The sequence below is a fragment of the Kocuria sp. cx-455 genome (assembly GCF_057707085.1).
This window is the reverse complement of record NZ_JBYIPM010000004.1, coordinates 1-57,394: the sequence shown is the minus strand read 5'-3', so window position 1 is coordinate 57,394 and position 57,394 is coordinate 1. Positions and strand designations below refer to the sequence as shown.

General features: G+C 66.6%; 52 protein-coding genes and 1 pseudogene (1 of these 53 cut by a window edge). 35 read left to right on the top strand and 18 right to left on the bottom strand.

All coding sequences use genetic code 11. The annotated features are described in order from the left end of the window. The 3 genes from rpsR to AC3ENJ_RS07255 form a co-directional block, all read left to right on the top strand. On the top strand, positions 1-35 hold the end of the coding sequence (rpsR, locus tag AC3ENJ_RS07265; protein WP_016998183.1) for a 30S ribosomal protein S18. Its footprint begins 202 nt before the window's first position; the window shows 35 of its 237 coding nt (coding positions 203-237); the start codon falls outside the window, past its left edge; its stop codon occupies positions 33-35. A gap of 20 nt (positions 36-55) precedes the next feature. After that, positions 56-505 (top strand): 50S ribosomal protein L9, encoded by a 450-nt coding sequence (rplI, locus tag AC3ENJ_RS07260; protein WP_190806442.1) that lies wholly within the window; start codon positions 56-58, stop codon positions 503-505. Positions 506-675: 170 nt separating this feature from the next. Then, a complete protein-coding gene (locus tag AC3ENJ_RS07255) occupies positions 676-987 on the top strand; it encodes a hypothetical protein (protein WP_431813564.1) in 312 nt (103 codons plus the stop codon). 96 nt (positions 988-1,083) lie between these two features. On the opposite strand, the gene AC3ENJ_RS07250 is transcribed toward AC3ENJ_RS07255, so the two are convergent. Both AC3ENJ_RS07250 and AC3ENJ_RS07245 read right to left on the bottom strand, forming a co-directional pair. After that, positions 1,084-2,130 carry a hemolysin family protein gene (locus AC3ENJ_RS07250; RefSeq protein WP_190806440.1) on the bottom strand — a complete coding sequence of 349 codons (1,047 nt, stop codon included), beginning with the start codon at positions 2,128-2,130 and terminating at the stop codon, positions 1,084-1,086. After that, positions 2,127-3,563 (bottom strand): hemolysin family protein, encoded by a 1,437-nt coding sequence (locus AC3ENJ_RS07245; RefSeq protein WP_190806439.1) that lies wholly within the window; start codon positions 3,561-3,563, stop codon positions 2,127-2,129. Before AC3ENJ_RS07245 ends, AC3ENJ_RS07250 begins: the two co-directional genes overlap by 4 nt. Positions 3,564-3,816: 253 nt before the next feature. Here AC3ENJ_RS07245 and dnaB point away from each other — a divergent pair, with 253 nt between their 5' ends. After that, on the top strand, positions 3,817-6,210 hold the full coding sequence (gene dnaB, locus AC3ENJ_RS07240) for a replicative DNA helicase (protein ID WP_190806438.1): 2,394 nt from the start codon (positions 3,817-3,819) through the stop codon (positions 6,208-6,210). Positions 6,211-6,356: 146 nt separating this feature from the next. Here dnaB and AC3ENJ_RS07235 read toward each other — a convergent pair whose 3' ends face one another. After that, entirely contained in the window at positions 6,357-7,184 is an 828-nt protein-coding gene (locus AC3ENJ_RS07235; RefSeq protein ID WP_308495757.1) for an AraC family transcriptional regulator, read from the bottom strand. 3 nt (positions 7,185-7,187) lie between these two features. On the opposite strand from AC3ENJ_RS07235, the gene AC3ENJ_RS07230 reads away from it, so the two are divergent. Both AC3ENJ_RS07230 and AC3ENJ_RS07225 read left to right on the top strand, forming a co-directional pair. Next, positions 7,188-8,636 carry a CynX/NimT family MFS transporter gene (locus AC3ENJ_RS07230; protein ID WP_223841074.1) on the top strand — a complete coding sequence of 483 codons (1,449 nt, stop codon included), beginning with the start codon at positions 7,188-7,190 and terminating at the stop codon, positions 8,634-8,636. Positions 8,637-8,682: 46 nt separating this feature from the next. Next, a complete protein-coding gene (locus AC3ENJ_RS07225) occupies positions 8,683-8,979 on the top strand; it encodes a hypothetical protein (protein ID WP_190806437.1) in 297 nt (98 codons plus the stop codon). 479 nt (positions 8,980-9,458) lie between these two features. Here the strand turns inward: AC3ENJ_RS07225 and AC3ENJ_RS07220 are convergent, their stop codons facing one another. Beyond that, complete coding sequence (locus AC3ENJ_RS07220; protein ID WP_431813562.1) at positions 9,459-9,947, bottom strand: hypothetical protein; 489 nt, start codon at positions 9,945-9,947, stop codon at positions 9,459-9,461. 57 nt (positions 9,948-10,004) lie between these two features. Next, on the bottom strand, positions 10,005-11,075 hold the full coding sequence (locus AC3ENJ_RS07215; RefSeq protein WP_431813561.1) for a threonine aldolase family protein: 1,071 nt from the start codon (positions 11,073-11,075) through the stop codon (positions 10,005-10,007). 66 nt (positions 11,076-11,141) lie between these two features. Between AC3ENJ_RS07215 and AC3ENJ_RS07210 the strand changes: the two genes are divergently transcribed. Beyond that, the gene (locus AC3ENJ_RS07210) at positions 11,142-12,545 is read left to right on the top strand and encodes an APC family permease (RefSeq protein ID WP_431813560.1); all 1,404 of its coding nucleotides are present in this window, start codon (positions 11,142-11,144) and stop codon (positions 12,543-12,545) included. 546 nt (positions 12,546-13,091) lie between these two features. Here the strand turns inward: AC3ENJ_RS07210 and AC3ENJ_RS07205 are convergent. Then, entirely contained in the window at positions 13,092-13,796 is a 705-nt protein-coding gene (locus AC3ENJ_RS07205; RefSeq protein ID WP_431813559.1) for a PepSY domain-containing protein, read from the bottom strand. Between the two features lie 125 nt (positions 13,797-13,921). After that, positions 13,922-14,416: a MarR family winged helix-turn-helix transcriptional regulator gene (locus tag AC3ENJ_RS07200; RefSeq protein ID WP_431813558.1), complete on the bottom strand. Its 495-nt coding sequence runs from the start codon at positions 14,414-14,416 to the stop codon at positions 13,922-13,924. A gap of 70 nt (positions 14,417-14,486) precedes the next feature. Here AC3ENJ_RS07200 and AC3ENJ_RS07195 point away from each other — a divergent pair. The 6 genes and pseudogenes from AC3ENJ_RS07195 to AC3ENJ_RS07170 form a co-directional block, all read left to right on the top strand. Further along, positions 14,487-15,512 (top strand): annotated as a pseudogene (locus AC3ENJ_RS07195) (MFS transporter); the annotation flags it as partial. A gap of 52 nt (positions 15,513-15,564) precedes the next feature. Next, on the top strand, positions 15,565-16,113 hold the full coding sequence (locus AC3ENJ_RS07190; protein ID WP_431813557.1) for an MFS transporter: 549 nt from the start codon (positions 15,565-15,567) through the stop codon (positions 16,111-16,113). A 153-nt stretch (positions 16,114-16,266) separates the two neighbouring features. Beyond that, on the top strand, positions 16,267-17,775 hold the full coding sequence (locus AC3ENJ_RS07185) for a peptide MFS transporter (RefSeq protein ID WP_431813556.1): 1,509 nt from the start codon (positions 16,267-16,269) through the stop codon (positions 17,773-17,775). Positions 17,776-17,902: 127 nt separating this feature from the next. Beyond that, positions 17,903-19,951, top strand: coding sequence for a CocE/NonD family hydrolase (locus tag AC3ENJ_RS07180; RefSeq protein ID WP_190806433.1), 2,049 nt, complete (start codon positions 17,903-17,905; stop codon positions 19,949-19,951). 432 nt (positions 19,952-20,383) lie between these two features. Continuing rightward, positions 20,384-20,920: a Dps family protein gene (locus AC3ENJ_RS07175; protein WP_431813555.1), complete on the top strand. Its 537-nt coding sequence runs from the start codon at positions 20,384-20,386 to the stop codon at positions 20,918-20,920. 278 nt (positions 20,921-21,198) lie between these two features. Beyond that, on the top strand, positions 21,199-21,741 hold the full coding sequence (locus AC3ENJ_RS07170) for a DUF3995 domain-containing protein (RefSeq protein ID WP_431813554.1): 543 nt from the start codon (positions 21,199-21,201) through the stop codon (positions 21,739-21,741). A gap of 27 nt (positions 21,742-21,768) precedes the next feature. Here the strand turns inward: AC3ENJ_RS07170 and AC3ENJ_RS07165 are convergent, their stop codons facing one another. Next, on the bottom strand, positions 21,769-22,629 hold the full coding sequence (locus AC3ENJ_RS07165) for a lipid II:glycine glycyltransferase FemX (protein ID WP_190781091.1): 861 nt from the start codon (positions 22,627-22,629) through the stop codon (positions 21,769-21,771). Between the two features lie 309 nt (positions 22,630-22,938). Here AC3ENJ_RS07165 and AC3ENJ_RS07160 point away from each other — a divergent pair, with 309 nt between their 5' ends. The 6 genes from AC3ENJ_RS07160 (at position 22,939) to recQ (ending at position 30,994) form a co-directional block, all read left to right on the top strand. Next, positions 22,939-24,288, top strand: a complete 1,350-nt coding sequence (locus tag AC3ENJ_RS07160) for a threonine/serine exporter family protein (RefSeq protein WP_431813553.1) — start codon at positions 22,939-22,941, stop codon at positions 24,286-24,288. Positions 24,289-24,604: 316 nt separating this feature from the next. Then, positions 24,605-24,988, top strand: a complete 384-nt coding sequence (locus AC3ENJ_RS07155) for a response regulator transcription factor (protein ID WP_431813552.1) — start codon at positions 24,605-24,607, stop codon at positions 24,986-24,988. A 7-nt stretch (positions 24,989-24,995) separates the two neighbouring features. Further along, positions 24,996-26,093: a HEAT repeat domain-containing protein gene (locus AC3ENJ_RS07150; protein ID WP_431813551.1), complete on the top strand. Its 1,098-nt coding sequence runs from the start codon at positions 24,996-24,998 to the stop codon at positions 26,091-26,093. Next, positions 26,080-27,525 (top strand): glycosyltransferase family 2 protein, encoded by a 1,446-nt coding sequence (locus AC3ENJ_RS07145; RefSeq protein ID WP_431813550.1) that lies wholly within the window; start codon positions 26,080-26,082, stop codon positions 27,523-27,525. The genes AC3ENJ_RS07150 and AC3ENJ_RS07145 overlap by 14 nt, the downstream gene beginning before the upstream one ends. Then, positions 27,522-29,081: a sensor histidine kinase gene (locus tag AC3ENJ_RS07140; RefSeq protein ID WP_431813549.1), complete on the top strand. Its 1,560-nt coding sequence runs from the start codon at positions 27,522-27,524 to the stop codon at positions 29,079-29,081. The genes AC3ENJ_RS07145 and AC3ENJ_RS07140 overlap by 4 nt, the downstream gene beginning before the upstream one ends. A 47-nt stretch (positions 29,082-29,128) precedes the next feature. Beyond that, entirely contained in the window at positions 29,129-30,994 is a 1,866-nt protein-coding gene (gene recQ, locus AC3ENJ_RS07135; RefSeq protein WP_431813548.1) for a DNA helicase RecQ, read from the top strand. Between the two features lie 46 nt (positions 30,995-31,040). Here recQ and AC3ENJ_RS07130 read toward each other — a convergent pair whose 3' ends face one another. After that, a complete protein-coding gene (locus AC3ENJ_RS07130) occupies positions 31,041-32,591 on the bottom strand; it encodes an LTA synthase family protein (RefSeq protein WP_431813547.1) in 1,551 nt (516 codons plus the stop codon). 249 nt (positions 32,592-32,840) lie between these two features. On the opposite strand from AC3ENJ_RS07130, the gene AC3ENJ_RS07125 reads away from it, so the two are divergent. After that, on the top strand, positions 32,841-33,443 hold the full coding sequence (locus AC3ENJ_RS07125; RefSeq protein ID WP_431813546.1) for a DUF805 domain-containing protein: 603 nt from the start codon (positions 32,841-32,843) through the stop codon (positions 33,441-33,443). Between the two features lie 67 nt (positions 33,444-33,510). Next, entirely contained in the window at positions 33,511-34,275 is a 765-nt protein-coding gene (locus AC3ENJ_RS07120) for a hypothetical protein (RefSeq protein WP_431813545.1), read from the top strand. Positions 34,276-34,295: 20 nt separating this feature from the next. Here AC3ENJ_RS07120 and AC3ENJ_RS07115 read toward each other — a convergent pair whose 3' ends face one another. From AC3ENJ_RS07115 to AC3ENJ_RS07105, 3 genes are all read right to left on the bottom strand, one after another. Then, entirely contained in the window at positions 34,296-34,592 is a 297-nt protein-coding gene (locus AC3ENJ_RS07115; RefSeq protein WP_498957854.1) for a DUF6480 family protein, read from the bottom strand. A 9-nt stretch (positions 34,593-34,601) separates the two neighbouring features. Beyond that, positions 34,602-35,063, bottom strand: a complete 462-nt coding sequence (locus AC3ENJ_RS07110) for a DoxX family protein (protein ID WP_431813543.1) — start codon at positions 35,061-35,063, stop codon at positions 34,602-34,604. Between the two features lie 131 nt (positions 35,064-35,194). Continuing rightward, on the bottom strand, positions 35,195-35,614 hold the full coding sequence (locus AC3ENJ_RS07105; protein WP_190781100.1) for an organic hydroperoxide resistance protein: 420 nt from the start codon (positions 35,612-35,614) through the stop codon (positions 35,195-35,197). A gap of 82 nt (positions 35,615-35,696) precedes the next feature. On the opposite strand from AC3ENJ_RS07105, the gene AC3ENJ_RS07100 reads away from it, so the two are divergent. From AC3ENJ_RS07100 to AC3ENJ_RS07085, 4 genes are all read left to right on the top strand, one after another. After that, positions 35,697-36,143 carry a MarR family winged helix-turn-helix transcriptional regulator gene (locus AC3ENJ_RS07100; protein ID WP_431813542.1) on the top strand — a complete coding sequence of 149 codons (447 nt, stop codon included), beginning with the start codon at positions 35,697-35,699 and terminating at the stop codon, positions 36,141-36,143. 63 nt (positions 36,144-36,206) lie between these two features. Then, complete coding sequence (locus tag AC3ENJ_RS07095) at positions 36,207-37,046, top strand: NAD(P)H-binding protein (protein WP_431813541.1); 840 nt, start codon at positions 36,207-36,209, stop codon at positions 37,044-37,046. Then, positions 37,043-37,453, top strand: a complete 411-nt coding sequence (locus tag AC3ENJ_RS07090; protein ID WP_431813540.1) for a hypothetical protein — start codon at positions 37,043-37,045, stop codon at positions 37,451-37,453. Before AC3ENJ_RS07095 ends, AC3ENJ_RS07090 begins: the two co-directional genes overlap by 4 nt. Positions 37,454-37,738: 285 nt before the next feature. Next, the gene (locus tag AC3ENJ_RS07085; RefSeq protein ID WP_431813539.1) at positions 37,739-38,305 is read left to right on the top strand and encodes a hypothetical protein; all 567 of its coding nucleotides are present in this window, start codon (positions 37,739-37,741) and stop codon (positions 38,303-38,305) included. 129 nt (positions 38,306-38,434) lie between these two features. Here AC3ENJ_RS07085 and AC3ENJ_RS07080 read toward each other — a convergent pair whose 3' ends face one another. Next, positions 38,435-39,328, bottom strand: coding sequence for a serine hydrolase (locus AC3ENJ_RS07080; protein ID WP_431813538.1), 894 nt, complete (start codon positions 39,326-39,328; stop codon positions 38,435-38,437). After that, complete coding sequence (locus AC3ENJ_RS07075; protein WP_431813537.1) at positions 39,325-40,167, bottom strand: LysR family transcriptional regulator; 843 nt, start codon at positions 40,165-40,167, stop codon at positions 39,325-39,327. The genes AC3ENJ_RS07080 and AC3ENJ_RS07075 overlap by 4 nt, the downstream gene beginning before the upstream one ends. A gap of 75 nt (positions 40,168-40,242) precedes the next feature. On the opposite strand from AC3ENJ_RS07075, the gene AC3ENJ_RS07070 reads away from it, so the two are divergent. Continuing rightward, complete coding sequence (locus tag AC3ENJ_RS07070; protein WP_431813536.1) at positions 40,243-42,186, top strand: penicillin-binding transpeptidase domain-containing protein; 1,944 nt, start codon at positions 40,243-40,245, stop codon at positions 42,184-42,186. A gap of 133 nt (positions 42,187-42,319) precedes the next feature. Here AC3ENJ_RS07070 and AC3ENJ_RS07065 read toward each other — a convergent pair whose 3' ends face one another. Beyond that, positions 42,320-42,556 carry a hypothetical protein gene (locus AC3ENJ_RS07065; protein WP_190781107.1) on the bottom strand — a complete coding sequence of 79 codons (237 nt, stop codon included), beginning with the start codon at positions 42,554-42,556 and terminating at the stop codon, positions 42,320-42,322. A gap of 132 nt (positions 42,557-42,688) precedes the next feature. Beyond that, positions 42,689-43,372, bottom strand: coding sequence for a GntR family transcriptional regulator (locus AC3ENJ_RS07060; RefSeq protein ID WP_320414944.1), 684 nt, complete (start codon positions 43,370-43,372; stop codon positions 42,689-42,691). Positions 43,373-43,546: 174 nt separating this feature from the next. On the opposite strand from AC3ENJ_RS07060, the gene AC3ENJ_RS07055 reads away from it, so the two are divergent. Continuing rightward, positions 43,547-46,036, top strand: a complete 2,490-nt coding sequence (locus AC3ENJ_RS07055) for a GcvT family protein (RefSeq protein WP_431813534.1) — start codon at positions 43,547-43,549, stop codon at positions 46,034-46,036. A 40-nt stretch (positions 46,037-46,076) separates the two neighbouring features. Further along, the gene (gene purU, locus AC3ENJ_RS07050; protein ID WP_431813533.1) at positions 46,077-46,988 is read left to right on the top strand and encodes a formyltetrahydrofolate deformylase; all 912 of its coding nucleotides are present in this window, start codon (positions 46,077-46,079) and stop codon (positions 46,986-46,988) included. 6 nt (positions 46,989-46,994) lie between these two features. Here purU and AC3ENJ_RS07045 read toward each other — a convergent pair whose 3' ends face one another. Both AC3ENJ_RS07045 and AC3ENJ_RS07040 read right to left on the bottom strand, forming a co-directional pair. Next, on the bottom strand, positions 46,995-47,831 hold the full coding sequence (locus AC3ENJ_RS07045) for an IclR family transcriptional regulator (protein WP_190781111.1): 837 nt from the start codon (positions 47,829-47,831) through the stop codon (positions 46,995-46,997). A gap of 10 nt (positions 47,832-47,841) precedes the next feature. Then, positions 47,842-48,192: a bifunctional 3-phenylpropionate/cinnamic acid dioxygenase ferredoxin subunit gene (locus AC3ENJ_RS07040; protein ID WP_431813532.1), complete on the bottom strand. Its 351-nt coding sequence runs from the start codon at positions 48,190-48,192 to the stop codon at positions 47,842-47,844. A gap of 346 nt (positions 48,193-48,538) precedes the next feature. Here AC3ENJ_RS07040 and AC3ENJ_RS07035 point away from each other — a divergent pair, with 346 nt between their 5' ends. The 7 genes from AC3ENJ_RS07035 to AC3ENJ_RS07005 all read left to right on the top strand — a co-directional run bounded on the left by AC3ENJ_RS07035 (position 48,539) and on the right by AC3ENJ_RS07005 (position 57,278). Continuing rightward, the gene (locus AC3ENJ_RS07035) at positions 48,539-49,729 is read left to right on the top strand and encodes an NAD(P)/FAD-dependent oxidoreductase (RefSeq protein ID WP_431813531.1); all 1,191 of its coding nucleotides are present in this window, start codon (positions 48,539-48,541) and stop codon (positions 49,727-49,729) included. Positions 49,730-49,793: 64 nt separating this feature from the next. Next, entirely contained in the window at positions 49,794-50,936 is a 1,143-nt protein-coding gene (locus AC3ENJ_RS07030; RefSeq protein WP_431813530.1) for an aromatic ring-hydroxylating oxygenase subunit alpha, read from the top strand. Next, entirely contained in the window at positions 50,936-52,924 is a 1,989-nt protein-coding gene (locus AC3ENJ_RS07025; RefSeq protein ID WP_431813529.1) for a BCCT family transporter, read from the top strand. Before AC3ENJ_RS07030 ends, AC3ENJ_RS07025 begins: the two co-directional genes overlap by 1 nt. A 1-nt stretch (position 52,925) precedes the next feature. Further along, entirely contained in the window at positions 52,926-54,209 is a 1,284-nt protein-coding gene (locus tag AC3ENJ_RS07020; protein ID WP_431813528.1) for an FAD-dependent oxidoreductase, read from the top strand. A gap of 188 nt (positions 54,210-54,397) precedes the next feature. After that, positions 54,398-54,940 (top strand): hypervirulence associated TUDOR domain-containing protein, encoded by a 543-nt coding sequence (locus AC3ENJ_RS07015; RefSeq protein ID WP_431813527.1) that lies wholly within the window; start codon positions 54,398-54,400, stop codon positions 54,938-54,940. A 22-nt stretch (positions 54,941-54,962) separates the two neighbouring features. Beyond that, a complete protein-coding gene (locus AC3ENJ_RS07010; RefSeq protein ID WP_431813526.1) occupies positions 54,963-55,739 on the top strand; it encodes a spermidine synthase in 777 nt (258 codons plus the stop codon). A gap of 102 nt (positions 55,740-55,841) precedes the next feature. Continuing rightward, positions 55,842-57,278, top strand: coding sequence for an MFS transporter (locus AC3ENJ_RS07005; RefSeq protein WP_431813525.1), 1,437 nt, complete (start codon positions 55,842-55,844; stop codon positions 57,276-57,278). Positions 57,279-57,394 lie beyond the last annotated feature (116 nt).

The following is a 57,394-nucleotide window of genomic DNA, read 5'->3' as shown; positions in this document are numbered from 1 at the left end:
TTGCTTTGCTGCCCTACTCCGGCGCCGGCCGCTGATCTGAGAGGACTGAGAATCTATGGCAAAGATCATTCTGACCCACGAAGTTTCCGGGCTGGGTTCAGCCGGTGACGTGGTTGACGTGAAGAACGGCTACGCCCGTAACTTCCTCTTCCCGCGCGGTTTTGCAACCCCCTGGAGCCGTGGCGCTGAAAAGCAGATCGAATCCATCAAGAACGCACGTGCCGCTCGTGACCTGGCATCCCTGGAGGACGCACAGGCTCTGGCTGCCAAGCTGACCTCCACCACCTTGACCGTTCCGGTCAAGTCCGGTGCCGAGGGCCGCTTGTTCGGCACGGTGCGCGCTGACGACATCGCCAAGGCCGTTGAGGCCTCGGGTCTGGGCTCCATCGACAAGCGTCGTGTCGAGCTCACCCAGCGCATCAAGACCACCGGCATGTATCAGGCCGTGGTTCGGCTGCACGAAGAGGTCAACGCGAACGTCGAGTTCGAGGTTGTCCCCGCCTGATTTCATCCCCTGGGCATTTCGCACAATGTCCCCAGAATGTGATGGAGACAAATCCCGTAGGTCACTGACCTGCGGGATTTTCTCTGCGGTTCCACGGCCCGGGCGGCACCGATGACTTTCCCACGTGTCACGGTCGGCCGTCCCAGGGGGTTACGTGCAACGATTTTCATATGGAGATCAAGGCACACAGGGGACTCAGCGGGTCCCGGCTTTACTGGGTTGGGCTGGGCTGCCTTGGCCTGACCGTGGCCGCCTTCGCCGGAAGTTTTTCCCTGGGCAATTCCCTGGATCCCCAGGGGGCCGTGGTGGTACTGGTGGTCGGGTTGGTCATCAGCGTCGTAGCATCCATTACTGCGGCGATATTGGCCATTGCCGGGCTGGTTGCTTTTCCCCTGCTCAGGGGGAGATTCATCATGTTGTTGGTACTGTCGCTGCTGTTCTCACCCTTGCTATGGCTTGGGTTGATGGCCGTCGCGCTCTAGTTATCCACAGCGCCGCCCACAACCCGTGCACAAGTTACGCGGCGTGTTCCACACACTGTCCACAGGTTTTCCACAACCCGTGGACAGCGTGTGTCATTAAGCCTCCCGAATCATGCGGCTGTCGTCGCGGATCTGCCCCACGAGTTCCTCAAGCATGTCCTCCAGCGTCACGATGCCCTCCACCCGGCCGTCCGGTGAGGTCACAGCGCCCAGGTGGGCACCCGAATTCTGCATGATGGTCAGCGCCTGCCGCAGCGGCATATCAGCGCCAATGCGGGGCAGCGCGCGCACCTGGGAGGCCTGGATGGGAAGGTCGCGAGCGGCGTCGTCCTCTTCGATCAGGTCCTTGATATGAACGTAACCGGCCAGCGAGCCGTCTCGGGCGAGCATCGGGAAGCGCGAGTAACTGTCTGCGGCGATGATCTCCGCCTGGGCCGTGGTCACGCCCGAGGGCAGGCACGTCACCTCGCTCATGGGGATCAGGATGCCGTTGACGCTGCGTTCCTCGAAGGTCAGGGCGCCCAGCAGCAGGCGCTCGTCGTTGGCTTCGAGCAGCCCGCCGTGGCGTGATTCGGCGACCAGGGCGGCCACCTCGTTGCGGGTGAAGACCGAGGTGACCTCGTCCTTGGGTTGCACCCGCATCAGGCGCAGAATGCCATTGGAGATCCCGTTCATGAGCCACAGCAGCGGCCGCAGCACGGTCACCACCCCCGTCAGCATGGGTCCCAGCACCAGGGCGCTGCGCTCGGGGGTGGCCAGCGCAATGTTCTTCGGGACCATCTCGCCGACCACCACGTGCAGATAGGTCACCAGGGCCAGCGCGATCGCGAACGCAATCGGGTGCTGCACGGCCTCGGGCACCCCGAGCGCGGCGAACGGGACCTCGAGCAGGTGCGCGATGGCCGGTTCGCTGATGGCGCCCAGCGCCAGGGTGCAGATGGTGATGCCCAGCTGCGCGCCGGCCATCATGAGCGAGACGTTCTCCATGGCCTTGAGGGTGACCTTGGCGGCCCATTTACCCTCGAGTGCCCTGGGTTCGATCACGGTGCGGCGGGCGGAGATCAGGGCGAACTCCGCGCCCACGAAAAATGCGTTGCCCGCCAGTAGCACCACGGTGAACAGCAGTCCGGCGAAGTCACTCATCGGTTCTCCTCCTGCTCGACGACGCCGCTGGCGGCCTCGGGGCGGTCCGTGGCCTTCGCGTGGTGCTCCCGGTTCTCGCGCTCGGTCTCATCCTCGGACGGCAGCTCGCGCACGCGAGCGGTCAGCTCGGTGATGCGGTGTTCGTCCAGGCCGGTCACCTCGAACGTGATGAGCCGGGGTTCCTCACCGGGGTCCGGATCGGATGCGACCGTGACGGTGTCTCCCACCTCGGCCAGGCGGCCCAAATCCAGGGTGATGAGCCCGGCCAAGGTCTCGTAGTCCTCGTGTTCGGGGACCGTGACACCCAGGTGCTCACTGGCCTCGTCCGGGCGCAGGGCGGCGGCGAAGGTCCAGACGTCGTCGTGCTGTTCGGCGTGAGGCTCGTCCTGGGGGTCGTGCTCGTCGCGCACCTCACCCACGAGTTCCTCCACGAGGTCCTCCAGGGTGACCAGCCCGGCGATATCGCCGAACTCGTCCACGAGCAGCGTCATCTGCAGGGCACCGGTGCGCAGCACGTCCATGAGGTCATCGAGCTCCACGGTGTCCGGGACAAATCGCGCCTCGCCCATGATGTCCTCCACGGTCACGGACTCACGCTGGACGTAGGGCACGGCCAGGGCCTGGCGCACGTGCACCTGGCCCAGAACGTGTTCCTTGTCCTCGTGGAGCACGGGGAAGCGGGAGAAGCCCGTGGCCTTGGACTCCCGCAGCAGATCCCGCACGGTGTTGTTCGGGGACAGGGTGACCATTTGACCGCGCGGGGTCATCACGTCATGCGCGCGGCGGTCACCGAACGCGAACGAACGCTCCACGAGTTCCGCGGTCTGGGAGGCCAGCGCGCCCTGATTGGCGGAGTGACGGACCAGTCCGGCGAGTTCCTCCGGGGAGCGTGTTGAGGCCAGTTCCTCCTGTGGTTCCACGCCCACCGCGCGCACGATCGTGTTGGCGTTGTTGTTGAACAGGCGGATGGGCCAACCCAGCACCTTGGTGAAGCCGCGCTGGAAGCCGACCACCGCCTTAGCGGTGGCCAGCGGCTTGGCAATGGCAAGGTTCTTGGGTACCAGTTCGCCGAAGATCATGGTCAGGCCGGTGGCCAGTACCAGCGCCAGCGTGATGGAGGTGGAACGGGCCGCGACCGGTGACAGACCGGCATCGGTGAGCGGGCCCGTGATCAAGGCGGCAATGGCCGGTTCCGCGAGGAAGCCAATACCCAGGTTGGTCACCGTGATGCCCAGCTGAGCTCCGGAGAGCTGGGTGGACAGGGTCTTCATACCCTTCAGCACACCCTGGGAGCGGCGGTCGCCGGTCTTGGCGGCGGCCTCTACGTCATTGCGATTGACGGTGATGAGGGAGAACTCGGCGGCCACAAAGGCACCGCACGCTGCAATCAGCACAACTCCGATGATGACGGAGACGACTTCCACTAGCTCCACCACCCCTGGCTACAACTCAGAAAACCGGGTCTTTTGCAGGGGGCGTCGCTAGGGGCGCTCATGATCTCCGTATCTTAATGAAGGCCGCGCTCGGTGCGCCGCGAGGTATAAAACGGGACAAATCTACAGGCGGAACCCGGGAGTTTCCAGGGGGCGAGCGGCGTCGTAGTCCCCCTTGGCGAATGCGTGTTATCCATGTCCTCGCACGGTGCGACAATGGAGCGCAGTCTTCGAGGAATGGAAGTGAGTCAGGGTGTCGGAATACACGTCCGGATCGCGCGAGGAGTACGGCCGCTCGCTGCCGCACGACAACGTGGCGGAGCAGTCGGTGCTGGGCGGCATGCTGCTCTCCAAGGACGCCATTGCGGACGTGGTGGAAGTGCTGCGCGGCGTGGATTTTTACAAGCCGGCGCACGAATCCATTTACGACGCCGTGATCTCCCTGTACGGGCGCGGCGAACCCGCCGATGCGATCACCGTGGGCGACGAGCTCACCAAGCGCGGTGAGATCGAACGCATCGGTGGTGTGGCGTACCTGCACTCGCTGATCGCGTCCGTGCCGACCGCGGCGAACGCGGGATTCTATGCGGAGATCGTGCGTGAGCGTGCGGTGTTGCGGCGGTTGGTGGAGGCTGGTACCAAGATCGCGCAGCTGGGGTACTCGCAGGACGGCGAGGTCGATGACATCGTCAACGAGGCCCAGGGTGAGATCTATCAGGTGGCGGAGCGGCGCACGTCCGAGGACTACGTGGTGCTCAGCGAGGTCATGGAGGCCGCGGTCGATGAGATCGAGGCCGCCGGTAACCGCGAGGGCATGCAGGGTGTGCCCACCGGGTTCATTGAACTGGACGAGCTGACCCACGGTTTCCAGGGTGGCCAGATGATCGTGATCGCGGCGCGCCCGGCCATGGGTAAGTCCACGTTCGCGCTGGACATCGCACGCTCCGCGTCCATCAAGCACAACATGACGTCCGTGATCTTCTCGCTCGAAATGAGCCGCAACGAGATCGCCATGCGTCTGCTGGCCGCCGAGGGCACCCTGCAGATGCAGGACCTGCGCGCCGGCACACTGCAGGACGAGCAGTGGGCCAAGATCGCGCAGATCATGGGCAAGATGGACTCGGCGCCGCTGTTCATCGATGATTCGCCGAACATGTCGCTCATGGAGATCCGCGCAAAGTGCCGGCGCCTGAAGCAGAAGCACGATCTGAAGCTCGTGGTGCTCGACTACCTGCAGCTCATGAGTTCCGGCAAGAAGGTCGAGTCCCGTCAGCAAGAGGTCTCCGAGTTCTCCCGCGCGCTCAAGCTGCTGGCCAAGGAGCTCGAAGTCCCGGTCATCGCGCTGTCCCAGCTCAACCGTGGTTCCGAGCAGCGCACGGATAAGAAGCCGCAGGTGAGTGATCTGCGTGAATCGGGTTGCCTGACCGGCGACACTCGGATTTTGCGCGCGGACACGGGCGCGGAGACGACCATGCGTGAGCTGTACGAGTCGGGCGAGAAGGATGTGCCCGTGTGGGCGCTCGCGGACGATCTGCGCTACGTGCAGCGTCCGATGACGCATGTGTTCTCCACCGGTGTGAAGCCTGTCTTCCGGTTAGGCCTTGCCTCCGGGCGCGAAGTGCGGGCGACGGCGAACCACAAGTTCTTCACGTACGCGGGCTGGCGGGCTCTGGGCGACCTGGGTGTGGGGGATCGTGTGGGGATCCCGCGGCACGTGGGGGCGCCCGCTTCTTCTGTGTCCATGAGTGACGCTGAGGTGTCCGCACTGGGCGCTCAGTTGGCCGGGCTCTCGTCCGTGCCAGCGTCCGTATTCGCGCTTCCCAAGGAGCAGGTGCGGTTGCTACTCGGCTCAGTATGGTCCCGTTTCGGATCGGTTTCGGATGCGGGTTCCGGTGAGTGCGGTGAGATGTCTTTGGCAACGACGTCGCGCGAGGCTGCCGACGCCGTGGCCCGCCTGTTGTTGCGGTTTGGAATCGTGGGGACCGTTTCTTCTGCTGACGGTGTCTCTGCTGGTTCTGTCGTGTCGATTGACGAGTTTGAGGATCAGCTGATGTTCCTGGAGCAGATCCCTGTGAACGGTGGATCCGCGGTGGCTGCGGCGCAGCTGCGCGCTGCTTTGCGAGCTAAGAAGGCCGAGAAAGCTGCTCCTGGCTCCGGCGGGATGTACAACGCGTGGGACGAGGTCCGGAGTCTTCTGGAAAACCGCGTAGCGGTGTCCGGCGATTCCTCCGTATCCGCTGTGGCTGGTGGCGGCACAGCAACGATGACCCGACCGCCCCAATCGCGGCTGGAGGAAGTCGTCTCCGCCCTCGATACCCACGACCTGGACATGATGGCGATGAACGATCTGTATTGGGATCGCATTGTGTCCATCGAGGATGACGGCGTGGAGGAAGTCTTCGATGCCACCGTGGTTGGCGCCCACAATTTCGTGGCCAACGGCGTGACCGTCCACAACTCGATTGAACAGGACGCGGATATGGTCATCCTGCTGCACCGCGAGGACGTGTACGACAAGGAGTCACCGCGTGCCGGTGAGGCAGACGTGATCGTGGCGAAGCATCGTAACGGCCCCACCAAGACCATCGTGGTGGCGTTCCAGGGTCACTACTCCCGGTTCGCGAACATGGCGTTGGAGGGGTTCTGACGTCGCTGATCCAGCGGGTGCTTCGCGGAGAGACTCTCGCGCACCGCCGTATGACCAACTGGATTCACCGGGACGACCTGGTCACCGTGCTGCGGGCCGTGCCGGAGGTGCAGCACCCGCGGCACGCCGTGCTCGCCGTGCCGCGGTCACCGCGGCGCCAGGACGGAATCTCCTGCGCCCTGCCCGGCCGCCAGGCGGCGGTACTCGCCGGGCGTTTTCCCTACGAGCCGCTTGAAGGCGTCGCTGAACGTGCTCGCGGTGGACCAGCCGCATTCCGCGCCGGTGCGCAGCACCGGACGGCCTTCGGCGAGCAGGACCATGGCCCGGTGCAACCGGTACTGGCTGCGCCACTGCCGGTAGCCCATGCCCAGTTCCTCTCTGCACAGCCGGCTCAGTGTCCGCTCCCCCACACCGATCCGGCGCCCGATCTGCTCCAGGGTGACCGGGCGGGAGAGATCTTCGGCGAGCAGCGCCGCGACCTGCCGTAGCCGCGGGTCCCGGGGCAAGGGAAGATGTAAGGGTTGCTCGGGGCTCGGGCCGAGCTCGTCGAGCAGTACCTGCCGCAACCGCGCGCGCCGCTCCGGTCCGCGGCTCGTGTCCTCGCCCGCGGCGCCGCCGGTCAACGCCAGGACCGCCTCGCGGGCCAGCGGGGTCATGAGCAGCACCGCCGGGTGCTCGGGCAACTGCTCGGCCGGGTTCGGGTCCAGATACACCAGGCGCATGTCCACTGCGCCGTGCGCCCGGTGCTGATGCACGGCGCCGGCCGGGACCCACGCGATGCGGTTGGCCGGGGCGATCCAGGACCCCTGAACCGTGGTCAGGGAGAGCACACCGGTGACGGGGTAGACCAGGTGACCGCGGTGGTGGGAATGCAGCGGGGTCAGGTGACGGTGGTTGAAGCGGTGGACCTGCTTGTCCGTCCCCTCGGGAGAGTACGGGTCCTCAAAAGAGCCGATCTGGCGGTTTTCCGACACAACATGGCATATTACCGGTCGCGGGACACGACGATCCAGGATGTACTGGCCCAGTTCCTGCGCGCGACCGGACCGGCCGCCGCACCCCACCACCCGAGGAGTTCCGTGTTCGTGTCCACCGGTTCCGTTCCAGCCGTGACGCCCGAGGGGCCCGGGGCCGCGTCCTCGCTGCCCGTGGACCCGGCGGCCACGACGCCCGCGCCCGAGACCCCCGCGCCCGTCGTCCCGTCGCGCGGACGGGGCCCCCGCACACCCGCGGACCGGCCCCTGCTGCTCGCGGCCGGGCTGCTGCTGATCGCGTTCAACCTGCGTGTGGGGGTGGCCGCCGTGGGGCCGGTGATCGCCGAGATCAGGGCGGACATGGGCTTCTCCGGCACGGTGACCAGCCTGCTGACCGCGATCCCGGTGTTCGCCTTCGGGGTCTTCGCGTTCCTCACGCCCGGGCTGCAGAAGCGCTGGGGCATGCACCGGCTGCTGGGCATGACCATGTTCGTGATGGCCGCGGGGATCGCCCTGCGGCTGGAGGTCCACGCCGTCGCGCTGTTCGGGGGCACCGTGCTGGTGGGGATGACCATCGCCATCGGCAACGTGGTGATGCCCACGATCATCAAGCAGGACTTCGCTCACCGCGCGGGGCTGATGATGGGCCTGTACTCCACGGCGCTGTTCGTCGGCGCCGCCGCGGCGTCCGGTGTCACCGCCCCGGTGGCCGCGGCCACCGGATCGTGGCGGCTGGCGTTGGCCACGGGGGCGCTGCCCGCCCTGGCCGCCTTCCTGCTCTGGCTGCCGCAGCTGCGCTGGTCCAGCGGCCGGCAGCCGGTGCGCGAGGCCGTGGCCGAGGTCCTCGAACGCCGGGAGCCGACCTTTCGCCGGCTCATGAAGGATAGGCTCGCGTGGGGTGTGACCCTGTTCATGGGATTCCAGTCCATGAGCTACTACACCGCCATCACGTGGATCCCCACGATCCTGCGGGACAGCGGGATGGACGAGCACACCGCTGGGTGGTTGCTGTCCTTCTCCCAGTTCCCCGCGATCGCGACGGCGCTGCTGGCCCCGATGCTCGCCCAGCGCCTCCGGCGGGCCGGCCTGGCCGTGGTGCTGACCGTGCTGGTGACCGCCGGAGGATTCCTGGGCCTGCTGCTGGCGCCGGTGCAGGGCGCCTACGTGTGGATGACGCTGATCGGGCTGGGGCAGGGGGCCTCGATCAGCCTGGGGCTGAGCTTCATCGTGTGGCGCTCCCCGGATGTTCACCACACCGGGCACCTCTCCACCATGGCCCAGGGCTGGGGATACGTCATCGCGGGCCTGGGGCCCCTGGGGATCGGCGCCCTGCACAGCCTCACGGACGGCTGGGAAGTGCCGATCCTGGTCTTCGGGATCGTGCTGGTGCTCCAGCTGGTGACGGGTCTGGTCGCCGGGCGGGACGGGCACGTGCTGGCCGGGCGGGTGTGAGGGCGGCTCGCTCCACGCCCCGATGTACGGCGAGAGCTACCATGCGGTGTTCGATGATCCGCAACAGCAGGGGGTGAGCGGAGCGTACCTGTCCAATCGGCAGGAGGTGTGCGCCGGCGGCGTCGTGCGGGCCGTGGTGCATGAGGACGGCGCGTGGTTCGTGCACATCGACCGGGACGCCGCACGGACGGGGCAGCTGTGCCGGAACCCCGTTTTCCGCTGGGAATTCGGCCGTGTACCGGTGTCTGTCTGCCATGCCAACGACGCCACCGCGGTGCTGTCGAGACGTCACGAAACCCTGACGGCCAACACTCTCCTTGGCACGAAGAGACCGGGAGGATGAGGTGCATGCGCAGGTACCTGGAGACGGCCGGAGTGGACGCCGAGATGGTTCCGGACCGGTTCGTCGAGTGCGGCCGGGTGCCGCGCCTGGACGGGGCCGAGTAGCCGCACGTGAACCTCGCGCACCCGGAGGAGATCTTCCACGAGTACCTGCGGCGGATCGGCGACGTCGTGGACGTCGTGGCTCCGCCCGGGCGTCCCGATCACCGCGGTGCACCTGGGGACGGGGGCTATGACCCTGGCCCGCTGTATCGCGGTGACCCGCCCCGGTTCCGGGCAGGTCACCGTCGAGCGGGAGGAAGAGTTGCCCAGTCTTGTCCTCGAGGCGCTACCGCTGCCGACGGGGCGCGAATGCGGATCGTCGTCGACGACGCCCGCGCGGCACTGCCCCGTGTCGCCGCTCCGAGCACCGTGGTCGCGATGGTGCTCGACGTCTTCACCGGCCGCGGCTCGCCCCGCCCACCTCGCGAAGGTGGCCTTCTACGAGGAGGCCGCCCCGCTGCTGGCGCCGGGCGGGGTGATGGTGGTCAACGTGGGCGACGACCCGGGGCTCGCGTCCCTCGCGGACCAGGCCCGGGCGATGCGGGCGGTCTCCGCGGACGTGTGGTGTCTCGCGGGCCGGGGATGTGCACGGGCCGGAACGCGGGCAACCTGGTGCTGGTGGGCGGGCGCGACCCCCTGCCGCGGGAGTGGGCGGCGTACTTCGCGGCCGCCGGCCCGCACCCGGCCGGCGTGCTGGCTGCGCAGGGCCTGACGGAGTTGGTCGCGCGGTCCAGTTCGCGGCCCGAGTTCCCGGCCGAACCCGGAACGCTTGACGCCGCCGAACGGCATCTCGGCACCCTCGTCGGCCGTCCAGGAGGACAGCGGCCCGTAGGCGCCCTCCGCTTCCTCGACGAGTTCCCCGGTGGCGGGGTTGACCACCGCGCAGGTGGTCCGGGAAGTGGTCTGGGACGTCGTCGTCTCAGGCACGAAGAAGCCTCTCGTGTGGGCTGTGACGCAACCGTAGCAGGGGTGCTCGGAGGAGTATCAGCCGGACGTGACCCTGGCGATCTCCGCCACGAACTCGTCCACCTCCTGCCGGGTGGTGTCGAAACTGCACATCCACCGCACCTGCCGGTGAGCGGCATCCCAGTCGTAGAACCGGAACCGCTCGCGCAGCCGCTCGGCCGCACCGGCGGGCAGGGTGACAAACAGGCTGTTGGCCCGCGTCGGCTGATTGAACTCGACGCCGCGGATCGAACCGTCCGCCATGCCAGCCGCCACTGCCTCGCGCAGCCGGGCCGCCATGGCGTTGGCGGCCCGGGCGTTGCGGATCCCGAGATCGTCGGTGAGTAGCGCGGTCAGCTGCGCGGAGAGGAAGCGCATTTTCGAGGCCAGCTGCATGAGGTACTTGCGGGCATAGTCGAGGCCCGGTGCGGCGTCGGGGTTCAGCACGATCACGGCCTCGGCGAGCATGGCCCCGTTCTTGGTGCCGCCGTAGCTGAGCACGTCCACGCCGACATCGGTGGTCGCCTCCCGCAGGGTGACGCCGAGGGCTGCCGCGGCGTTGCAGATCCGCGCGCCGTCCATATGCAGCAGCATCCCGCGGTCGTGGATGTGATCGGCGAGCGCGCGGACCTCGTCGAGGGAGTAGACCGTGCCGAGCTCGGTGACCTGCGTGATGGACACGACCGCCGGCTGAGTGCGGTGCACGTTCCCCCAGCCCCACGCCTCCCGGTCGATCAGCTCGGGGGTGAGCTTGCCATCCGCGGTGGGGACGGGCAGCAGTTTGATGCCGCCGGTGCGCTCGGGCGCCCCGCCCTCGTCGGTGTTGATGTGCGCGGAGGCCGCGGTGATCACCGCGCCCCAGCGCGGCAGCATGGTCTGCAGCGCCGTCACATTGGCGCCGGTGCCGTTGAGCACGGGGTGGACGACGGCGTGCTCGCCGAAGACCTCCCGCGTCCGCTGCCGCAGTTTTTCCGTGTAGGGGTCGTGCCCGTAGGCGGGGTGGTGGCCCTCGTTGGCCGCGGTGATGGCGGCGAGGACGTCGGGGTGGATCCCGGCGGCGTTGTCGGAGGCGAAGTTGGGCAGCAAAGGTCCGTGGCTGTGCGCGGTCATGGCGTCACGGTACCGCCGGGCCCGGCCGGGGCGACAGGGTTCCGCCGCTGTCTTAGGCTTGCCGCCATGTCATCATCCGAAAAGCCCGTGGGCTCCGACCACCCCGCCCGGCAGTCTCCGGGAACGCACCCTCCGGGGCTGCGCCGCGAGGTCACCTTCCTCCAGCTGGTGGCCTACGGGCTCGTGTTCATCGGCCCGGCCGCCGCGGTGGGGGTGTTCGGGGCGCTGGACGCGAAGTCCGGCGGCGTCGTGCCCCTGGTGTACCTGGTGGCCACCCTGGCGATGGCGCTCACCGCCTCCAGCTACGCGCTGATGTCCCGTGCGGTGCCGCGCGCCGGCAGCGTGTTCGCCTACGCGCAGGTGGCCATCGGCCCGCGCACCGGGCACATGGCCGGGTGGATGGTGCTGCTGGACTACCTGTTGATTCCCTCGGTGGCGTACCTGTTCTCCGGGATCGCCCTGAACTCGCTGTTCCCCGCCGTGCCGGTGTGGGCGTTCGTGATCGTGGCGGTGGTGGTCACCACGGGCCTGAACATCGCCGGGGTGCGGGTCACCGCCAGGATCTCCATGGTGGTGGTGATCGTGGAGACCCTCGTACTGCTGGCCGTCCTGGCGGCCGGGGCCCGCGTACTGGCCCTGCACGGCCCGGTGCGCGGCTGGCTCGAACCCTTTACGGGCGGCGCGGCCGGGCTCTCGTGGCACCTGCTGCTCGGGGCGGTGGCCGTGGCGGTGCTGTCCTACCTGGGCTTCGACGCCCTGGCCACCTTCGCGGAGGAAACCCGCGGCGGCAGCGCTGTGATCGGGCGGGCCACGCTCGTGTGCCTGGTGGTGGTGGGGATCCTGTTCATGGCCCAGACCTACGTGGGTGCTCTGCTCAGCCCGCTGTCCACCGCCGAACTGCAGGCGGACCCGTCCCTGCAGGGCAGTGCCTACTACGCCATGGTGCAGTCCGAGATCTCCGGGGTGCTGTACTGGCTGCTGGCTCTGGCCAAGGCCGTGGGCGCGGTGTTCTCCGCGCTCGTGGGGCAGGCGGCGGCATCCCGCATCATGCTGGACATGGGTCGGTCCGGTGCCCTGCCCGCGTTCTTCTCCCGCGTCTCGGCGCGTACCGGGGCACCGCTGACGGGGGTGCTCGTGGCCGCGCTCGGTAACGTGCTCGTCGCCGGCTGGGCGGCCACGCGGGGGGACGGGCTGGATCTGGTGGTCTCGCTGGTGGACGTGGGCGCGCTGACCGGTTTCGTGCTGGTCCATGCCTCGGTGATCGCCTACTTCGCGATCCGACGCCGCGGCGGCCGGGTATCCGTGGCCCGGCATGTGGTGGTGCCGGTGCTCGGGGCGTTCGTGCTGCTGGCGGTCTTGGCGAACTCCACCCGGGTCGCCCTGCTGGTGGGTGTCGCGTGGGCGGTGCTGGGCGCGGTGGTGCTGGTGGCACGACGGCGGCGGGCCGCCCGGGATGACGCCGCGGCCTGAGCGCCGCCGTGTCCGGCCCGCCCGGGGTGGGCAGGGTGGCGGGTCAGAACATGCCGATGACCCGGCCCACGATCGCCAGGACGATGGTGAACAGCAGCCCGCACAACGCCCACGGCCCGGCCCGCGGCCACGAGGACCACCCCGAACGTCAGCGCGTAGCCGGAGAGGATCTACTGCAGTTGGGACTGACTGGCACCCAGGCCGGTCTGGATGGAGGGCAGCCCCACGTTGAGGATGCTCACTCCCACCAGCGACATGAAGATCGCCACGAGCAGCACCGTCAGGATCTTCCACCGCTGGGGATCGGGTGCGCCATCGCCCCGCCGCTGTCCCGCGCCGCCCTTTTCGGGAGCCCGGGTGGCGTGGGGTGCGGTGGAGGAATCGGAGACCGAGTGGCGGGCCCTGCGGTTATCACGGTCTTTCTGCCGAGGGAGGCGGGTGCGTGCAGCACCAAAAGTAACGCGCGCCGGTGGGTCTCACCGGCGCGCCGACGGCGGCGCCCACCCGGCCGCTCCCGAACGATCGACGGGCGGGCGCCGGGGTCGGTCAGCCCTGCTGGGTGACCTTCCCGGTCTTGGCGTCCACCTGCACCTCGTAGTCGCCGTCCTGCGGGTTGTCCGACTTGTCGATGTCGAACTCGTACTGCGGGCCGGACTCCTTGCCCTCCAGCTTCCACTTGTTGATCGGCCCGTCCTGTGCGCCCTTGGCGGCGTCCATCGCCTCGTCCAGGGACACCACGCTGTCCATATCGATGCGCTTCTGCTGCCGCTCGGTCCCGACCTTGTCGCCGTCGAAGTCGTCGGTCTTCTCGTTGGCGACGTCTCCAGAGTTTGCGTCCACTTGCATCGCGTACTTCTGCTGGTCGGAGAGCAGCTCGATCTTGTACTCGTAACCGCCGGTGTCGCTCTGCTCCAGCTCGATCTTGCTGACGTCGCCGTCGAACTTGTCCTGAGCCTTCTGCAGTGCGTCCTGCCAGCTCACGGGGAACTCGTGATTCGACAGATCGATGGGCCCGCTGGCGTCCGCGCTGCCGGAGGCCGAGGGGTTCTCCGTTCCCGGCATCGTCGCCGAATAGGTCTCAGCGGCCGCCGCGGGGGTCTGCATGCCCGGAGACTGGTCCGGGGCCTCCGTGGCGTTGACCTCGGGGCTCTCACCGGCTCCTTGGTCTCCACCGCCCGGATCGGTACTGGAGCAACCCCCCAGCGCGAGCGCGACCAGGAGGAAGACGGTTGCTGTGGCATTCTTACGCATGGGAACCCCTGATTTCTGCTTGCTGTCGTATTGCGAAAATGCAGGTACTGGAAATACTCAGGCTAGGGATGATCGATGGGGGGGGAACAAGACCCGGTGGCTGTCCACCCGGCGGCGCGGGGTGATCAGCCGCCACCGGCCCCGGAATCGGCGTGCGCGGCAATGCCGTAGGCGGCGATGAAGCGCCGGAGCATCCCCAGGAACCGCTGCCTCTCCTCCGGTTCCAGGGCCTGCAGACCGCGGGTGCAGCAGTCGAGAGCGAAGTCCGTGGCGTCGTCCAGGGCCTGTTTGCCCTCCGGGGTGGGGCTGAAGACCATCCCGGCCGAACCCTCGCCCTTCCGGCGCGCCACCAGCCCCGCCGCGAGTGCAGCATTGGCCTGCCGGTTCACGGTGGACTGCTCCAGTCGCAGGTCCTGGGCGATCTCGCGCAGGGTGCGGGCCCTGCCGTCGGAGAGCAGCCACAGCAGCCGGCTGTCCGCAGTGCCCAGCGTGCTGCGGTGGTCCACGGCCCGGCGGTGCACGTCCAGGCGCAGGAGCTGGTTGAGCAGCCACGCGTCCTGGCGCTGCGCGGCGTCGGGCACGTGGCGCAGGGGGTCCGAGGGAGTGGCCGAAGTCTCCATGGCTACGACTTTACGCCGATCTGTTGGGTATGTAGCATACATAAGTCGTCGATAGAAGTTTACCCGCCCCATGAAGTCATCCACCCCTTCCACCGCACCGTTCCCCGGCCGGTCCGCCGCCATCTTCTCGGTGCTGTGCTTCGGTGGACTCAGCGCTGCCCTGATGCAGAGCCTGGTCATTCCGATCCAGGGCTCCCTGCCGCACCTGCTGGCCACGAGCCCCAGCACGGCTTCGTGGGTGCTCACCGCGACCCTGCTCTCGGCGGGGGTGGCCATGGCCGTGGGCGGGCGGTTGGCCGACATCCACGGCAAGAAGCCCGTGTTGGTAGGGACGGCCGCCATGCTGCTGCTGGGTTCCGTGCTGTGGGCGCTCGCCCCCTCCGTGACGCTCATGCTCACGGGGCGTGTCCTGCAGGGTTTCGCCATGGGGTACATTCCGGTGGCCATCAGCGCGGTCCGGCAGGTGGTGCCGGTGCACCTGAGCAACACCGCGGTGGCCGGCGTCAGCGCGACCCTCGGGGTGGGCGGCGCGCTCGGTCTGCCGCTGGCGGCCTGGATCGCGCAGGTCTCGGACTGGCACAACCTCTTCTGGGTCTCCGCCGCACTGGGCGCCGTGGTCATGGTCCTGAGTCTCACGGTGGTCCCTGACCTGCAGGACGCCCACCCCGGGAAGCTGGACGTGGTGGGCACTGTGGGGCTGGCCGTGGGCCTGCTCGGCGTGCTCGTGGGCTTCTCCAAGGGCAACGAGTGGGGCTGGGGCTCGCCCCTGACCCTGGTCATGCTCGTGGGCGGGGCTGTCGTCCTGCTGCTGTGGGGATGGTACGAACTCGGCCGGGACGAGCCACTCGTGGATCTCAGGACCACAGCCCGCGCCCCGGTGCTGTTCACCGACATCGCCGCGGTACTCATCGGCTTCGGCATGATGGCCCAGTCCGTGGTGGTCCCGCAGCTGCTGGAACTGCCCACGGCCACCGGCCACGGCCTGGGTCAAAGCATCCTGCAGGCCGGGCTGTGGATGGCCCCGGGTGGTCTGGTGATGATGCTGTTCACCCCGATCTCCTCCCGGTTGCTCAACGCCCTCGGTGGCCGCATCACCCTGGCAATGGGGGGCCGGCGTACTGGCCGGCGGCTACGTGATCGCGGTGTTCATGATCAACGCGCCGTGGCAGCTCATGGTCGCGTCCTGCGTGGCCAGCGCGGGCGTGGGTATCGGTTACGCCGCGATGCCCACCCTGATCCTGCGCAACGTCCACGAGGAGGAGGCCTCCGCGGGGGTGGGACTCAACAGCCTCATGCGCTCGGTGGGCACCACCGTTGCCGGGGCCGTCATGGCCCTGGTGCTCACCAGCAACACGCAGGAACTGGGGGCGGGTGCGGATCCGGTGCCCACCGGGGCCGCGTTCCAGCTGTGCTTCTTCATCGGCGCGCTGGCGGCGCTCGCGGGCATGGGTATCGTCCTGCTGATCCCGCGGGAAGGACGCGTCGGTGAGGCCACCGCGTCCGTGGAGGTCGCCACGCCCGCCGCGGTCGCGGACCTGGAGGCCTGCCGGGAATCCGATACCGCCCAGGGTCCCGTCCCCGTCCGCCCGTCCGGGGCCCCCGTCGAGGATTCCTCCGCGGTGCGGAGGCCCGCGTCCCGGACCACGGGTCCCCGCCATCGCGCTCCCTCCCGGCGGCAGCTGCGGCAGCGGTCCTGACGAACCCCGCGTCGTCCGACCGGCTAATCGGGAGCCGTCCGGGACCGAGCTGCGAACTCGGGAGGCGATGAGGATCCCAGGCGACCGGAACCGTGCCACACGCCGGGGCGTCGGAGAAATGGACATTACGGCCGACGGGGCGAGAATGGACGCATGACGACGGATCCACTGCCCAAGACCGCCACAGGCGCCGCACGCGTTCAGGACCGGCGGGCCCGGGAGCGGGAAGTGTTCCACCACCCGCGCGGCCTGTTCACCTTGTTCAACCTGGAGCTGTGGGAACGGTTCTCCTACCTCGGGTTCCAGGCGATCCTCGCGCTGTACTTCGCGGACTCGATCGCCGACGGCGGGCTGGGCTACGACTCCGCCACGGCGTCTTCGGTGGTCGCCGCCTACGGGGCTCTCGTCTACCTGGTGGCGATCGCCGGTGCGTGGATCGCGGACCGCGTGACCGGCACCCAACGGGCCGTGCTGTGGGGGGCGATCATCATCGCCGCCGGCCACATCAGCATGGGCATCCCTGCGGAGACCACCACGTGGATCGGGCTCGCGCTGATCATCGCCGGGACCGGCCTGCTGAAACCCAACGTGGCCACCAAGGTGGGAGAACTCTACGAGATCGGGGATCAACGCCGGGACGCCGGGTTCTCCATCTACTACGCCGGCATCAACATCGGTGCCTTCCTGGGACCGTTGGTCGCCGGTTTCCTGGGACAGACGTACTCGTGGCACTACGGGTTCGCGGCGGCGGCCGTGGGCATGATCCTGGGTATCGCGCAGTACGTGGTGGGCAGCAAGAACCTTGCCGGGCGTGAGCGCGCCGTGCTGATCCGGGAGGCCTTCCGCCCGGACGCCAAGTTCTGGGGCACTGTCGGCGTGGTGGCCGCCGCCGTGGCCGTCGGGGTGGTGTTCGCCGTGGTATCGGCGGAGGCGCTCGCGAACCTGGTGAACGTGGTCACGGGGATCACCATGGTGGTGCCCGTGGTGTACCTGCTCTGGATGCACCGTTCCCCCAAGGTCACGGACGTGGAACGGCGTAACCTCTTCCCCTTCGTGCTCCTGCTGATCGCCCTGGTGGCCTACAACCTCACGTACTTCCAGACCGGCAACACCTTGAACTTCGTGGCGCTGGAGCGTACCGACAACACGTTCCTCGGTCTCGCGTACCCCTCCACCTGGTACATCTCTCTCACGGCGATCGTGGAGATCGTCATGGGACCCGTCCTGGCATGGTTGTGGGTACGGCTGGGCCGGCGGCAACCGCACGTGGCGGCCAAGGTGGGGCTCGGCGCCGTGCTCGGCGGCGTGGCGTTCCTCGTGGTCGCACTGGGGGCCATGGTGTCACCAGGGACCGCACTGCTCTCGAGCGCCTGGCTCGTGGCGTGCTACGTGTTCCTGGGCCTGGGCGACCTCGTCCTGCAGACCTCGGGGATGTCCGCCACCACCAAACTTGCACCCCGCGCGTTCGCTTCCCAGACGATGGCCATGTGGTTCGCGGCCATGGCCCTGTCCCAGGGGTTGCAGGCGCAGCTGGTGAAACTCTTCAGCTACGAGAACATGGCGGTGTACTACGGCATCCAGGGCTTGGTGGTGGCCGGGTACGGAGTGCTGCTGATCGCCCTGACCCCGTGGTTGAGGCGCAGGATGCACTCTGTGGCCTGACCGGCGCCCGTCATCCCTGCCCGGGCCCCGGCGGGCACCCGCGTTACGGTGGGAATGACAGTTCGCCGCGAATGCCGTGACATCGTGCGGCACGGCGTCCCATTTCGACCCCCTGAGGAGAGCGACCGTGGAGATCATCAAGGACTTCCCGTTCGAGACGAGGATCGTGGAACAGTGGATCCCCCTGTCCGACGGCACCCGGCTGTGGGCCAAGATCTGGCGGCCCGTCACCGACCAACCGGTTCCCGCCGTCCTGGAGTACCTGCCCTACCGGCACGGGGACTGGACCGCACCGCGGGACCACGAGCGCCACCCCTACTACGCGGGTCACGGCTACGCCTCCGTGCGCGTGGACATCCGCGGTCACGGAGGCTCCGAGGGCGTGCCCGGGGACGAGTACGACGAGGCGGAGCAGGCCGACGGCGTGGAGGTCGTCGAGTGGCTCGCCGCCCAGGACTGGTGCACCGGGTCCGTGGGGATGTTCGGGATCAGCTGGGGCGGGTTCAACTCCCTGCAGCTGTCCTCCCGGCAGCCGGAGGCGCTGAAGGCGATCGTGACCACTTGCTCCGCCGATGACCGCTACGACAACGACGTGCACTACATGGGTGGCTCTCTGCTCGGGGTGGACATGCACGCGTGGGCCGCCACCATGCTGGCTTTCGAGTCCCGCCCGCCGGACCCCAGGGTGTGGGGCGAGAAGTGGCGCGAGCAGTGGGAGCACCGGCTGAACGGCATGGAGCCCTACCTGGACGAGTGGCTGCGCCACCAGACCCGGGACGAGTTCTGGAAATTCGGTTCGGTGTGCGAGGACTACTCCCGCATCAACACCGCGGTCCTGGCGGTGGGCGGCTGGTTCGACCCGTACCGGGACACCGTGCTGCGGCTCGTGCAGCACCTCTCGGCCCTGGGCAAGAACGTTCGCGGGATCATCGGGCCCTGGGCCCACCAGTATCCGGACCGGGACCTGCGCCCCGGCCCCCACATCGACTTCCTGGGTGAGACCCTGCGCTGGTTCGACCGCTGGCTCAAGGACGAGCCCAACGATGTGATGGACACCCCCCTGCTGCGCACCTGGATCACCGACAGCATCCGTCCCTCCTCCGTGTACGACGAGGTGCCCGGCCGGTGGGTCGCGGAAGCGCGGTGGCCCTCCCCACAGGTCACCGAACACCCGGTGGTGCTCGACGAGTCTCACCTGGGTCCCACGGCGGGGCTGGCCGACGGCTCGGTGTACGTGAAGTCCCCGCAGCACACCGGTCAGGACGCCGGCCGTTACTTCCCGTTCGGCAACGACGCCGACCTACCGGTGGACCAGCGCGCGGAGGACGCCCGCGGGGTGTTCTTCGACCACCCGCTCACCGAGGACCTCGAGATCCTGGGCAACGCCCGCGCCCGGCTGCGGGTCACCACCGAGGCGACCCGCGGGCAGGTCTACGTCCGGTTGCTGGACGTCGCGCCGGACGGCTCCTCCACCCTGGTCACCCGGGGTAACCTCAATCTCTCCGCTCGGGAGGGCCGGGAGTCCACGGTCCCGTTCCCGGCGGGGGAGTGGGTGGACGTGGACGTGGCGATGACGGGGATCGGGTACCGGTTCCCCGCCGGGCACACGCTGCGCGTGGCCGTGACCACGGCGTACTGGCCGTGGATCTGGCCCCAGCCCGAGGACGAGGGGCTGCGCATCGACCTGGACGCCAGTGCGCTGGTGCTGCCCCGGCGCGCCGTCGACACCGCCGGTGCGGAGGCGGACGCGGCGGTGCGCTTCGACCCGCCGGTGCAGCCGGAGGGCTTGGACGTGCACTACCCCGAGGCCGGCCGCGCCGGGGTGAGCAGGCCGGAACGGCTGATCAGCAGGGACGTCGCAGCCAGGGAGACCGTCATCCAAGTGGACCCGGCCTACGGCGGAACGAGAGTTTACCCGGACGGGTTGCACTACGACGAGGACGCCGTGGAGCGCTACTGGATCTCCGGCGATCCCCTTTCGGCCCGCACGGAGGCGGTGTGGAACGTGCGGTTGGCCCGCCCGGACAGCGGGTGGGAGGCCTCCCTGGAGGCGATCACCCGGATCCGGTGCGACGCGCAGAACTTCTACACCGAGTCGACGGTCACGTGCCGGGACGGGCAGGAGGAGTTCTTCACGAGGACCTGGGAGAACACGATCCCGCGCACCGCCTCCTGATGCGGGCCCTGCGCACGACCCCGATCCAGGAGCACCGATTCCCGGTCCTCACCGGGTTACCGAGGCCTGACAGGACCTCTCGCAGGGCTGCCGGCCCCTGACAACCCGCCGGATCGGCCGCGATCCTCGCCCACCTTGCGGGCTGCCTGTTGCTCATCCTGGTGATTGCTGGCCCTCGCCCGGGCTGGAGAACCTCACCGGCCACAGCGGGCTCATGCCCACCGCGGCCCCGCCCCCGGGGCGGGGCGCCGCGTGCGCTCCTAGCATGAGAGGGTTGTGACCGCCCCGCGGGTGGTGTTGTAGTGAGAAATGTGAGTATTCCGGCCGCCGGGAACGGCGGGCGTGCCACGGCTGGTCGGCCCGAGGAGAATGGGCGGGCGCCGACCACGCGCTCCGGCCCCGGCGGCGACCATCGAACAAAGAGAGAACACGATGGCCGAGACCGTGACCGTGCCGGAGCCCGCCGGAGAGACCAAGACCCGCGAAGAGAACGCGGAGAGGGGCTTCGAGGCACCCAAATCCCTGCGTGAGAACCTGCAAAAGGTCGTGGTGGACATGATCGCCTTGCACCTGGTGGGCAAGCAGGCCCACTGGAACATCGTGGGACCGAACTTCCGCGACCTGCACCTGAACCTGGATGAGATCGTCACGATCGCCCGCGAGGGAGCGGACACGTTCGCCGAGCGGCTGCGCGCGCTGCACGCGACCCCGGACGGACGCCCGAGTGTCGTGGCCGCGCAGACCTCCTTGCCGGAGCTCCCGCAGGGAGAGATGCTGACCACTGACGCGATCGACTACATCGTCTCCTCGATCGAGGCCTGCACCGGGACCATGCGTGAGGTCCACGACGCGGTCGACGAGGACGACCCGACCAGCGCGGACCTGCTCCACGAGTACCTCGAGAAGCTCGAGCAGCAGTCGTGGTTCATCAGCGCCGAGACCCGACGGCCCTCCGACAAGAACAAGTAGTCCCCGGCTTCCGCCACCCGGCGAGCCGGGTGAACGCCCCCACCGCACGATGGGGGCGTTCTGTCGTCCGGGAGCAGAGGAGAAGGGATGCTCCGATTGTCCGCACCGGCCTGGTGCTGGCGCCCCCGGGCCGGGCCCACACCGCTGTCCACCGGGTCATCGGCAGCGCCGTATTCGACGCCCTCATCGGCGCGGTGACGATGCCCCGGGTACCAGGGTGGGGGGCGGGATCTCCCACGGCCCTGGTGCGCCGCCCACATTCCCGTAGGCTTGGCCGGATGGCGACGACACCGGCGGGCAGGATCTGGTTCGGCATCGCCGCGCTGGCCGGCACCCTGCACGCACTCGCAAGCCTCTACTGGGGCCTCGGGGGCACCTGGCTGTTGGACACCGTGGGGCGGGACCTGGTGTCCACGTTACGGGACAGCCTCTGGGTCCTGCTGCTCGTCGGGGTGGTCAAGCTCCTGGCGGCGTGGTTGCCCTGGTCCGCCCAGGACTGGCCGGGGCCTTCGCAACGCGCGGTGCGCGGTGTCTCGTGGGCCGGGTCCGTCGTGCTGGTGGCATGGGGCGGGATCAACACCGTGACCGCCAACCTCGTCCTGGCGGGGCTGATCATGCCTGACAGCGACTATGACCGAACGGGCATGATCGGACACGCGTGGCTGTGGGATCCGCTGTTTCTGCTCTGGGGAGCAGCGCTGATCACAGCGCTGCTGCGCTCGCGGACCTTGCCTCACCGTTTGCACCGCAGGCCGCGTCCCACGCCCCCAGGTGAGAACACACAAAGTGACATGAAGCGCCGAAGACCGCACAGCCGGTAACCCACATCACGCCTGATCACGCGGTGCTCACCGGAGCCTCTGCACAGCCCGCAGTGCATGGTACGCGGCGGGTCGAACGGGTAGGTCCCAGGCCCCCAGATGTTCCAGGACATGACCGCCGAACGATGCTTTGAACTTGGTGAACCCCGCCCACGGGTGTTCGGGATCGTCATTGGGCGCGATTCCGAACAGATCGGCCGCCTCGAGTCTGCGTTCCCGACCGTCCAGAACGGCCGCGACCGTGAGCGATTGTTGTGCTCGCAACTTGCGGTACGCGGGATCGGATGCACCGTGGAGGAACATTCGAACACCGCCGTCATCGATCACCAGGTTCGCGCTGAGCACGTGGTCATCCTGACGGGCGAGAAAGAGGGTGCCGGCGCCGGTGGGGAGTGCGGTCTCGGCCAGGGTCTTGAGATGTGTGGAGTCACGGGACCTGAAGTCCTGACGCTGCGCGGTCGAGGCCAGCAGACTGATCAAATGGTGGATGTCACCCGGGTCGTGACTGGCCTCAATTGTCAGGCCACGTTTTGCCGTACTGCGGTGGAGGGTGCGGTTGGTGCCGGTCATGGCTCCCAGCAGTTCCGGCTCGTCCACCGTCAGGTCCAGACACCGGGTGCGGAGTGGCTGCAGCGCGCGAGCCGCTCGTCGGAAGCCTCGGCGTTGCAGGGCCGTTCGGCGCCGGAAGATCTCCTTGTCGGTCGCTTGCCGTAACCAGCCCGACGGGCTGGGCGGTTCCACGCGCAAGAACCACGATCCGGTTTCTCGAGCCTGGGTGAACAGCCAGTGCAGTGCGGCGTCGAAGGATGCGTCGTCTCGAGCCACCGGACCGTAGGGACAGTACAGGTAGCGGCCGACGCGCCGCTCCTCCACGATGGCCTGTGCCATCCATCCTTCTCCCTTGCCGGGCAGTACACGGCGACCTTCGGCCTCCTGGACCCGGCGCCACGTGGTCCCTTGAAGCGGAGCGAGAATCACAGTGCGGGGCTTTCCGCTAGTAGGGGCCAGGTCGCGGCGATCGGTGACGCGTTCTGGCGGGAGGTGTCCCGGAGGTCCTCAGATTTTCTTATTATCCGCATTTGCACAGACTACAGTCGCCCGGTGTCAGTCGACAGGGGCACCCGGGTCTGATCAGGTGTGTTGTTCCGTTTCTAACGTCATTGGCGGCATCCGTGAAGTGACGTTAGGGTGACCGTCATGCTCTCCACTGAACAGGCCGCTTATAAGTTGGCCTTTCTGATCGCGGATGCTCTGATCCGGAGCGGTTCGGGATCGGCCAGTACCACTAAGTCCCTCCTGTCGATCTTCCAAAAGACCGAGATGCCCAACGTCACCGTGAGCGTCAGTTTGGGTCAGGTCACCATCAGTCACCAGGAAGAGCCCGACGACGCTCCCAGCACCCGCATCCTCGAATCCGAACCGGGCACGCTGGACATTGGCCTGCGCACCGAGACCGGTGAGGTACTCGAAGCCTTCGTGATGAATGAGCTCTCCATTGAAGAGGCCATCAGAGAGATGGAAGAAGTCACGGCGAAATCGCGTGTCATCGGGCATCGCCTGACGGCCACGGGTTTCGCGATGTTCGGTCTCGGATTTTCCCTCATTCTGGGTGGCGGGCTGATCACGACCATCAGCGCAGCCTTTATTGCCGCTGCGGTGTACGCGGTCTACGCGCTGGTCGTGCGCACTCAGGCGCCCTTGATTTTCAGTCTCGCGGCGGGTGGCTTCACCGCGGTCATGGGCGCATGCGTTTCTGGTCTGTTCTTTTCGACGTCGCAGCCCGCGGTCTGCATCGTGGCCTCCCTGGCTGCGTGGTTGGCAGGTATCGCCGCTTACGGCGCGGTGCACGATGTCATCACCGGATGGTATCTCTCTGCCTCCGGCCGCATCTTGGACGTGATCACCAGTACCGCCGGCCTGGTCGCCGGTGTGACTCTGGGTATCCATTTGATGCAGCCGATCTTCGGTGAGGACATGAACTTCATCGAGCACCTCGAGATGGATGACACCCGCTGGGGGCTGTCAGTGCTCGGTGCCGTCTTGGTATCGGCCGGCTTCGCGCTCGCCTCCGGAGGGCGCGGTTGGAAGCTCGGTGCCCTTGGTCTGTTCGGCGGGTCGGTAACGCTTCTCATGCTGTCCCTGACCACCGCCGGGATCAGTTCCTTCGGGGCGATCCTGGTCGCATCAGTTGCAGCCGGGGCTGTGTGCGTGGTCCTCACGCGCGCGCTGAACATGGCGTCCAACGCCTCATTGATGGTCGTACTCTTGCCGCTGTTCCCCGGAATGCTGGTGTACCAGGGTGTGCTGGGCACGATTTTCGGTATGGATGGCGCCAACAAATCGCTGTTGGACGCCGCCATCACCGCGTTCTGCCTGTCCATGGGGGGCATCCTGGGTCAATACCTCGCCTCCGAGGCTCTGTGGGCCAGCCGCCGCAAGCAGTTCACCCACAAGTACCCGGGTCGTGTGTTCCGCAAGGAGATGGCCGACGAGGAGAATTTCCGCGACATCATGGTCCCGATCTTCTCCAAGCCGTTCACGCAGTGACGGGTTGAGTCGGGATTCTGCAGCGCGGAAGTCCTATGTGAGGAAGATGCCGTTTCGCCGGGGAATCCGTGCACTTGCCTCCCCTGAGACCGCGGTGCTGCTTTTTCCTCACCTCAGGCTGAGGGCTGAGCCGGTGGGGCCCGCGTGCTCGTCCTAGGCCACCGACGGCGTCCGGGAGAACCCGAGAACAGCCAGGGCCCGCGGCATGAAAGCGGGCAATCCCGGTATTTTTTATGAACTCGCATATTCTTGGGGGTAGCTCCTGACCCGCACCCTCGCGGAGCGTATTCACCCCCCCACCACACGGAGTTCCCTCGTGACCCCTGCCCAACATTCAGTTCTCGTGGCGGACGACGACCCCGATATTCGGGACCTCGTGGTCTTCAAACTTGAACAGGCCGGTTTCAATGTTCGAGCCGTGGCGGACGGCAATGCGGCCCTTGAGGTACTCAAAGACACCACACCGGACCTGGTGGTGCTGGACGTCATGATGCCGGGACTCAGCGGATTGGATGTCTTGCGTCAGATCCGGGCCGAGCAACGACTCGAGCCGGTCAAGGTGCTCCTGCTGACCGCACGCGCCCGGGACACGGACGTGGACGACGGTTACAACACCGGCGCCGACGAGTACGTGACCAAACCCTTCAGCCCGCGAGAATTGCTGCACCGGGTCAACACCCTGCTCGGCCGGGCGCGGTGAGCCGTTCGTGGTAACCCCCACCGTAGTGGCCCCGCAGCTGTTGACCGTGGTGTTGTGGGTCCTGGTGTGGGCCGCAATCTTTCTGCTCGCAGTGATCCTCGGCTCGCGGACCGGGCGGCTCTGGCGCGAACGCCAAGATCGTCAGGTCCTCGATGAGCTGAGACCCGCCATGCTCGCGGTGGCCTCGGGGGAGGACGAGGACTCCGCCGCATTGGGCCGGCTGGCCACGGTGACCCACCGGCGCATACGCGTGGTCGACCGCACGGTTTCCACCATGCTCTCCAAGGTCAAGGGGGAACCGGCGCGCGCCTTGGCCCAGGTGCTGCGCTCGCACGGCCGGGCCACCTGGGCGCTGCGGGGGCTGGCCTCGAAACGGTCGATCCGGCGCGCGTACTCGGCCTGGACCCTCGGGTTGATGCGGGAACGCGAATCGGGCTCCAAGATCGTGCCCCTGCTCCAGGACCGCTCCATGGACGTGGTGGTCGCCGCAGCGCGCGCCCTCACACTGCTCGGCGACAGCAAGGCCGCCCGGCCCGTGATGCGCGCGGTGGCCCCACGACGTCGTCCGCGCGGGCTGCCCAGCTGGGTGGCCGTGGAGTCCCTGTGCGCGTTCGACGACGCCGTGGCCCCCGTGGTCGCGGAGGCGACAGCGCACCCGCAACCTTCCGTGCGCCACGTCGCGGCCACGGTGATCGGCACCCGCCCCTTACCGCGAGCGGCCCCGGTGGTCCGGAAACGGCTCGTCGTGGAGGAGGACCCCCGGACTCTCGCGGCGCTCGTGGAAGCACTCGGCGAGATCGGGGGGTCGTTCGATCTGCCCATGCTGGCCCGCTTCGCGCAGCACTCGGACGAGACGGTGGCGCTCGCTGCCGTGGACGCCCTCGAAGAAATCGGGCTGCCCTCCTCGGTGGACGCGTTGGCTCCGCTCGTTGCGGACACCCGTCCGAGACTGTCCGAACGCGCGGCCGTGGCCCTCGCCGAGCTGGGGCCGAGGGGCCGCGAGCGGCTGCGGACATTTGCCGATGCACCGGGTCCCGCCGAGCTGCCCGCCACCTACGCACTGCAACTAGTCGCCATGAGGAGTGCCACCCGTGGACTGGATTGAGTTCTTGCGCGCCGCCGTTGCAGCCGTGCTCGCGTTCGCCGCGTGGCCCGTTCTCGTGTACTTCCTGCTGATCAACACCTCCTACCTGGTGATGATCGTGCTCGCGACCGTGGACTTCGTGTCGCATCGGCGGCGGGTCCCGTTCGCCGGTCGGGAGGAACTCATGCGGTCCCGGACGATGCCGGGAATTAGCGTGGTGACGGCCATGCATAACGAGGAGATGGGGATCCGCGTGGCCGTGGAATCGTTCTTGTCCCTGCAACACCCGCATCACGAGGTCATTGTGGTGGACGACGGCAGCACCGACAACGGCTTCGAGGTGCTGCGCAAAGCCTTCGACCTGGTCCCGGTGTCACGCCGGATGCCGCAGGACGTGGCAGTTCTGGAACAGCCCACGAGTATTCATGTGCCCCGCGACGGGCGTACCCGGCTCACGGTGGTGCGTAAGGCCAACTCGGGCCGTAGTGATTCGGTCAACGCGGGCGTGAACCTGGCCCGCGAGGACCTCGTGCTGTTCGTGGATTCGGACTCCATCCTGGACCCCGGGGCGCTGCTCGCGGTGGCCCGGCCGTTCATTGAGGACCCGATCACCACGGTGGCCGCGGGAGGGGTCATCCGCGCCGCCAACGGGTGCCGGGTGAAGGGCGGACGCGTGCTGGATGTTCGGATGCCCGGAAAGCCGCTTGCGGACATCCAGGTCTTGGAATACCTGCGTGCTTTTCACCTGGGACGGGCCGGATGGTCCCGTATCAATGCGCTCTTGCTGATCAGCGGGGCCTTCGGCGTGTTCCGCCGTGACGCGCTGATCTCGGTGGGTGGCTTCGACACCAAGAGCATCGGTGAGGATTTCGAGCTGGTCATGCGGTTACACAAGACCTTTCGGCGGCAGCGTAAGCCCTACCGGGTCACATTCTTGACCGAGCCCATTTGTTGGACCGAGGTGCCCGACACCGCTCCCGTGCTGCGCAGACAACGGTCACGGTGGCATCGAGGCCTGTGGGAGACGCTGTGGGCCTACAGGGGCATGCTGTTCAACCCCCGCTACGGTCGACTGGGCCTCGTGGCGGTGCCCTACTACTGGATCTTCGAACTGATCGCCCCGCTGTTGGAACTTGCCGGACTGGCGCTCATCGTTCTCGGCTTCCTCCTGGGGCTGGTGTCGTGGCAGTACTTCCTGCTCTTCATGTTCGTGGCCTACGCCTACGCCATCATCGTGACCCTCGCCGCCGTGACCGTGGAGGAACTGAGCTACCACAAGTACCCTCGCTGGCGGGATCTGGGGACCACCCTGATAGCCGCGGTGCTTGAGAACGCGGGTTACCGCCAACTCACCGCGTGGTGGCGCCTGGAGGGCTGGTTCGCCGCGTTGACGGGACGCCAGCAGAAGTGGGGGACCATGACCCGCTCGGGGTTCACCGAGGTCGACGCGTGAGCTCCCGGGCCCAGCGCATGCGCGCGCGGTTGGGTCGTGTGCGCCACCGTAAAGTACGCGTCATCCTGCAGCGGTTGGTACTGCTGTGGTTCGTGGCGCTGCTGATCACGGGGGCCACGGCCGCGTGGGGATTGGCATCGGTGCGGGAGCACGTGGAGACGACCCGGACCACCATCACGCCCCTCGTGGACGCGGCCCACGAAATGCAAGGGGCCCTCCTGCAGGCCCAGACCGCCTCGCGGGGTTATGTGATCAGCCAGGATGAGAACTTCGCGCAGGATTACGTGCGGGCGACCGCTGACCTGACCGATGCGCAGGAGCGGCTCGAGACCGTCGCGGCGGGGCGCCTGTCCCAGATTCAACGCATGAACGAGGCCGTGGACGAATGGCTGGTCCTGACACGCAGGCCGGACAGTTCCTCCCCGCGGTCAACAACCGATCTGCAGCAGACCGCGGCGGCCATGGATGAGGCCCTGGCCGAGTTGGGCAGTATCAGCAACACCGCGGTGGAGCTGCGGACGCAGAGCAGGGCGGAACTGAACCGGTCCATGAGGATGGCCAACATAGCCTTGCTGGCGGCCGCACTGGTGTCCTCGGCCGTGATTCTCGTGGCGTTGCGCCGGGTGGACCAGTTATTGGCCGCTCCCCTGCGCAATCTGCAGCGCACCGTGGCTCGACAAAGGCAGGGGGAAACCGATGCCGTTGCGGACACCTCGCGGGGTGCCGTGGAACTCATCCACCTCGCGGAGACCTTCAACGAGGCGGTTAAGGAGGCCAGGGAGGTGGTCACTCAGCGCGAGCGGACGGTCGAGCAACTGCACGAGCTGAACCGGCAGAAATCCATGTTCGTATCCACCACGAACCACGAGCTGCGCACCCCGCTCACCTCCATCAGCGGTTACGTGGAAATGCTGCAGGACGGGGACTTCGGGAAGATCACTCCGGAGCAAGATCGTGTGCTGAACGTGGTCCAGCGCAATACCAACCGGTTGCAAGTGCTCATCGAGGACCTGCTGCTGATCAACAAGCTGGACCAAGAGCAAGACGGTCGCTCGAGGCACTACCGCGAGCTGGACCTCGCCGACTGCGCCTCCCGGGTGATGACCAATCTCGTGCCGCAGGCCACGAGGGGTCAGGTGACCCTCACGGAGGAACTTGCGGGAACCTGGCCGGCGCTGGGGGACAGGGACCGATTGGAACGTGCCATCACCAACGTGGTGGGCAATGCCGTGAAGTTCACCCCGCCGGGTGGCACAGTGACCCTCTCCCTCTCCCGGACACCCGACGGCGAGGGAGCGCGATTGACGTGCGAGGACACGGGAATGGGGATCCCCGCTCAGGACATCGATATGCTGTTCACCAGCTTTACCCGTGCCTCGAACGCTGCGAACCAGCAGATCCCCGGTACGGGGTTGGGGCTGGTCATTGTGCGCACGATTGTGGAGCAGCACGGCGGGACCGTGGAGCTGCGCTCGGTCGAGGGAGAAGGAACCACGGTCATCATGGATCTGCCCCCGGTGTCGGAGGTTCAAACGGCGCCCCCGCGTGAGGACTGATTGGCTCGGGTCTTTCTGCATCCGGAACCGGACATAGTGTGGAGACCATGCAGGACCACCACACCGCTATGCAGACCGTCGACGCCGCACCCACACCCCTGAGCGTCCTCTCCGACGTCTTCGGCTACGACGAGTTCCGCGGTGAACAGGCCGCCATCATTGACCGGGTGATGAGCGGGGCAGATGCCGTGGTCCTCATGCCCACCGGCGGCGGTAAATCGCTGTGTTATCAGATCCCCTCAATCCTGCGGGAGGGCACCGGGATCGTGATCTCGCCTTTGATAGCGCTCATGTCGGACCAAGTGGCAGCACTTGAGGCGGTGGGCATTCGAGCGGCCTTCCTGAACTCCTCCCTGGACTTCCAGGAGGCACAAGCGGTGGAACAACAACTGCTCGCCGGCGACATCGACCTGCTCTACATGGCACCCGAACGACTGATCCTGCCCCGCACCCTCGACCTGCTCCGCCGGGCCCGGATCGCACTCTTCGCCATTGACGAGGCGCACTGTGTGGCCCAGTGGGGCCACGACTTCCGCCCCGACTACCTGGGCCTGTCCGTGCTTGCGGACGCGTTCCCCAGCGTCCCCCGAATTGCGCTGACCGCCACGGCCACCCGCAGCACGCATCGCGAAATCACCAAGCGCCTGCGCATGGAGAACGCAGCCCACTTCGTCTCCAACTTCGACCGCCCCAATATCCAGTACCGGATCGAACCCAAGGACCGCGGCCGCGACCAGCTGCTGAAATTCATCACCACCGAACACGACGGCGACGCCGGCATCGTGTACTGCCTCTCCCGCAAGAGCGTGGAAACCACCGCGGAGTGGCTGGAGAAGCACGGGATCGCGGCGCTGCCCTACCACGCGGGTCTCGATGCCTCGGTCCGCCACGATCACCAGGAACGGTTCCTGCGCGAAGAGGGAATCGTGATCGTTGCAACCATTGCGTTCGGCATGGGCATCGACAAACCGGACGTGCGTTTCGTCGCGCACCTGGACCTGCCCAAGAGCATCGAGGGTTACTACCAGGAGACGGGCCGCGCCGGACGCGACGGGCTCCCGTCGACCGCGTGGCTGGCCTACGGTCTGGGCGATGTGGTCAACCAGCGCCGCATGATCGACCGTGGCGAGGGCAGCGAACTGCACTTGCGCAACGCGCGCTCGCACTTGGACGCGATGCTCGCCCTGTGCGAGACCGTCTCGTGCCGCCGTGTGCAACTGCTGCGGTACTTCGGCCAGGAGTCCGAGCCGTGCGGCAACTGCGATACGTGCCTGAAACCGCCCGCCATGTGGGATGCGACGGTGCCCGCGCAGAAGTTGCTCTCCACACTCATCCGATTGCAGCGCGAGCGCAGTCAGCAGTTCGGGTCGGGCAAGGTCTTCGACGTGCTGCTCGGGCGCGAGAACGAGCGTTCCGTGGAATCACGCCACCACGAGTTGAGCGTGTGGGGGATCGGCACGGAACTGTCCGAACGCGAATGGCGTTCGGTGCTACGGCAGCTGCTCGCGCGCGGGATCGTGGAGGCCGTGGGTGACTACGGCGTGCTCGTCCCCGGCCCGAACGCCGGTCCCGTGTTGCGCGGCGAAGTCACCCTGAACTTGGCGGTCGACAGGGCGCCGACGTCGCCGGCTCGCGGGCGCGCCCGGTCCGCCGGGGGCGCCCGCGCCTCGGCCGCCGAGGGTTTGGAGACGGCTGACCGCGAAGTCTTCGAGACCCTGCGGTCATGGCGCACGTCGGTCGCCAAGGAGAAGCAGATTCCGCCCTACATGGTGTTCTCGGATGCAACGCTCGTGGGCATCGTGGAGGCGAAGCCCACGAGTGTGCGAGCATTGGGCGCCGTGAGCGGCGTGGGCGTGAAGAAGCTCGCGGAGTACGGGGACGCGGTGCTGGAGGCGCTCGGCGCGCACGCGTGAGCAACGCGCGCACGCGGGGTCGTCGTTAGGTCAGGCGCTGCCCAAGTTACGGTGCGGTGCTGGCCCAAGCCCCGGAGTAAAACTTCTCCGACCGGGATTCCAAGAGGTCCTTGTACGGATCCGGTTCGAAGCTCTGCGCGGAACTGCCGGGGATGTCAGAGGTGAACGCGGAAACGCCCAACCCGGCCTCGCGATTCTCCAGGGTCAGCCCGGCGGCCTCGAGCAGGGTGGGGAACATGTTGAGCTGATCGGCGCCGGAGCGGGTCTCGGGGGTGCCCGTCTCACCCGGAACCCAGATCCGGTTGAAGATCGTGCGGTTGGTGTTCCCACCCAGCTGCTCGTGGAAGGCGTCGCCGGCGCTCATGTGCTTGAGGTGGTCACCCATGATCACCACGGAGGTGTCCTCGAGATATCCCATCTGGTCCATATATTCCACGAAGTCCGCCACCTGGGTCATGGAGCAGAAGAACGCGGAGGTCACTTCGCTTTCGGTGTCCACGGTGCAGTAATCGTAAATGTGCACCGGTTCGTGGGTGTCCAGGGTGAGCATGGACAGGTTGAACGGCTGGCCCGTCTGCACCGACGTGGCGTACAGCTGATCGATCTCGTTCTTGGCGTTGGCCATGAGGCGCTGATCGCTCAGGCCCCAGTCACTGCGGAAGCTCTCCTCGGGTTCCCCGGCGGCGCGCCAGTCATCGAGGCCCAGATCCTTGGTGTACCCGTGGTTCGCCAGGAAGGTGCCCTTGGCCGCAAAGGACGGGTTGGCGCCGCCCAGGAACACGTTGGTGTAACCCTGCTCGGCCAGGATGTCGCCCAGGCAGGTGAGGCCACCCAGGTAGCTGTTCATGCTGCCGACGAGTTGGTCGGGGGAACCGCTGTCCACCGACGCCCCCACGCCCTTGAGCGGTACACCGCACTGCGTGGAAACCAGCCCGGACATGGTCCAGCCGCCGCCCTCGTACTGGTTGAAGTCCTCGATGCTCTGCCAGCCGTCCTCGGGTCGCGTCACGTCCTTGAGGGGAGCGAACGCGTCCTTCTCGAAGTGCTCGTCATTCGCGAGGGTCTGCTCACCGGACTCCAAGTAGATCGTCACCAGATTGCGCTTGGCGTCCGCGTTGGTGACCGTGGGTTGCGCGTAGTAATCGCTCATGTTGTACGGCGAACTGGCCGAACGGATGTAGTCACCGATACCCACGGTGGAGGCGAACGCCGTGGTCCCGCCCGCCGCAACCGCGGCCACCAGGGCGGTCGAGATCCCGCGCATGGCCCATTTCTTACCGTGGGGCCGGGTGTCGCACCCCAGCCGACGGCGCTTGCGGCGCCGGAAATACTGCCACACCGCAATGCCGACGGTGATGACCAGGGGTAGTACACCGATGCCCAGAATGCCCATCCAGACCAGGGAGCCACCGCCGCCGTCGGTTTCCAAGGTGACAATGTTGAGGCGCATCTGCCCGAAGGAGATTTTGCCGAAGTAGTAGCGGATGCCGATCGCGGCAACGAGCATGGCGAGACCGGCCCAGATCATGACGTACACCAGGAGGTACCCCAGGATCACGCCAAACCGGCGGATTGCAGGGAGGGTCCGGGTGACCATGAGAACTCCTCGCGTGCGATGCTCGGGCCATTGCCGAACGTCTGTGGATCCGCCCGTACCCGGGCATCTGAAAAACAACTACCGTTAACCTACCCGTTCCCCGGAGTTAAGGCGGGGGTTGGCTGCTTGGAAATACCGGCGAGACCGGGTCAGGAGGCTCGGAAAAGACTCTCGCGAGCTAACGGCACGGGCGGCTGTTTACGGGTTAGTGTCTGTAAGCACATCATTCGCACGTGTGAAGGGCATAACATGAGCACCCCCAACTCTGATGCCTCCCAGCAGAGAGACTCGCAGCTAGACAACTACCAACGGTACGACGCTTCTCCGGCCGCCGATCAGTATCGGCCCGGTGGCGCACCCGGTGACGACCAGAGCGGCCACCAGCAACCAGGCTCCCAGCCGGGCGTTCCCGTGGGACCCGGCCAAGCCATCAAACGGTTCTACAAGAAGTACGCCCAGTTCTCCGGACGCGCCAGCCGCTCCGAGTACTGGTGGATCGCGCTCTTCTTCTTTCTGATCTACGTCCTGCTCACGGTGCTCATCAGCACGGTGGGCAGCGAGGTGGTGAGCAGCAATACGGTCACATCCGCCACGTCCTACTCGTACTCGGCACGAAGCGAACCCAACGGGTTGGGGATCTTCCTGTCCCTCTTGCTCCTCGTGTTCGTAGTGGCCCACATCATTCCGAGCATCGCGCTCGCCGTGCGGCGACTGCATGACGTGAACATGTCCGGTTTCTTGTACTTGCTGTCTTTGATTCCGTTCCTCGGGCCGATCATTCTGTTGGTCTTCTACGTGCTGCCGCCGAACCCCGCCGGAGCGCGGTTCGACCGGGAAGTCAGCACGTCGTGAAGTGAGGAGGGCCGCCGATCGGGAGAATCGGCGGCCCTCCGTCTGTCCCGTCCCGTACCCTCTATGGGTGCGCTATCCCGTTGAACTTCCCGCCCGGCCCGACGATCACGACGACGCTCCTCCCGTCGGTTCTCGCTACCAACATCTGGACAGCACCGCCGTCCGCGAATCCACGGCGGCCCTGCAGAAACGGGTGTATTCGCGCTTTCCGGACCGTGGCCTGTGGGAGGTGTGCGGAGAACTGCTGGGTCTCGTCGATGAAGTCATCAGCGGGGGAGGCATCAGTCGACGTCGCATTCGGCTCGCCCGGCTGCTCTCCCGCCTGGGAATCATCGCGGTGCTCGCGATTTTCGGTGGCGCAATTGTGCTTGCCGCCGTCAGTATCTGGCAGACACCGGATTCATTGGGCCCGGTGGACTGGCTTCCGCTGCTGGAAACCGTGGTCAACAACCTGGTGTTCGCGGGCATCGCCATCTTTTTCCTGGTGGCGATCCCCGAACGATTGGAACGCGCCCGTGTGCTGCGTCTGGTGCACCGGCTGCGCTCATTGGCGCACGTGATTGATATGCACCAGCTCACCAAAGTGCCGGAGCGGCTCCAGCGTGGTTCTCGGGCCGACGGCGGGCTGGACCTCACCCGGGAACAGCTCGCCCACTACTTCGACTACTGCACGGAGATGCTCTCGCTCGTCGGGAAGACGGCCGCGCTCTTCGCCGAGGACACCACGGACGGTGACGTACTCGACGCCGTGGAGGGCATTGAAACCCTCACCTCCGACATGGCCCGCAAGGTGTGGCAGAAGATCGCCATCATCCAGGCACAGGGATTCTGATCCCGGCCGGCGGCAGCGGACTACATGAACCCGACCACGCGACCAATGATCGCGAGGATCAGGAACACGGCCACGAGAACGGCGAGCACGGCCACCGCGATTTTTCCCCTGGAACGGTCACCGGGACGGTCGACATCCAGCTCGTTGTTGGTGTCTCCCACACCCAGACCTTCGGCGGGCGGAGTATCTCCCTCGATGCTGTAACCCGAATCCTCGTTGGTTGCGGCGGCCATCTGTTCACGGTCGGGACGCGGGTTTTCCGGATCGATGTCTGACATGTGGGCCTGCTTTCCGTAATGGGCGGGATGGGAAGTCACACGTCCCGTTTAGAAAGCATACGTGTCACGTGCGTCGATGGAGCGGGTGTGCGGTGCGGAGCGTCTTGGGAGTCCGGCGGCCCACAGCGCGGCCGCGATCAACAGCGGCTGACCGAACAACCGCGCGAGGCGTTTAGCGTCCGTGTCCAGGCCGAAGGCGTCCGTTCCCTCCACGTACTGCGCGATATTGCCGGGAAACACCACCACGAAGAACACGGCCAGGGTAACGCCGGTGATCAAGCGGTACCTGGGGAGCGCGATCAACGCGGCGCCCAGGGCGATTTCGACCACGCCGGAGCCGAGCACCACCAGGTCGTGGTCGATGGGTAGCCACGAGGGAACTTGTGCCTGGAATTCCTCGCGGGCAAAGGTCAGGTGCGCGATGCCCGCGAACAGCATGAAGCTGCCCAAGACGATTCGGGTGATCGTCCGGGAACGCTCGCGGGCGGGGCGACGTCGGGGACAAGACATGTAGCGAATCTACTTCGAATGGCGGGGGAGCGGATGTGCGGTGGCCTCGGCTCGGGAGCCGGCAGGAGCGGCGTCGGGCGGCGCGTACTTGCTGAAAACAAGACCGCGCCGCCCGGCTCGGAACGAGAGGCTTACTCGTCGGTGACGCGCAGCTCGACCTCAATGTTGCCGCGGGTCGCGCGGGAGTAGGGGCATACCTGGTGGGCCTGCTCGACCAGCTCGCGGGCCTCGTCTTCGGGCAGGTTCGGGATGACGGCTTCGAGGATCACCGAGAGGCCGAAGCCCTCGCCCTCCTTGCCGATGGACACCTGGGCTCCCACGGCGGAATCGCCCAGGTCCTTCTTGGCGGACTTGGCCACCAGCTGCAAGGCCGAGTGGAAGCAGGCGGCGTAACCGGCGGCGAACAGTTGCTCGGGATTGCTGCCGTTACCGCTGCCACCCATTTCCTGGGGCGGGGCCAGGTCAATGGAAATGGTGTCGTCGCTGGTGCGGACGTGACCGGAACGGCCGTCGCCGGTGCTCAGGGCTTCTGCGGTGTAGATCGGTTCCATGGCGTCTCCTTCGGATATGATGATGACACAACTATATTGGACACAATCTAAATGTGTCCAGCGTTCTTGCTAGGATTCAGGTGTGACCGCCCCGACTTCTCCGCTGGATCTCGACAACCAGCTGTGCTTCGCCCTGTACCGCGCCAGTCATGCCGTGGTGCGCGCCTACAAGTCCGAGCTCGACCGGCTGGGCCTGACATACCCGCAATACCTGGCCATGCTCGCATTGTGGCAGACAGACCAACCGCTGGGCGTTGGCCAGCTCGGCGACCTCCTCGGACTGGACAGCGGCACGCTCACCCCCGTGCTGCGCCGGCTCGAACAGCGAGGCCTGGTGGTGCGGCGCCGCGACGAACACGACGAACGACGTCGTTTGATCGGGCTCACCGATGCCGGTCGCGATCTCCGTGCGGTCGCCGAAAAAGTTCCCGAAACGATTGCCGCTCGGTTCCCCGTGCAGGGGCAGGACTACCACCTGCTGATGGCGCAGCTCGCAGACATCGCGCAGGCTTTCGGCAACGACCGCTGACCGTTCGACCATGTCTGCGATGACGGGCAGGCGCTCCCCGGCACCGGATGAAAGGCTCGACCCATGACTCACCACGTACTTCTGGCCGGTTGCGGTGATGTGGGCACGGCCCTGGGACGGCGCCTTGTGGAGCACGGTTGGCACGCCACGGGGGTACGACGCCGCCCCGGACGGCTTCCCGAGGAGATCTCACCCGTCGCTTTGGACCTGGCAAACCCTGGAACCGCCGCGCTGCCACCGGCTGATGCCGTGGTCATCACGTTGACCGCGGACGGGCGTGACGTTGCTGCCTACGAACGTACCTATCTGGGTGCGCTGCGGGGACTGCATCGAGCGCTGCGTTCCGGTGGGAGTGCGCCTCAGCGCGTGGTGTTGGTGTCCTCGACCGGGGTGCTGGGCGGTGGTGACGGAGAGGTTGTCACGGAAGCGACCCCACCGTCTCCTGCGCGGGACACCGCCCGCGTATTGCTTGCGGCCGAGGAGTTGGCGGCCCAATTGTTCCCCGGCGTGATCATCGTGCGACCGGCGGGGATCTACGGTCCGGGACGCACGTCGCTGATTGATCGCGTGCGCCGCGGTGAGGCGCTGGCCCACAATCGGATGACCAATCGGATCCACCGGGACGATCTGGTGACTGTCCTGCACACCGTGCTGGCATCTCCCGAGCCGCCCGCGCTGATGCATGCCGTGGATACCGAGCCCGCGGTACTGGGGGACGTGGCCGCGCATATTGCCAGGTTGTTGGATGTACCCGTGCCCCCGGACAGTTCATCGCCCATTGATACCGCACCGCGCGGCAAGGTGCTGGACAGTTCTCTCATGCAGAAGTTCGTGGGGGAGCTGCGCTACCCGACCTACCGTGAGGGGTATGCTGCGCTGCTGTCGACCGAGGAATCCACGTGAGCGTGCACTGGTTGCTGCCGATCAACCCGGCGGCGCACCTGGAGTTCCAACCGGCGGACTGGCTGACCCGTGCTGACGCCACTGCCGTGTGGGAAGCCATCGGGCGCTCGCAGCGGGCGGATCGGTGGTGTCTGCGGAGCGGCTACCGCAGCATGCGCTCCGGCGATCCGATCTGGGCGTACCTGTCCAAACGGCAGCAGGTGTGCGCCGTGGGCGTGGTCAGATCGGTGTCCGAAGAGGCCGATGGCTGGCATGTATACATCGACTGGGATATGAAACGAACGGCTCGGTTGTGTCGCGGTCCGATTCCCCGCGAGGAGTTCGGGCAGGTGCCGATGTCCACGTGCCGGGCGAACCAGGCGACAGTGTCCGTCCTGGTAGAGGTCTACGAATCCCTTTCCCGTTAGCCTCGATCCACCGATTGGGCTGGGTGTTGAGCGTGTGTCATGACGCAGAAATGCCCCTCTGACCGGGGAGAGTAGAGCTTGTCCAAGGTCCTATTCCCCGAGTCCGAGAGGCATCTCGTAGATGCCATTTAGAGCATGCTCCCGCTGCCGTGTCAGCGGTGTTCGATGATCCGAATCTCGCGTCGGCCGCAGGGCTGGTCCCGATGCTCCGCCTCGCCCAGCACGCGGGGCTCGATTGGCTCTCGCAGTCGCGGCTGGAAGCAGCGCCCGGCGTAGAATGTGAAGATGCTATCGCTCGAACATCCCCGCGACCTCGTCATGAGCGGCGCCATCTTCGGCGCCGCAGCGTTCGTGTGGGCCGGGTGGGCGCAGGAGCAGCCTCCCGCCGGGATCGCGTGGCGGATCGTGCTCGGCATCCTGAGCGCACTGGGCGTCGTGCTCGACGCCATCTGCATCTCGATCGCGGCGCACCACTGGAGTGCGGGCTCGGCGTTCGACACGAAGGGCGCGCCGTTCATCACCTACGTCGTGGTGTTCTGGGTCGAGGTCGCACTGATGATCGGCCTCTCCATCTGGGCCAACCTCGCCGGGCGAGCCGACCTCATCGCGCCGCTGATCCTGGCGATCGTCGGCATCCACTTCCTTCCGCTGGCGTGGGTGTTCGGCCAACCGATCCTCGCGATCGTCGGAGTGGTGCTCACGGTGATCGCTGTGTTCGCCGCGCTCGCCCGGGCGGATGACGTAGCGCGCAGCTTCTGGTGCGGCATCCTGGGCGCTCCGGTGCTGCTCATCGCGGGAGCCTGGTGCGCCGCCGCCGGCGCTGCCGTCCTGCGCGACGGCTCGGTAGCGTGAACGCATGACCGGAACTCACTCCTGCCCACGGCGCACCATGCCACGCTAATCAAGCCGACTCCACCAGCCGAGGGCTCATCGGTGGATCGAGGCTAAGCCCTGATTGAACGGGCGCGGGCGGGTCAAGGCTCAGCCTGGGGACCCGCGACCTTCCCCTGTCCACCCTTGCCTCATTGCCTGGACGATCGCCGCTGCGATGCGGCCCACGGCAGCATGAGCGAGGGGCTGCTGCTGGGCGGCGCGTGCGGAGCGAGTCATGACGCTGATGACCACCGGAGGCTCCCCGGGGTGGGTGACCGCTCCCGCTTCATGGCGGTACGGCCCCCACGTGCCGGTCTTGCCCGCAACTTCCACGCCGTCGTAGTCGAACCCGCTTGCCAGCCGATGGCGAAAAAGTTGCTGCCCCAGGACGCTCCGCAACCAGGAGCAGAGTTCCGGAGTGGCGAGTTGATTGGTCCACAGTCGCTCCAGGATGATGCGCAGATCGGAGGCGGAGGTAACGCTGAAAAGCTGCAGGTCGGTCTTCTCCAAGGTGAAAACTTCTAATTCACTGGGCCAGAGATCGTCGCCGGTGCCCAGTTCCACGCGGGAGAAGTTCTGCTCCCCGGTGTCGACGATGCTCGTGACATCGGCTCCCCAGGTCTTCAGTTTCACCTGCATGTACTCGGCCCCAAGATCGGACCAGATCCAGTGGGCTGCCGTGTTGTCCGAGACGATCAGCATGGACCGCACCAGATCCCGGTAGCTGAGTTCCACCGGATCATCGGTGAGCGAGAGTCCCGTGGGCCCGTCTCGGCGGGTCTGCTCATCGATCAGAACCCGGCGGTGTGGATCCGCTATCCCTTCCGCGACCGCTTCCAGCCAGGCCGCCGCCAGGATGAGCTTGTACGTCGATCCCGCAGTCCAAGGGACGTCGGCGCGCACGTCGAACCTGGCGCCGGTACCCAGGTGACGGGCGCTGACGGTGAACTCGACGGCGGCGTCGTCGGCGATCTGTTCCAGTGAGTCCCCAAGCCAGGTCATGGGCGATCCAGATGGTTGAACACCACCGTGAAGGCCTCCGCCCACCCGGCGTCGTCCCGGATGGTGGGCTGAACAATGAGTTGAAATCCGATCCGCAGCAGGGCGGCATCAATGCGCCGGCTTCTACATCCGGGAACTTCGCGGCCCAGGTTGAGTATGCACCCGCCACGGGCGATGACGTTGAACGCGGCCACATCGTTCTCGACCTCGGTGAGGGCTGCGGTGGCCCCGGCGCGCCGCATACTGTCCTGAACTTCATGCGAGACGGCCGTGTTCCAGCGCCGCGGTGAGACGGCAAGTTCGGTCCCCGCCGCCGAGCGCAACTGCGCGGCGGTGGTGATGGCACCGTCGTGCTGAGTTGTCCACAGCATGACCTGTGCTGCAGCGCCCACCAGCGGCTTCACACCGGTGAGCAGGGCCGGGGTGATGACGACGCCGGCGGCCAGCGCTCCCGAACGCACGTCCGTCACGCACTGGGCGCTGGAGAGGCGCACGGCCGTGACCGGCTGCAGCCGTTGGATCAGCGCAAGAGCTAGCCCCTGGGGCACCTCGTGAGCGATCCCCAGTAAGGGCACCGCCCGATCGCGGGTGGCCAGGAAATCCTGCTCGGCTCTGATGAGGGTGCGGGCTCGCATCAGGGCCGTCTCGCCATCTCGGGAAAGAGCCACCCCGGAGCCGGATCGGATGAACAGCTGGCATCCCAGCAGACTTTCAAGCTGCCGGATAGCTTGCGAGAGGGCGGGCTGGCTCATCCCGAGATGCTCCGCGGCGCGACCAAAATGCAGGTGTTCACTCACGGCCACGAAACAGGTGGCCAGACGTGTCACATTGACCGCCATGATAATCCTCTGCTTATGGACTCTGGGTTCTCATCATATTGGACCTATGGCAACTGCGGCTCCTAGGTTCAAAGCATGAACTCCACCAACCGTCGCACTTTCCTCACCTGGTCCGGACTGGGGTTGGCATGCGTGTCAGCCGGCATGCTGACCTCTTGTTCCGTGGGCCGTTCAGAGAGCCCCCGGGACGTTGCGGGGCGGCTTGCAACGTCCCTGCATCAGGGAGATGTCGCCGGGGTTCCCCTGGTGTCGGCACCCTCGGATACTCAATCGTTCCTCGCAGAACGAATGAAAGGGTCGCAGCGCCCGGCCGTGGACGTGCGGGGGATTGATGAACGCGACGGCGCGGCCACCGCCCGCCTCGGTTTCACCTGGCCGTCCACCGATCCCGAGCAGGCGTGGACCTACGAAACCCAGGCGCAGCTGGAGAAGGTTGACGGTCAATGGCGGGTGCGGTGGGAGGACTCAATTCTGCACCCGGACCTCGCGGAAGGGCAGGGGCTTGCTCTGGCCACCATCCCGGGCGAGCGCGCGCAGATACTTGACCGGAACGGCGCCGCACTGGTCTCCGACCAGCAAGTGCACCTGCCCGGGATCAATAAGCAGGGCCTCACCGATGACCAGGCCGCGGCGTCCGCCCGCAAGCTCGCCGCAGTGCTCGACATCGACCCGAAGGACTACCAGGAGAAAGTCGCAGCGTACGGCCCCCAAGCGTTCGTGGATGCCCTCACGCTACGGCGGTCGGACTTCCTCGAGTTGGACGCGGCCGCGCTGAAAACCATTACCGGCTACGAGGTTCTGACCAACACCATGCCGCTGTCCCTGCAGCGGGGCTTCGCGAGCGCTGTGCTGGGGTCAGTGCGTCCCCCCACCGCAGAAGATGTCGAGAATCGAGGCGACGAGATCAAGGATGCCGAGTGGATCGGCGCGGGAGGGCTACAGGAGGCCTTCGACGAAAAACTTCGCGCGGCGCCGTCGGTGCGAGTGACGATCCGAGAACTGGACGGCTCTGCGCCGCCGGTCTCTACGGGACCGCTGTGGGAGCAGAAGGCCCCGGCCAAGAGTCCTTTGACGACGACGCTTGATGCCGATTTGCAGAAAGCTGCCGAGGGAATCATCAAGGACACGGGGAGTCCCAGCGCGATTGTTGCGGTGCGGCCCTCGACGGGCGACATTTTGGCGGTGGCTTCCGGTCCTGACGACAATTCATATCCCACCGCCACGGTGGGTCAGTACGCGCCGGGGTCCACATTCAAGATTGCGACGTCGCTGGCGTTGCTGCGTCACGGCGCGTCACCCGACTCGGCCGTGCAGTGTTCCGAATCCATTACCGTGGACGGCCAGACGTTCAAGAACGCCGGCACATATCTACCGGACCACCTGGGTGACATATCGCTTCGGGAGGCGATCGCGCAGAGTTGCAACACCGCGTTGATCGACAAGCACGATTCCGTGAGCCAAAGCGACCTGGTATCCGCGGGAGAGGCTCTCGGCATAGGCGCGGACTGGGATCTCGGCATCTCTGCATATTCCGGCAATATTCCCCATGACGAAGCGGGGACCGAACATGCGGCGTCAATGATCGGTCAGGGCAGAATACAAACGTCACCGCTGGCCATGGCCGTTTTTGCGGCCAGTGTGGTGCGGGGGCGTTGCGTGTGCCCACAGTTGGTGCCCGAAGAGAAACCGGCTCGGGAGCTGCCGACAACATTGACCGAACAAGAGGCCGCGCAGTTGAAAGAGCTGATGCGCGCCGTGGTCACCGAGGGTCATTTGGAGCAACTAAACAATCATCCGGGAGGAGACGTGCTGGGTAAGACCGGCACTGCAGAGTTCGGTCAACCCGACCCTGACCGAGGTGGATTCCCCCGGACGCACTCGTGGGTCATCGTGGCGCAGGGCGACCTCGCGTTCTCCGTGTTCGTGGAGGACGGCGACTACGGCTCGGTCACGGGCGCGCCGCTGGCCAAGGAGTTCCTGGACGCAGCCTATGAGGTGCTGTCGCCGCCCCCGGCTTGATCAACAGCACCCCGCCGACAATCAGCACAATTCCGTGCTGCGACGCAGGTACGAGGCAGGTAATTACTCACCGAAGAGCGAACCGCCCCGCGTGTAGCAACGCGGAGCGGTTCGCCGAGTGGGTGAATGGGAGTTACTTCTTCTTGGTCGTCAGGGTGTCTTCGTACTGCGCCAAGGCCAGGCCCACGGTCATAAAGGTAGGGGCCCAGTGGCCCACGAAAATACCCCAGCGGTCCGATTGGGCCTTGGAGTCGGTTTTCTTGACTCGCGAGAGTCCCCACGAAACAAAGGACAGGGCAATGGAACCCATGCCGGCCGCGTAGGCGTACTCGGAACGGATGCCGGCATCGTGAAGGGTCTTCATGATCATGGTGTGAATCTCCAATGCTGTTCGGGTGAGCTAACGGTCTAGCGGGGAGGGTTCTCTCACGCTACGCCTTTGACGGGGATTCAGTAAGCAAACTTAGGGGAAGTGCTGGTTAGTGACAGCACGTGACGGGAATCATGCGGCGAACAACGCCGAACGAACGGCGGCTTCGAACCCTTCCACGTGGTGGCGCGCCAACGCGGAGGCCCGGTCCGCGTCACCGTCAATGATTTCCTGCAGCAACTGAATGTGCTCCTGGACGTGCTCGGCGAGCCGCGGCAACCGGTCGATCACCATGCACCAGATGCGGGTGGCCAGGTTGTTGTAGCGGATCAGGGTGTCTTCGAGATACGGATTGCCCGCGGCCCGGTACACGGCTCGGTGCACCATGGAGTCGCACGTCAGGATGTCCGTGACGCTGGCGTGCTCGATGTCGAAGCCGCGGAGCTGTTCTTGAATGCCCGCCAGCTCCGCGCGCGTAGCCGCAGTGGCCACGCGCGCGGCTCGAGAAGCCGCCATGGGCTCCAGCTGCATCCTGATTTCCGAGACGTAGACCAGATCGGTGATCTCCACCCGCGTGGCAAACGTCCCGCGCTTGGGGTAACTCACCACCAGCTTGTCGACCTCGAGTCGCTTCAGGGCCTCGCGCACCGGTGTCCGGCCCATGCCCAGGTCTTCGGCCAGAGCGGCGTCGTTCAATGGGTCGCCGGGACGGATGTCAAGGGTGAGTAATTGTTGGCGGAGCGCCTCGTAGGCCGTGTCGGCCAGCGACGATCGTTTGGGTGCCGATTGCTCCGCCCCGAAAATCCTCACGTCCACTGGGCCTCCCACATCGATTTTCAGTGCACCCTTGACGGGTGAAAAAGCGTTATCTACGCTACATGCAACTCTAATATATATGTTATCCGGTCTCACATGTATATGTGCCTGGATCATCCACCGGACACGCGAACATCCACTGCTTCCGTACCGAACCCACCCCAGGAGAAGCACATGTCCACACCGCGCATTGTCATCATCGGAGCCGGGATCGTCGGGGCCAACCTGGCGGATGAATTGGTCGCCCGGGGGTGGAACAACATCACGGTCCTGGACCAGGGCCCCCTGAACATGCCCGGCGGGTCCACCTCCCACGCGCCGGGTCTGGTGTTCCAGACCAACCCCTCCAAGACCATGAGCGAGTTCGCGCACTACACGGTGCACAAGCTCAAGGCACTCCAGAAAGACGGCACCTCGTGCTTCAACCAGGTGGGCGGGCTGGAGGTTGCCACCACCGAAACCCGCTGGGCGGATCTGCATCGCAAACTCGGCTACGCCACCTCCTGGGGCATCAAAGGCCGGCTACTGGACTCCGCCGAATGCAAAGCGCTCTACCCGCTCATCAATGAAGACCTCGTCCTGGGTGGGCTCCACGTCCCCAGTGACGGCCTGGCGCTCGCGGCCCGCGCGGTCCAGGTGCTGATCGAGCGCACCTCCGAGGCCGGAGTCACCTACCGCGGTTCCACCGAGGTCTTGGACGTGGAACAGTCCGGCGGCCGGGTCACGGGCGTGCGCACCGCGGACGACGTCGTGCCGGCGGACATCGTGATTTCTTGCGCGGGATTCTGGGGCCCCAAGGTCGGACGGATGGTGGGCATGGACGTGCCCCTGCTGCCGCTGGCCCACCAATACGTGAAAACCACCCCCGTCCCGGACCTGGCGGGCCGCAACGAACACCCCAACGGCGCGGGACTGCCGATCCTGCGCTTCCAGGACCAGGACCTCTACTACCGCGAGCACGGCGATCGCTACGGCATCGGCTCCTACGCTCACCGACCCATGCCGGTGGATCCCGATGACCTGGGGGTCTATGCACCGCAGGACATCACCGAGAAACACATGCCCTCGCGCTTGGAGTTCACCCCGGAGGACTTCATGCCCTCGTGGGAGGCCTCCCGGGAGCTGCTCCCAGGGCTGCGCGACACTGAGATCGAGGACGGGTTCAACGGCATCTTCTCCTTCACCCCGGACGGCGGCCCCCTCCTGGGTGAGTCCCCCGAGGTCGACGGTTTCTACATTGCGGAGGCCGTGTGGGTCACCCATTCGGCCGGCGTGGCCAAAGCGATGGCCGAACTCATCACCACGGGTCGCTCCGAAACCAATCTGGGCGAGTGCGACGTGAACCGCTTCGAGGAGGTGCAGCTCAGCCCCTCCTACGTGAGCGAAACCTCGCAGCAGAACTTCGTGGAAATCTACGACGTGCTCCACCCGCTGCAACCGCGGCTGTCCCCGCGGGACCTGCGGGTCACTCCGTTCCACGCGCGTCACAGGGCGCTGGGAGCCTACTTCCTGGAATCCGGCGGATGGGAGCGGCCGTACTGGTTCGAGTCCAACGCCCGTCTGCTCAAGGAACTGCCCACCGAGTGGCGTCCGCCGGCCCGGGACGCGTGGTCGCAAATGTTCCACTCGCCCATTGCCGCGGTCGAAGCGTGGAAGACCCGCACCGCGGTGGCCATGTACGACATGACGCCGCTCAAACGCCTGGAGGTCTCCGGCCCCGGTGCGTTGGCGCTCCTACAGCGGCTGAGCACCAACAACCTGGACAAGAAGCCCGGCGCGGTGACCTACACTCTGCTCCTGGATGACCGGGGCGGGATCCGCAGCGACATCACGGTCGCACGATTGGGAGAGCAATTGTTCCAGGTCGGGGCGAACGGCAATATCGACCTGGCCTACCTCACGCGCGAGGCCAAGGCCCAGACCGACGGCGCTGTGCCCGGTGGCTGGGTCCAGGTCCGGGATACGACCGGCGGTACCTGCTGCATCGGCCTGTGGGGGCCGCTGGCCCGCGAGGTGGTCACCGCCGTCAGCGACGACGACTTCTCTAATGAGGCCCTGCGGTACTTCCGCGCCAAGAAGGCGCGCATCGGCGGGGTTCCGGTGACCGCCATGCGGCTGTCCTACGTGGGAGAACTGGGATGGGAGATCTACACGAGCGCGGACAATGGGCAGCGGTTGTGGGACGTGCTGTGGGAAGCGGGTCAACCGCGCGGAATCATTCCGGCGGGGCGGGCAGCGTTCGCGTCCCTGCGACTGGAAAAGGGTTACCGCGCGTGGGGCACGGACATGACCACTGAATACAACCCCTACGAGGCCGGAGTGTCGTTCGCCGTCAGACACGACAAGGGAGATTTTGTCGGTAAGGACGCCCTGGAGGGTCTCAGTGAGGAGACCGTGGACCGTCGGCTGCGGTGCCTGGTCATCAACCGGACGCAGTCCATCGTGCTGGGTAAGGAACCGGTGTTCCACCACGGCGAACCCGCCGGGTACGTCACCAGCGCCGCCTACGGGTTCACCCTCGGCAAGCCCATTGCCTATTCGTACTTGCCGTCCTCGGTGCAGCTCGGGGACGAGGTGGAGATCGAGTACTTCGGCACCCGCATCCCCGCGACCGTCACAGCGGATCCGCTCTTCGACCCGCAGATGACCCGGCTGCGCGGCTGATGGACACCATGACCGACTTCGTATCCCAGGAGGTGGCGCGATGAGCGCGCCGAGAGAAACCGTAGAAGCCAACGCGCCCAGCGCGGCGTCGCCGGAATTGGTGCTCACCCTAGAATGCCCCGAGACCCTGGGGATCGTGCACGCGGTGAGCGGGGTGCTCCTGGATCACGGGTGCAACATCGTGGAACTCACGCAGTTCGACGATCGGCGTCGGGGGCACTTCTTCATGCGCGTCCACGTGGCCCCGGCGGCCGGAGAGACCCTGGACCGGGATGCGCTGTACGCGGATCTGGAACCGGTGGCGCAACGGTTCGGGATGAACTGGCAGCTCAACGTGCACGGGGCCAAGCGGCGGGTGCTGGTGATGGTCTCCAAGTTCGGCCACTGCCTCAATGACCTGCTCTACCGCAGCCGCACCGAAGAATTGCCCGTGGACATCGTGGCGGTGGTGTCCAACCACCTGGATCACCAGCGGCTGGTGGAGTGGCACGGCATCCCGTTCTACCACGTGCCCGTCACCTCGGACACCAAGTCCGAGGCCGAGGCCCGCCTGCTGGATCTGGTGGATCGTTTCGAGGTGGACCTGGTGGTTCTGGCTCGATACATGCAGGTGCTCAGCGATTCGCTGGCCACGCGGATGTCCGGGCGGGTGATCAACATCCACCACTCGTTCCTGCCCGGTTTCAAGGGGGCCAAGCCCTACCACCAGGCTTACGAACGCGGGGTCAAAACCGTGGGAGCGACCGCGCACTACGTCAATGCGGAACTCGACGAGGGCCCGATCATTGCCCAGCAAACCGTGCAGGTGGACCACACGTTCGGCCCGGAGGACCTGGTGGCCGCAGGCCGGGACACCGAGTGCAAGGCCCTGTCCGATGCCGTGAAGTGGCACTGCGAAGGCAGGGTGATCCTGCAGGGCCCCAAGACCGTGGTGCTGCGCCGAGCGGGATGAGTCCGGTCAGCCCCGCGGGTCGTAGCCCAGGCGTCGGCTGATGGCCAGCCCGGAGGCTTTGAGATCCTCGCTCATGGCCACCATGGTGTCCTCGGTGAAGCGGAAGGCAGGACCGGAGATGCTGACCGCGGCAACCACCGTGCCCAGGTGGTCGCGCACGGGAACGGCAATGGCATTGATGCCGATTTCCAGTTCTTCCAGGACGGTCGCGTAGTCCTGTGCCGCGACGTCGATCAATTGCTCTTCGAGCTGCCGGCGAGAGGTGATCGTGCGCGCGGTATAGGACTTGAGGCGGGTCTTCTTGATCAGGTTCGCCCGCTCTGCGGATGAAAGCGCCGCCAGCAGCACCTTGCCGCTCGAGGTGGCATGCAGGGGTGTGAGGTTACCGATCCAGTCATGGGTGCCGAGCGACGTCGGCCCGATTTCCTGGGCCACATTGACCGCAACCCCTTCCCGGAGGACGGCGAGATTGACGGTCTCCCGGTACTCGTCGGCAAGGTGCCGGATCTCGCCCTGAGCCTCCGCGACCAGGCTCAAGCGTGCCGGGATGGCGTGGGCCAGGCGCAGGATGCCGAACCCGAGTTCGTACTTGCCCCACTCGTGATTGGCCATGACCAGGTCGCGTGATTCTAATGCGCTGATCAGCCGGGACGCGGTGGATTTGTGGACCCCGAGCTCCTCGGCCACCTGGCCCACACTCGCAGTGCCCAATCGCCCCAGCAGTTCCAGGACGGTGATGGCCCGGTCCACGGACTGGACGCCGCCCGGGGTCACGCCGTCACCGGCCGCGACATCCTCCGGTGCGGGGGGCGGCTGGGACTGCGATTTTTCGGGGGAGGCCATGCCTGCCATCTTATTCGTGGCCGCTCACGGTGAGCCCGGGCGGCAGGTTGGGGCGCTCGCTGGATTCCTCGACCATGATGACGCCGTCGACAACCGCCACCCGATGCGCCCGCACGGGCAACTTGGCCGGGGGCGCATCCACCTGACCCGTGCGCAGGTCGAACTTGGACGCGTGCAGCGGGCATTCCACTTCACATCCTTCAACCCAGCCGTCGGCCAGGGATGCGTCCTGGTGGGTGCAGGTGTCATCGAGGGCGTACAGCTGGCCCTCCTCGGTGTGGAACACCGCAATGGGCGGGGTCGTCTCGACGCGGATGGCGTCTCCGGGTTCGAGATCGGAAAGGGGGCAGACCTTGTGCATGGGCGCGGTTCTTTCACTGGGTCCTGGATGAGGGGCCTCGAACACGCGGTGAGCAAAATCGCGAGGGGCGCAACTCATGTCGTAATACGCAACATTCTCCGAGCCGGTTTCGGGGAGTGTCAAGGGGTTGGGTCAGCAAAAAATCGGCCTGGGACTTGGGAAACAGCCGTGATGTGAACGCCGTGTAAAGGATGCTCCACACCCCTTGACACCCTTTCGTGACCCAATTCACACTTAATCGCATGACGCGGTGCGTTGCGTAATACGCGTCATGAGGAACCTGGGTCTCGGGCGTCCCGCCGGTGCAGTTCCGAGGTCCCGACCAGCTAGTCGAAAGGGGTCCACCATGGAATCCCTCGTCATCGTCGGCGCTTCGCTCGCCGGCCTGTCCGCCGCCCGAGCCGCCCGCCGTCAAGGATTCACGGGCCGCCTGGTCATCATCGGTGATGATCCGGAACGCCCCTACGACCGCCCACCGCTCTCCAAAGAATTCCTCAGCGGCCAGTTCCAGGCGGAGGACCTGGCTCTGGAAATCGAGGGGGAACAGCTCGACGCCGAATGGCTGCTCGGCGTGCGCGCCGTCTCGTTCGACCCCGTCGCTCGTGAGATCGCGCTCGCGGACGGGCGCACGGTCCACGCCGATCTCTTGGTCATCGCCACCGGCGCCTCCGCACGGCAACTGCCGGAGCTCACGGGCCTCGACAATGTGCTGACCCTGCGCACGCTCGAGGACGCACGCAAACTGCGGGCTCTCGTGGAACGCGGCGGTCAGCTGGTGGTTCTGGGCGCCGGATTCATCGGCGCGGAGGTTGCGTCCACGGCGCACTCCCTGGGCCTGCAGGTCACCGTGCTGGAGAAGTCGACCACCCCGCTGCGTGGACCGCTCGGCGCGGAAATGGGTTCCGTGGTGGCGCGGCTGCACGAGCAGGCCGGCGTGGAACTGCTCTGTGGGATCGACATTGAGGGCTTCGACACGGACGACAACTGCGTGACTCACGTGCGCCTGGCCGACGGCCGCGTGCTTCCGGTCGACCTCGTGGTGGTCGGCATCGGGGCCCAGCCCAACGTGGCCTGGCTGGAAGGCTCGGGAATCGACGTCGGCAATGGCGTGGTCTGCGACGCCGCCGGGCGCACCACCGTGCCCGGGGTCGTGGCCGTGGGCGATTGCGCGGCGTGGCTGGACACCCGCACCGGGCAGCACCGCCGCGTGGAACACTGGGCCGGTGCGGTGGGCCGTCCGGCCATCGCGGTGGGTGCGTTGCTCGAGCACGACGACGCGTACTTGCCCGTGGAGCAGCCCTACTTCTGGTCGTGCCAATACGGCGCGCGCCTGCAATTCGTGGGGGACATGACCGGTTCGGATCGTGTGATGTACGAGCACGGCGGGCCCGGTGAGGAAAGCTTCCTGGCCGTCTACTACGCCGGCGATGACCCCGTGGCCGTTCTGGGCTGGAACCAGCCGAAACAGTTCACGCGCTGGCGCAAGTTCTTGGCCAAGCTGGCGGTGTCCTCCGCCGAACAACGCTTGATCGCCTGAACCACAGCAACCGACACCCGATCCCCACTTCCCTCGTGTGAAGTAGTTCTGCAAGGAGGGCCTCGTGTCCACCAACATTGTTTCCGAAAGCCTCATCGCCACGTTGCCGGGCCGCACCTACACCGATCAGAACTTCTTCCGCGCGGAACAGGAGCAGATTTTCGAACGGATGTGGTTCTGCGCGGTGCGCTCGGCGGACCTGGACAAGCCCGGTGCGTACCGGACCGTGCAGGTGGGGCGGGAAAGCATCATCATCACCCGGAACCGCAAGCACGGCATTCGTGCCTTCTACAACGTGTGCCGCCACCGCGGCGCCAAGCTGTGCACGGAGGACAGCGGTGAGGCCAAGCGGTCCTTCCGGTGCCCGTACCACGCGTGGACCTACGACTTTGACGGCAAGCTGATTGCCGCCCCCAACCTCACCAAAATGCCGGACATCGGCCGCGAGGAGTACGGGCTGGTGACCATCCCCGTGCGCGAGTACCTGGGGTACGTGTGGGTGTGCCTGGCGGACGAACCGCCATCGTTTGAAGAAGACGTCATGGGTGCCATCGAGGAGCGGCTGGGTGATTCCGAGTCCATTCAGGCCTATGACATTGCCCGTCTCTCCCTGGGGCGGCGGATCACCTATGACGTGAAGGCCAACTGGAAGCTCATCATTGAGAACTTCATGGAGTGCTATCACTGCGCCACCATCCACCCGGAGCTCACCGAGGTGCTGCCGGAGTTCGCGGACGGGTTGGCGGCCCAGTACTTCGTGGGTCACGGCGCGGAGTTCGGGGAGGACATCAAGGGATTCACGGTGGACGGCTCCGAAGGCCTGGACCGGATTCCCGGGGTCGACGAGGACCACGACCGGCGCTATTACGCGATCACCATCAAGCCCACCGTGTTCGTGAATTTGGTGCCCGATCATGTGATCATCCACCGCATGTTCCCCCTGGCCGTGGACCACACGATCATCGAATGCGATTGGCTGTACCTGCCCTCGGTCGTGGAGTCCGGCAGGGACGTCTCCGCGTCCGTGGAACTGTTCCACCGGGTCAACCGGCAAGATTTTGACGCGTGCGAGCGTTGTCAGCCCGCCATGGGGTCTAGGATCTACGCCAAGGGCGGGGTCCTGGTTCCCAGCGAGCACCACATCGGAGTTTTCCACGACTGGGTCATGGACAAGGTCGGCGGCGCAGCTGAGTCGAAGGGACCATGATGAGCAGTGAACGTTCGAGTGCGGGCACGTCGGATGACGCGGGTGGTCTAGGCCCGGGCACGGAGCCGACAGCGGCCAGTCCCGTGGATGACCCCACCGAGCTGCATCACGCGGAGAAGAACGAAGCGGAGATCCTGGCGGCACTCAAAGAGGGGGTGGAGCGGCGTCGTCGGCCGATCCGCGACCGGTTCGAGGGCCTCGACAAGGTGATCCTGGGCGTGACCGGCGCAATCGTGGTGACGTTCGTGGTGTGGGGGTTCGTGGGCACCGAGAGCCTGTCGAGCATCTCGACCACGGCCCTGAACTGGGTCATGGAGAACACCGGCTGGATCTTTGTGCTGTGCTCGTCCTTCTTCGTGATTTTCGTGTTGTGGTTGGCGCTGGGCCGGTTCGGCGCGATCCCGCTGGGTAAGGACGGCGAGCAGCCCGAGTTCCGCACCGGGTCCTGGATTTCCATGATGTTCGCGTGCGGCATGGGCATCGGCCTGATGTTCTACGGTGTGGCCGAACCGCTGTTTCACTACATCTCCCCGCCCCCGGCCACGGTGGACGGGCAGACCAGCGAGGCGATCGAGACGGCCATGGCCACCTCGCTGTTCCACTGGACGCTGCACCCGTGGGCAATGTACGCGGTGCTCGGTATCGCCGTCGCGTACGGCACGTTCCGGATGGGCCGCAAGAATCTGCTCTCGGAGGCGTTCGTCTCGCTTTTCGGCCGACGTGCCGTGGACGGCGCGGGTGGAAAGATCATCAACATTCTGGCGATCTTCTCCACGCTGTTCGGCTCGGCGGCCTCACTGGGCCTGGGTGCGTTGCAGATCGGCAGCGGCCTGCAGTTCAACGGGCTCATCGGCCAGGTCGCCACGCCCATGCTCGTGGCAATCATTGCCGTGCTGACGTTCTGCTTTGTGGCCTCGGCGGTGTCCGGGATCGAGCGCGGTATCCAGTTTTTGGCCAACACCAACATGGTGCTCGCAGTGCTGATGGCCGTGGTGATCTTCGTGGTGGGACCCACCCTGTTCATCCTCAACCTCATCCCCTCCGCGATCGGCTCGTACGTCCAGCAACTGCCGGACATGGCCGCCCGCACGGAGGCGGTCGGTGACGAAGCCATGCGCGAGTGGCTGTCCGGGTGGACCATTTTCTACTGGGCCTGGTGGGTCTCGTGGACGCCCTTCGTGGGAATGTTCATTGCCCGCATTTCCCGCGGGCGCACCATCCGTCAGTTCGTCACCGGCGTGCTGGTGGTCCCGTCGCTGGTGTCCCTGCTGTGGTTCGCGGTCTTCGGCGGCACCGCCATCAACATCCAGCACACCGCGGACGGCACCCCCGATCCCACTGACGGCATTGCCACCATGGTCGACGGCGTTCCCACCATTTCGTTCGACGGCGCCCTCTACGACATGTTCAACGCGCTCGACGCACCGCAGTTGCTCACCGCGGGCCTGGCCGTGTTGGCCATGATCCTGACGGGCATCTTCTTTGTCACCGGTGCGGATTCCGCCTCGATCGTCATGGGTTCGCTGAGTTCCCGGGGCACCCTGGAACCGTCCCGGCCCGTGGTGATCTTCTGGGGCGTGCTCATGGGTGGTGTTGCGGCCGTGATGCTCCTGGCCGGTGGTGACACCCCGGACGAGGCCCTGGGCGGGTTGCAACGCATGACCATTGTGGCGGCGCTGCCGTTCGTGCTGGTGATGTTCGTGCTCTGCATCGCCTTGACCCGTGACCTGCAGGCCGACCCCATGTGGCTGCGCCAGCGCCTGTCCGAATCCGTGATGCGCCGCGCGGTCCGCTCCGCGATCAACGATTACGGGCACCAGAAGTTCACGCTGGTCACCCGGGAGAACACAGACCCGGACACGGGGCAGATCCAAGCCGTGGACGCCACGGCGGCGGGGCAGCCCATTTACGAGTCCCACGAGGGTCACGGGGGGACGCGGCGCCGCAGGCGGCGTGGCGAACGGGATGAGCCGCGCGACGGAGGCTGACATGTCTCAGGATCCGAAGCCGTCGCCCGGTACTACACGACGCACCACCTGCGCCATTGTCGGCGGTGGCCCGGCGGGCCTGGTGCTCGGCCTGCTCCTTGCCCGGGCAGGCGTGGCGGTCACGGTGCTGGAAAAACACAAGGACTTCCTCCGGGACTTCCGCGGTGACACCGTGCACCCCACCACCCTGGCCCTGCTGGAGGACCTCGGGCTGTTCGAGACTTTCAACGCCATCTCGCACTCCAAGGTCACCCACGTGGACCTGCCCCTTCCCGGCGGGTCCTCCGTGCGCATGGTCGACTTCTCGCGCCTGCCCGTGCGCCACCCCTACATTGCGATGGTCCCGCAGTGGGATCTGCTCAGTCTGCTGGCCGAGGCGGCCGCCGCCGAACCCACCTTCACCCTGCTCACCGAGCACGAGGTCACCGGGGTGGTGCGCGAGAACGGGCGGGTGAGCGGCGTCGTCGTGGAATCCCAGGATGGCCCCGGCCGCGTGCTGGCCGACCTCACGATCGCGTGCGACGGTCGCTGGTCCGTGATCCGCCAGGACGTGGGCCTGCCCGCGCGTGAGATTCCCGTGGCGTTCGACGTCTGGTGGTACCGCCTCCCCGCCGCCCGCCACGCGGGCGAGTCGTTGCTGCCGCGCACCGACCGCGGGCGCGTGGCCATTGGCATTCCCCGCGACGGCTACATCCAGGTCGCGCAGCTCGGGCCCAAGGGCGCCGACGACGCCGTGCGCGCCCGCGGTCTCGACGCCTTCCGGGCCGACGCCGCGGCGCTGTTCCCCGAGGCGGCGGACGGGGTGTCCGGGATCGAGTCCCTGGCCGACGTGAAGCACCTGGACGTGCGCGTGGACCGGCTGCGCCGCTGGTACGCCCCGGGTGTGCTGTGCATCGGGGATGCCGCGCACGCGATGTCGCCGGTGGGTGGCGTGGGCATCAACCTGGCCGTGCAGGATGCGGTGGCCGCGGCGCGTGTGCTGGCGCCGTTGTTGCTGGCCGGCACGTTGTCCGGGCGGTCCGAGCAGAGGGTGCTGGCCCGGATCCAGCGGCGGCGCATGATGCCCACCGTTTTCATCCAGGGCCTGCAGCGGATCCTGCATGCGCGGCTGATCATGCCGGCGATCAACGGTCGGGAACTGCGGCCGCCAATGTGGTTCGTCAAGCTCGTCCAGCGGGTGCCTTGGCTGAGTGTGTTCCCGGCGCTCGCGGTGGGTGTGGGGCCGCGGCCGGAGCGGGCGCCGGGGTGGGCGCGGGGGTCTCCTGATGGCCACCGCGAGGTTTAAGGTTCCGTATTACGTTTTGTGAGGCGTTATAAGGGAATAGGGAACCATAAATCGGTGGGTCGGCGGCGGGTACGAGCCGGTGACGCAGTGTCGCCCCGTGTGGTCTACTGAAGGCCCGCGGACGGGTCCGGCCGGAACGCAACCCCGGCTCGACGGTCTCCGCGGTCGATGACGAGAAAGGCGTTCACATGGCTTTAAGCAAGGGTGACCGGGTCGGGTGGAACACCGCGCAGGGCACCACGTACGGGACCGTGCAGTCCAAACACACGGAGGACCTGGAGTTCAAGGATCAGACGTTCCGGGCGGACAAGGACGATCCGGTGTACGTGGTGGAATCCGAGAAGACCGGTTCCCAGGCCGCCCATCACGAGTCCGCGCTGTCGGACGCCTCGGATGGCGACAAGGACGACGATTCAGGTCACCGCCCACCCCAGAAGGTGCAGGCAGCGGCCCAGCGCGCCGTGCAATGGATCGACGAGGGCAAGGCCGGGAAGGGTTTCACGGACACCGGTGAGCACCGGGCGCACCAGTTGGCCGAGGGTCAGACCGTGGACGATGAGGTCATCAAGAAGATGCGCGCATACTTCAAGCGTCATGACGTGGACCGCTCGGCAGAGGGCTTTCACGGCGGGGAGGACGGTTACCCCTCCCCGGGGCGTGTGGCGTGGGATGCGTGGGGCGGGGATCCCGGCCGGGACTGGGCCGAGTCCCAGAAGATCGACGGGGAGTGAGCGGGGCGGCTTCTCCGGCTCCATGAACGGTATGCGTAGGTACCTCAAGGCGGCCGGAGTGCACGCGGAGATCGCTCCGGACAAGTTCACGGCCGGCGGGTGGGTGCTGTCCTTGAACGGCGCGGAGCAGTCGCACGTGAACTTCGCGCACCCGGAGGAGATCTTCTACGAGTACCTGCGGCGAATCGGCAATGTGGTGGACGTGGTGGCCCCGGCGGGCTCCCCGATCACCGCGGTGCACCTGGGCGCGGGCGCCCTGACCCTGGCTCGCTACATTGCGGCCACGCGGCCCGGGTCCGCGCAGGTAGCTGTGGAGGTGGCGCCGGAGCTGCCTGGTTTCGTGCTCGAGGCGCTGCCGTTGCCGGCAGGTTCGGACGTGCGGATCGTCGCCGACGACGCTCGCGCGGCCCTTCCGCACGTGGCCGCACCGGGCACCGTGGACGTGGTGGCGCTCGACGTCTTCACCGGCGTTGCTGCGCCCGCCCACCTCACGGAGGCCTCGTTCTACGGGGAAGCCGCGCAGCTGCTGTCCCCGGGCGGGGTCATGGTGGTCAACGTGGGCGATGACGCAGGCCTCACCTTCTTCGCGGACCAGGCCCGGGTGATGCGTTCGGTGTTCGCGGACGTGTGGTGCCTGGCGGACCGGCAGCTGCTCACGCGTGAACATGCGGGGAATCTCGTTCTGGTGGGCGGCCGGCGGTTGCCGCGGGAGTGGGCGGCGTCGTTCGAGGCCGCGGGACCGCATCCGGCGGGTGTGTTGGACGGGGAGGGGCTGGGGGAGTTGATCGCGACGCGGTGACCAAGGTCCGCACTGCCCCGCCGGGCCTACGCAACGTGTCCACGTGTGTTGTTGCAGCGGGAGGCTCTGTCCGGCGGTTGCGAGTTCAACTACGCTCAATGTGTGACCGAGAACCGAACGTCACCGGCCTCTGAGGCGCGATCCGAACTGTCGCGGCGGCGCACGTTTGTGAACATCCTGGTGAACACGGCCGTGGCCAACCTGACCACGAGCTACCTGTGGTTCGCCCTGACGTTCTGGATCTACCTGGAGACCCGCAATGTGATCGCCACCGGGGTGGTGGGCGGGATCTACATGCTGCTGCTCGCTCTGAGTTCCATCAGCTTCGGCACGCTGGTGGACCGGTACCGCAAGCTGGCGGTGATGCGCTTTGCCGGGCTGTTCACCCTGGTGATGTTCCTGCTTGCCGGCGCGATCTTTGTCCTCGCCCCGGACGGCCAGGTCGCTCGGCTGGACGGCCCGTGGTTCTGGGGGTTTGCCGCCGTGACCCTCATCGGGGCCGTGGTGGAGAACATGCGCAACATCGCCCTGGCCACCACGGTGACCATCCTCGTGGAACCGGACCGGCGCGCCAACGCCAACGGGCTGGTGGGGATGGTCCAGGGGATCGCGTTCATGGTCACCTCGGTGCTCTCGGGACTGTCGATCGGCCTGCTCGGGATGGGCGCCACGGTGGTCATTGCCGTGGCACTCACCGCCCTGGCCTTTGGGCACTTGCTCACGGTGAGGATGCCGGAGGAAGCCGTGCCGGCGCCGTCGGACGCCCACGGCGGGTTCGATCTGGCCGGTTCCTGGCGCGCGGTGATGGCGGTGGCCGGGCTGTTCGCCCTAATCATTTTCAGCACCTTCAACAACTTCATCGGAGGCGCCTACATTGCCCTGATGGATCCCTACGGGCTGGAGCTGTTCTCCGTGGAGATGTGGGGTGTCCTGTTCGCCATCGCGTCCACCGGGTTCATGGTGGGCGGCGCGGTGATCGGGAAGGTGGGGCTGGGCAAGAACCCCTTGCGCACCATGCTGCTGGTGGTGATGGTCATGGGTCTGCTGGGTGCCCTGTTCACGATCCGGGAATGGGGCTGGTTGTACATCGCCGGAATCTGGCTGTACATGGCGCTGTTCCCCGCCGTGGAGGCGGCCGAGCAGACCGTCATCCAGCGCGTGGTGCCCCTGGCCCGGCAGGGCCGGGTGTTCGGGTTCGCCATGGCCTTCGAGTCCTCGGCCGCGCCCGTCACCGCCTTCGTGGTGGCGCCGCTGGCGGAGTTCTGGATCATCCCCTACGCCCGCAGCAATGCCGGAGCCGCGGCCCTGGAACCGCTGCTGGGAGAAGGCACCGCCCGGGGAATCGCGCTCGTCTTCCTGTGCGCCGGCGCGTTGATGATCCTGGCTGCGGCCCTTGCCTTTCTTACTCCTGTGTACCGCCGTGTTTCCGCCGAGTATGCCCGCGCGGCGGCCGAGGATCGGGCCGCGGGGGAGCGGGGTGGGGCGCCGGGGATGGGCGACGGCACAGGCCTCACCCGTGAGACCCGCGCCGGGGGGTGAGCCCCTGGAGTCGTCGCGTTGATGGCGGGCGGTCATGGTGCTGGATGGGCAAGGACTGACGGGGTTTGGGTACGGGGCGGTGAGGGCTGTCTGGACGGACTGGTCGCTCAGCGTCC

Coding starts and splice junctions, on each gene's coding strand:
- AC3ENJ_RS07255 (WP_431813564.1), top strand. CDS start 676: ATGGAGATCAAGGCACACAGGGGACTCAGCGGGTCCCGGCTTTACTGG.
- AC3ENJ_RS07230 (WP_223841074.1), top strand. CDS start 7,188: ATGGCATATTACCGGTCGCGGGACACGACGATCCAGGATGTACTGGCC.
- recQ (WP_431813548.1), top strand. CDS start 29,129: ATGCAGGACCACCACACCGCTATGCAGACCGTCGACGCCGCACCCACA.
- AC3ENJ_RS07210 (WP_431813560.1), top strand. CDS start 11,142: ATGTCATCATCCGAAAAGCCCGTGGGCTCCGACCACCCCGCCCGGCAG.
- AC3ENJ_RS07070 (WP_431813536.1), top strand. CDS start 40,243: ATGAACTCCACCAACCGTCGCACTTTCCTCACCTGGTCCGGACTGGGG.
- AC3ENJ_RS07215 (WP_431813561.1), bottom strand. CDS start 11,075: ATGACCGCGCACAGCCACGGACCTTTGCTGCCCAACTTCGCCTCCGAC.
- AC3ENJ_RS07065 (WP_190781107.1), bottom strand. CDS start 42,556: ATGATCATGAAGACCCTTCACGATGCCGGCATCCGTTCCGAGTACGCC.
- AC3ENJ_RS07170 (WP_431813554.1), top strand. CDS start 21,199: ATGGCGACGACACCGGCGGGCAGGATCTGGTTCGGCATCGCCGCGCTG.
- AC3ENJ_RS07040 (WP_431813532.1), bottom strand. CDS start 48,192: ATGCACAAGGTCTGCCCCCTTTCCGATCTCGAACCCGGAGACGCCATC.
- purU (WP_431813533.1), top strand. CDS start 46,077: ATGAGCGCGCCGAGAGAAACCGTAGAAGCCAACGCGCCCAGCGCGGCG.
- AC3ENJ_RS07110 (WP_431813543.1), bottom strand. CDS start 35,063: ATGTCTTGTCCCCGACGTCGCCCCGCCCGCGAGCGTTCCCGGACGATC.
- AC3ENJ_RS07055 (WP_431813534.1), top strand. CDS start 43,547: ATGTCCACACCGCGCATTGTCATCATCGGAGCCGGGATCGTCGGGGCC.
- AC3ENJ_RS07015 (WP_431813527.1), top strand. CDS start 54,398: ATGGCTTTAAGCAAGGGTGACCGGGTCGGGTGGAACACCGCGCAGGGC.
- AC3ENJ_RS07190 (WP_431813557.1), top strand. CDS start 15,565: ATGATCAACGCGCCGTGGCAGCTCATGGTCGCGTCCTGCGTGGCCAGC.
- AC3ENJ_RS07250 (WP_190806440.1), bottom strand. CDS start 2,130: ATGAGTGACTTCGCCGGACTGCTGTTCACCGTGGTGCTACTGGCGGGC.
- AC3ENJ_RS07080 (WP_431813538.1), bottom strand. CDS start 39,328: ATGACCTGGCTTGGGGACTCACTGGAACAGATCGCCGACGACGCCGCC.
- AC3ENJ_RS07200 (WP_431813558.1), bottom strand. CDS start 14,416: ATGGAGACTTCGGCCACTCCCTCGGACCCCCTGCGCCACGTGCCCGAC.
- AC3ENJ_RS07010 (WP_431813526.1), top strand. CDS start 54,963: ATGAACGGTATGCGTAGGTACCTCAAGGCGGCCGGAGTGCACGCGGAG.
- AC3ENJ_RS07085 (WP_431813539.1), top strand. CDS start 37,739: ATGCTATCGCTCGAACATCCCCGCGACCTCGTCATGAGCGGCGCCATC.
- AC3ENJ_RS07175 (WP_431813555.1), top strand. CDS start 20,384: ATGGCCGAGACCGTGACCGTGCCGGAGCCCGCCGGAGAGACCAAGACC.
- rplI (WP_190806442.1), top strand. CDS start 56: ATGGCAAAGATCATTCTGACCCACGAAGTTTCCGGGCTGGGTTCAGCC.
- AC3ENJ_RS07105 (WP_190781100.1), bottom strand. CDS start 35,614: ATGGAACCGATCTACACCGCAGAAGCCCTGAGCACCGGCGACGGCCGT.
- AC3ENJ_RS07185 (WP_431813556.1), top strand. CDS start 16,267: ATGACGACGGATCCACTGCCCAAGACCGCCACAGGCGCCGCACGCGTT.
- AC3ENJ_RS07025 (WP_431813529.1), top strand. CDS start 50,936: ATGAGCAGTGAACGTTCGAGTGCGGGCACGTCGGATGACGCGGGTGGT.
- AC3ENJ_RS07095 (WP_431813541.1), top strand. CDS start 36,207: ATGACTCACCACGTACTTCTGGCCGGTTGCGGTGATGTGGGCACGGCC.
- AC3ENJ_RS07035 (WP_431813531.1), top strand. CDS start 48,539: ATGGAATCCCTCGTCATCGTCGGCGCTTCGCTCGCCGGCCTGTCCGCC.
- AC3ENJ_RS07130 (WP_431813547.1), bottom strand. CDS start 32,591: ATGGTCACCCGGACCCTCCCTGCAATCCGCCGGTTTGGCGTGATCCTG.
- AC3ENJ_RS07205 (WP_431813559.1), bottom strand. CDS start 13,796: ATGCGTAAGAATGCCACAGCAACCGTCTTCCTCCTGGTCGCGCTCGCG.
- AC3ENJ_RS07075 (WP_431813537.1), bottom strand. CDS start 40,167: ATGGCGGTCAATGTGACACGTCTGGCCACCTGTTTCGTGGCCGTGAGT.
- AC3ENJ_RS07125 (WP_431813546.1), top strand. CDS start 32,841: ATGAGCACCCCCAACTCTGATGCCTCCCAGCAGAGAGACTCGCAGCTA.
- AC3ENJ_RS07020 (WP_431813528.1), top strand. CDS start 52,926: ATGTCTCAGGATCCGAAGCCGTCGCCCGGTACTACACGACGCACCACC.
- AC3ENJ_RS07045 (WP_190781111.1), bottom strand. CDS start 47,831: ATGGCCTCCCCCGAAAAATCGCAGTCCCAGCCGCCCCCCGCACCGGAG.
- AC3ENJ_RS07165 (WP_190781091.1), bottom strand. CDS start 22,629: ATGGCACAGGCCATCGTGGAGGAGCGGCGCGTCGGCCGCTACCTGTAC.
- AC3ENJ_RS07160 (WP_431813553.1), top strand. CDS start 22,939: ATGCTCTCCACTGAACAGGCCGCTTATAAGTTGGCCTTTCTGATCGCG.